The sequence below is a fragment of the uncultured Ferrimonas sp. genome, from assembly GCF_947489035.1.
Lineage (GTDB): Bacteria > Pseudomonadota > Gammaproteobacteria > Enterobacterales > Shewanellaceae > Ferrimonas.
Genome location: NZ_CANLCI010000002.1, coordinates 171,270 through 228,387, shown reverse-complemented (window position 1 = coordinate 228,387; position 57,118 = coordinate 171,270). Strand labels below are relative to the sequence as shown.

Genomic DNA, 57,118 nt, shown 5'->3' with positions numbered 1-57,118 from the left:
ATGTTTGGCGCAAACAAAGGGCGTTTTTGTAATGACAACAATGAAAAAACGATGTAATAAAAATGTCATGGGCGTTTGAAATATAAGTGTCATAAAACACTGACATTATCCGCCCTGTTTTCTGCGGAACCCAGAAAGCAAAAATTAATAAACAAGGAAATGAGATCATGTCTACCAAGCGTACTGTTTTGGCTGCTGCATTAGCTGCTGTTTTTGCCCCTGCTGTAGCGACTGCTGCCCCATTGACCGTATACGGTAAGCTTAATATTGAAGCCTCTTTTAATGACTTTGATGCAGCGAGCAAAGCGGACGAGGCAGAAACCGAGATCCGCTCTAACTCGTCACGAGTGGGCATTAAAGGCGATCTGGAGCTGAGCCAGTCCGTAACGGCTTTCTACACCATTGAGTATCAAGTTAACACCGACGACAGCGACGATAACTTCAAGCCACGCAATCAGTTTGTTGGCCTAAAAGGCGATTTCGGTGCGATCTCTCTGGGTCGTCAAGACACGATGTTGAAAAAGTCTCAAGGCAAGGTAGACATCTTCTCGGATTACGCCGGTGATTTGAAAAACTACGGCTTGAAAGGCGACAACCGTGGTACGGAGACTCTGTCTTACCTGACCCCTAAAGTGGGGTTGTTCAGTGCGGGTATTACGTACCTTGCTGAAGGCGCGGATAAGCAGATGGGCGCTGACGATAAGCTAACCGATGGGTTCTCTATCGCGGCGATGTATGGCGATGCCAAGTACAAAAAGGCCAATTACTACGCGGCACTGGCTTACGATAGTGACGTTGCCGGATTGGACAGCATTGTGCGCGCCACCGTGGGCACAAAAGTAGCTGGGGTAACCTTAGGCGCACTGTACCAGCAACAAGAGCAGTTTGCGGCTGACAGCAAAGATGGCTTCTTAGTGTCGGCGGCCTACGGCATGGATGCCCTGACGCTGAAACTGCAATACACCGACCTGGAAGACACCGCAGACGGTTTCTCTGTGGGGGCCGATTACCAGTTGGCTAAAGCGACTAAAGTGTTTGGTTACTTTACCGATCGTTCTTACAACAAAAGCGAAAACAGCAAGTCCGGCTCTTTTGCTGGCGTAGGCGTAGAACACAAGTTCTAAACCTTGGCTTAGGTTCAAGCAAAAGGGAGCTGCGGCTCCCTTTTTTGATCGGCGTTGGCGCCGCCGTTACCGCCACTTGGTTTTATGACAGAAATATGACGACAGTTGCGCTATTTATCACCGATAATGGCGTTGTAACTGCCCAGCAATGATGGCCAAGCACTCTGCGTTACACCGTAAAAAAACGAACAGCAGTAACGGTTTGGAGTAAATGTTGGTTGCCAGTGGTAAATTTGTTATTAAATTCACAATCCCTGCGGTTAAGGTCATATTACTGTCACTTAATTGCCCGATAATCATTCGCGAATCGTCACTTCTGGACCCTGAATACCGCTATGACTGCAAATATTTTGATTGTTGAAGATGAGTCTGCCATCCGCGAGATGCTGGCGTTTGTGTTGGACCAACATGGTTTTCGCACCTCCAGTGCCGCTGATTACGATCAGGGCTTGGCCGCGGTCGTTGAACCTTACCCGGATCTGATCCTGCTGGATTGGATGCTGCCTGGCGGCAGCGGCGTGCAGTTGGCAAAAACCTTACGCAGCAATGAGCACACTCGGCAGATCCCAATCATCATGTTAACCGCTCGCGGTGAAGAGGAAGATCGGGTGAAGGGCTTGGAAGTGGGCGCCGATGATTACATGACCAAGCCGTTCTCACCGAAAGAGCTGGTAGCGCGGATCAAGGCGGTACTGCGCCGCGCCGCACCCACTCGCTTAGAAGAGGCGGTGGAAGTGCAGGGGCTGCGCTTAGATCCGGTTTCGCACCGAGTCACCATCGACGAAGCCAATCTGGATATGGGGCCAACGGAGTTTCGCTTACTGCACTTCTTTATGACCCACCCAGAGCGAGTTTACAGCCGCGAACAGTTGCTGGATAACGTTTGGGGCACCAACGTTTACGTGGAAGACCGCACCGTCGATGTGCACATTCGCCGTTTGCGTAAAGCGATCCAAGATCAGGGCCACGATCGCCTGATCCAAACCGTTCGCGGTGCCGGTTACCGCTTTTCTACCCGAGTGTAATCCTCGCCTGGGCAGCCATCGGCATTCGCTGGCTGTTTAGGGGGATGACGGCTGAAGTTACTGCTTAACGCCAGCGAACACGGCCTTGCCAAAGCAACCGATAGAGTAGATCCATGTTTGAAGAGTATTCCCGTTCGCGCTTGCTGATCCGATTGCTGTTGTGGTTTCTGCCCTTCGTGATAGTTGGAATGACCCTGGATCTGCTGCCGTGGATGCTGCTGGCGGCCACTTGGGCGCTGCTGTTGTGGCATTACCGCCACCTATTGCGCTTGGCCAACTGGTTGTGGCGCGAGCGCAGCCTAACCCCGCCCCACGGCAGTGGCAGCTGGGAGCCGATCTTTAACGGCATCTACCGCTTGCAAGGCAAAAACCGTCGTCGTCGGGCCCACCTCGCGCGGATGCTGACCCGCTTTCGCGAAGGCGCAGAAGCGCTGCCTGATGCCACCTTGGTGCTGGGCTCGGAAGGGCAGATCCAGTGGAGCAATAATCTGGCTGAACACTTATTGGGGGTGCGCTGGCCGAAAGATGGCGGTAATCGCATCCACAACTTGGTGCGTCACCCCCGTTTTGTGCGCTATTGGCATAAGCGGGACTTCAGCGAATCCCTTGAACTGGTGTCGCCACTCAATGACGATCGGATCTTGGAGATCCGCATCATGGCGTACGGCGACAGCCAGCACCTGTTGATTGCCCGGGATATCACCCGAGTGCGGCAACTGGAAGAGATGCGCCGCGACTTTGTGGCGAATGTGTCCCATGAACTGAAAACCCCATTAACGGTATTGCAAGGTTACGTTGAGATCATGCAGATGACCGCCGAGCCGGACTCGATGATGGCCAAGCAGTATGCGGCGATGGAAGAGCAATCGCAGCGCATGAAAAGCTTGGTGGATCGGTTGCTGGTGTTGTCGCGGATCGAATCGGCTACTGACATCGATTTTGAACACAAGGCGGATATGCCCGCCATCTTGCAGCGCGTTGAACAAGAAGCGCTAGAGCTGTCCAATGGTCGCCACCAGCTGCAGTTTGTGGTGGACAGCCAGTTGCAGGTGTTTGGTGATGAGATGCAGCTGCACAGTGCCTGCGCCAATTTAGTGCAAAATGCGGTGCGCTACAGCGACGACGGTGCCACCATTACCGTGCATTGGCAGCTTGAGGGCGATCGCCCTTGCTTTAGCGTTAGCGACGGCGGCGAGGGGATCGCCCCAGAACATCTGCCGCGGCTAACGGAACGCTTCTATCGGGTGGATCGCGCTCGCTCTCGCGATACCGGCGGCAGTGGCCTTGGGTTGGCCATCGTTAAGCACGCGCTCAGTCACCATAATAGCCAGCTGCAGATCCACTCGGATCTGGGGGTTGGCAGCCGCTTCTGGTTTGAACTGCCGGCGGTGATGCACGCCAAACAATCCTTGCAGGCCTAACGCTGTGGTTGGTTACATCAGCGGCTGCAAATTTCCCTCACCCCCAGTTGAGCACGGGAGTGCCCTCATGAAACGCGCCTCGCGGCTGCTGGCCATTGCCTTTATCGCCAGCAGCTTAAGTTTGGCCGCCCACGCCGCGGCGGATCCCACCCTAACGCCATACCAAAAGCGCAGTGGCGTCTCGGGCAACCTGTCGTCGGTGGGATCAGATACGCTGGCCAACATCATGACCTTATGGGCGGAGCAGTTTCGTCAGTTTTACCCCAACATCAACCCGCAAGTGCAAGCGGCGGGATCCTCCACTGCGCCACCGGCTTTGGCTGAGGGCACCAGTCAGTTTGGGCCGATGAGCCGGAAAATGAAGCCCAACGAACGGGATGCCTTTGTGAAGCTTCATGGTTATCCGCCCACGGCGGTGCGGGTGGCGATTGATGCGTTAGCGGTGTTTGTTCATAAAGACAACCCCATCACTGGGCTGACCGTGGCGCAGGTGGATGGGCTGTTTTCCGCCACGCAGCAATGCGGTGGCGACAGCCATCAGCGTTGGGGTGAACTGGGGTTAAGCGGCAATTGGCACCAGCGCGACATTCAGCTTTATGGGCGCAATTCGGTTTCTGGCACCTACGGTTATTTTAAGAAAAAGGCGCTGTGCAACGGCGACTTTAATGCTTCGGTTAATGAGCAGCCGGGATCGGCCTCGGTGGTGCAATCGGTCGCGACCTCGATCAACGCCATCGGCTATTCGGGCATTGGCTATCAAACCGCGGGGGTGAAGGCGGTGCCGATCGCCAGCAAGGGAGGCGACTTTATTGCAGCGAATCGAGATAACGCCGCCGCCGGTCGCTATCCCCTGAGCCGCTACCTGTACCTCTATGTCAACAAACACCCCAATCGACCGTTGGAACCGCTGGTGGCGGAGTTTTTAACGTACATCCTGTCGGCACAAGGGCAGCAGGTGGTCGCCAAAGAGGGCTACATGCCGGTGCCTGCGGCAGTGGTGGCGCGGGATCTGGCTAAGGTTGGCATAACCCTGGCGCCGTAACACCGCGCCGTAACGCTGCTTAGGCCTTGGTTTGAGGGCATCTTGGCTGCGGCTATTAGCGGCAGACTTGAGTGTTTGACCTTTGTGGGGCTAAAAGCCGCCCTTAGTGCGCCGCTGGCGGCCGTTGGTGCAATTCTAATTGCCAGTCGATTTGTTGCAGTTGCCGCTGTTCTTGTTCCAGATCCGCCCACAACAATGGTTCCTCGTCGCTGTTAAACGGCAGTGACAGCACCAGTTTATTGGGGTGCCAGTGTACGTTGGGCATCGCCATTTGATGACGCCGCCCCAGATGCCAGAGCGCCGCCAGCCGCAACGACACCAACAAGTGCTGCTGGCTAAGGGGATCCGCCAGTTGCAGCAGCAGCGGTTGGCATTCGTCCAACCGCTTGCGTTGAAAGCGCCCTAACCAACCCAGCAGTTGTTGCTGCTCTACGGTAAAGCCAGGCAGGTTGCTGTTGCTGAGGATATAGCCGCTGTGGCGGTGCATCCCGCGAAAATTCAGTGATAAGCCCACCTCTAACAAGCGCGCGGCCCATTTCAGCAACCGCTGCATGGGGGCGTTGTGGCAGGGTGAGCTTTTAAAGAAGGCGCTGGCGCTTTTGGCCACCTGCTTGCCGTGGCTGGTATCAACATGATGCAACCGCTCCATTGCGGCAACGGTTTCACGGCAGATGGAGTCGTGATCCTGTTCCCCCGCCATCTCTACAATTACCCCTTCGCGCAGGGCGGCACTGCTAAAGCGCAGCGGCGTTAATTCGAGGCTGCGAAAACAGGCCAACAACACCGCCAATCCAGCGGGGATCACCTTACGCCGCGATTCCGGCAACTGGTTCAGGGCGTCCGTGGTGGCGGGGTGGCCGTCTATCAACTGTTGGCGCAGCTGTTCGAGTTGCTCACGTTCTAACGGCTGGGATTGGTCGCCATCACTGCACAGTTGTTGCAGCGCCTTGATGGTGCCAGAGCAACCAATGACCTGCTGCCAACCCAAACGGTGGTAGCGTTCGAGCAAGGGCTCTAACTGCTGCTGTGCGGCCACAATGGCGCGGTTAACCCCTTTACTGCTGAGTTTGTTGGTGGCGAAGAAACGATCATGAAAACTGACGCAGCCCATGTTGACCGACTCCATCAGTTTCGGGCTGCGGCCTTGGCCAATGATCAGTTCGGTGGAGCCGCCGCCGATGTCGATAACCAAGCTGTTGCCGTCAAGTTCCAACGATTGCGCCACCCCTTGGAAAATCAATCGGGCTTCTTCGCTGCCGGCGATCACCTCGACGGGGGTAGCGAGGATCTGCTCTGCGGGTTGCACAAAGCGTTGCCGATTGGGGGCGCTGCGTAGGGCGTAGGTGGCCACCACGCGAATGTCGCTGATGTCACTGGCGACCAGGTGTTGGGCAAACTGGCGCAGGCAGTCAAGGCCGCGTTCGATGGCGTCGTCCGCCAGATTGCCCTGTTGATCCATGCCTTGTGCAAGCTGCACCCGTTGCTTGATCCGGTGCAGCATCTGCACTCGGTTTTCCAAGATCCGAGCGATGGCCAGATGAAAACTGTTGGAACCTAAATCAATGGCGGCAATGGTGTCGCCAACGCGGGCGTGTGACATGGTTGTGCACTCTATTCCTTGCTGGCGGGCGGGTAGCGCGACTCTTGCTCTAGCAGGTAGTGGTAGGTGGCCACTTGGCTGCGAAGCTTCTTGCGCTTGCCCCGTTTAACGTAGGGATTGCTTTGGTTGCGATCGATACGGCGTGCTTTTTGGGTGTCGTTCCACTGGATAGTAAGCATATCAATGATCTGCTGTTTTAGCCGGGGGGAATAGATGGGGCAGCCCACCTCAACCCGATTGTCGAGGTTACGGCTCATCCAGTCGCCGCTGCTGATGAACACCTTGGGATCGTCGTCGTTGGCAAACACCATGATCCGTGGGTGCTCTAAAAAGCGGTCGATCACCGAAATGGCTTCGATGTTGTCAGAGCTGCCGGGCTGCTCTGTAAGCAGCGCGCACATGCCACGGATGATCAATTTAACCCCAACCCCGTTGCGAGAGGCATCGTAGAGCCGCTTGATCAGGCCAGAATCCACCAAGTTATTGATTTTGAGCGTGATGCCGGCGTTCTTACCCGCTAACTTGTTTTGGATCTCGCGGTCGATGAGGCGATACAGCTTACGGCGTGCATCAATGGGCGACACCAGCAGATGCTGCAACTTGGCGCGGCGATAGGGGTGTTCAATAAAGTTAAAGACGGTGGCCACGTCGGCGGTGATCTGCGGATCCTTAGTGAACAGCGCCAAATCGGTGTAGATCTTGGCGGTTTTTTCATTGAAGTTGCCGGTGCCGATGTGGGCGTAATGCACCATTTCGCCCTGTTCAATGCGGCTGATCAGCGCCAGTTTCGAATGCACCTTTAACGACGGCACGCCAAAGCTGACTCGCACGCCAGCATCGGTGAGGATCTTGGCCCATTCGATGTTGGCCTCTTCATCAAAACGGGCGGCAAGCTCAACCACCACCGTGACCTCTTTGCCATTTTTGACCGCTTCAATCAGGGCACTGAGCACCTGCGAGCGTTTGGCGGCGCGGTAGATGTTGAGCTTAATCGCCCGCACTTGCGGATCGTAGGCGGCTTGGCGCAGCCATTCCACCAAGTGGGCAAAGCGGTGATAGGGGTAGTGCAGCAGGATGTCGTCGGCGCTGATCGCCTCGAAGGCGGTGGCGTAGTGGGTAAACTGTGCGGACGAAATGGGCGGCAGCTTGTCGTGTTCAAGGTATTTGCGACCGGGGTTGGGAAATTCGATGAAATCACGAAAGTTATGATAACGGCCACCGGGGGTAACGCTGTCGTAGTTGCTGGCACCGAGCTGTTGTACCAACATATCCAGCATCGCTTGCGGCATTTCTCGGTCGTACACCAGCCGCACCGGCTCGGCGGTCAGGCGCTGCTTTAAGCCCGACGACATCTTTTCGATCAGGGTAAGATCAATCTCGTTGGACAGATCGTATTCGGCATCGCGGGTTAGCTTCATCGAGAAGCACTGGATCTGATCAAAGGGGATGATCCCCGCAAACAGATCGTTTACGCAGTGACGAATGATGTTATCCAGCAGAATTAACGTGGTGCGCGGTTTGCTGGCCGAAGGCGAGGGCAGATGCACAAAGCGCGGCAGTTTGTCGGATGGCACCGGAATAAAGGCGTATTGCAGCTGCTGTTGATGGCGGATCTCTGCCACCAAATAGGTCAGGCCGTCCTCAAGGTTGTGTTCGATGTTGGCGTTGGCGTCGTTGCCCAGCAAAATGGGGATGATATGGCGGCGGATCTTGTCGCGAAAATGCTGATTCAACCAGCTTTTGTGTTCGTCACTGAGCTGGGTTTCGTTAACCAAGAAGATATTACGGCGGGCCAAGTCAACAATCAGCCGTTGGTAGATCTCATCAAACTGCGCTTGCAACGCCAGCACGCGCTGGTTGATGTCGGCCAACAGAGTGCGCGCCGCTTCGCCGCCACCGCGGGACTCTTCAATCAGAATACGGCGTCGTAATCCGGCCACCCGCACTCGAAAGAACTCATCTTGATTGTTAGAGAAGATCCCCAAAAATCGCACCCGCTCAATTAACGGGGTGTGTTCGTCGGCGGCCTCTTGCAATACCCGAGCATTAAAGCTGAGCCAACTGAGCTCTTTTTCCATCGTTTGATTGGAAGACAACACCGGCAGAACCTCATCAAAATTGGGGGGAGTAGACCGCGCTAAATACTGTGGCAGCAGTGTGGCAAGCAGATGACAACCCATTGATATCTGAGTTTAGTTTGTTGCCTGTCGGCCGGTAAAATGATTATCGTATTGGCGCCTAAATACGGTAACACTATTGGCTTTATACTGGGATCAATTCAGCCAAGCGTGGTTGTAATCCAACTGTCACATAAACGACATATATTGGCAGCCCTTCAAGTTAGGTATATAGGCTCAGATGGAATCGAAAGCAGCAGATCTTCTGCTCAGCAGTCGGCGGCGTTTGCTCAAAGACAAATTAGCGCGCCTGGGGATCATCGGTGGTGGTTCGCTGGTGCTGATCGCGTTGCTGCTGATCTTTTTCTATCTGTTGTATGTGGTGGCGCCAACCTTTTTGAGTGCCAGCATCAGCCCACGTTTTAGTAGTGCCAAGCTGTCGCCGGGGCAAACGGCCTTGCTGGGCATTGAGGAATCGCGCCAGTACGGTTATCGGCTTACCACCGATGGCACCGCCGAGTTCTACCATGTTTCCGGTGCCCACCAATCACGGCAGTTGTCTTTGCAAAACGGGGTCGAGATCAGCGCCATTGCCAGCGCCCATGCGGCCGCTGAAACCGTTGCCTATGGCCTCTCTAATGGTCAGGTGATCATTGCCAAACCGAGCTTTGAGATCAGTTATCCCAACGACATTCGCAGCAGCACCCCCATTTTAACCTACCCCTTGGGGCCGCAGCAGTTGCAGCTGGACAAGCAGGGGCGACGGATCGCCAATTTGGCCTTTGCCGCCAGTGATGAACAGCTGTCGTTGCTGTGGCAAGGCGGGGATCAGGCGTGGCACCTAACCCGCTTTCACGCCAGCGTGGATTTCATTAGCGATAAGCACCAGTGGCAGCGCAGTGATGTCGAGCTGCCTCAGCTGCCCGTGCAAGTGGACAAACTGCTGCTTACCCCAGATCAGCAACAGCTGTTTGTACTGGCCGATAACCAAGTGCAGATCTGGCGATTGACTGATGCGAACGGGCTAACGCAGCCGCAGCGGCTGGAGCACGGTGGTGGTCTTATTAGCGACATCGCCTTGCTGGCCGGTGCCAGTTCGCTGTTAGTGGCAACCGAAGCCGGAACCGTCTCGCAGTGGTTTGAAACCCGAGGTGACGATGGGCGCCAATACCGGCGGATCCGCCAGTTCGATAACGGCCAAGCGGCGCGCACGCTGGCCAGCGAGTATTTTCGACGCACCTTTGCGGTGGGCGATGACAACGGCGGCATCACCTTGTGGCACGCCACTTCAGGGCAAGAGTTGTTATCTCAGTCGTTGGAGCAGCCCGTGCAAGCGATGGCATTTGCCCCCGCTGGCAATGGTCTTATCGTGGAGTTAGGCGATCGTATTAGTATGATGACGCTGCGTAACGAACACCCCGAGGTGTCGTGGCGCGCCCTGTGGCAACCGCTGTGGTACGAAGGCTACCCCGAGCCAGACTACCTGTGGCAGTCGACGTCGGGCTCGGACGATTTTGAAGCCAAGTTAAGCGTTATGCCGTTGGTGTTTGGCACCATGAAAGCGGCGCTGTACGCGATGCTGTTTGCGGTGCCTATCGCCATCAGTGGCGCCATCTACACCGCCTACTTCATGACCGCCAAAGTGCGGGCGTTAGTGAAACCCACCATTGAGATCATGGAAGCATTGCCAACGGTGATTTTGGGCTTCTTGGCGGGGCTGTGGTTAGCGCCCATTGTTGAGGCCAACTTGCCCGGGGTCTTGCTGCTGTTGCTGATGCTGCCGCTGACAATCCTGCTGGTGGCTTGGGGTTGGCAAAAGTTACCGGCTTCAATCCAAGAGCGGCCGCTGCTGCAATACCGAGAACTGCTGTTACTGCCGTTGCTGATCTTGGTGTGCTGGGGCTGTTTTGCCTTTAGCCCGTTGGCCGAGCAGTGGTTTATGGGCGGCGATGGCCGCGCCTTTGTGACTAATACGCTGAACATTCCTTTTGATCAGCGCAACGCCTTGGTGGTGGGGTTGGCCATGGGCTTTGCGGTGATCCCCACCATTTTTTCGATTGCCGAAGACGCGATCTTCTCGGTGCCACGGCATCTGGTTAACGGCTCGTTGGCGCTGGGGGCAACCCAGTGGCAAACCTTAACGCGAGTGGTGTTACTGACCGCCAGCCCGGGGATCTTCTCGGCGGTGATGATGGGCTTTGGCCGCGCTGTTGGCGAAACCATGATAGTGCTGATGGCCACCGGCAATACCGCCTTGATGAAATGGAACCCGTTTGAAGGCATGCGTACCTTAGCCGCCAACATTGCGATCGAAATGCCCGAGTCGGCCATCGGCAGCAGCCACTATCGGGTGTTGTTTCTTACCGCCTTGGTGCTGTTTGTGTTCACCTTTATTTTTAATACTGTGGCCGAATTGGTGCGTCAGCACCTGCGCCAGAAGTACTCATCACTGTAGGGGCGGGTAGATGAAACGGTGGATCAAATCCGGCAGCCCTTGGATCTGGCTAACCAGCGGCGCAGTCAGCCTGTCGTTGCTGTCGGTATTAGGCTTGTTGTGCCTGATCGCTTGGCGCGGCTTAATCTATTTTTGGCCAGCGCCGGTGTACCAATGGCAGCTGCAAGATCCCCAAGGCCAGCCCTACACCGTTATTGGTGAACGCTACGAGCGAGAGCAGGTCAGCGCCGAGGTGCTGGCGGATGCGGGGCTGACATTTGCCCAGCAAGGGCAAGGGGTCGAGCGGATGCTGGTGAAAACCGGCAACCGTGAATATGTGCCGCTGGATTTTCGCTGGGTATGGTTACCCCATGTGCTGAGCGAAACCACCCCCGGATCCGTGGCGGTGATTGAACGGCGCAACAATGGCAACTTTTATGGCGACATTGTGCAGCTGCAATACAACGGCAACCACTACCAAGGTGATGCGATTTTGCCGTGGTTGGAAACGGCGGTGGACGAGGCCCAAACGCTCAATGCTCAGGCCAGCGCACTGCAACGGGACGACATCGGCCGCATCAATTTTCAATTAGAGAAGCTGCGCTTACAGCAACGAAAACAGGTGCTGGATGGCACTGATAGCGCTGCGGCGTTGGCGCAGATAGAGCAACAACAACAGGCACTGCAGCGGCAATACCAACAGCAAGAACAGCAGCTGTTGCAATACCGCCAGTTGGCAACGCGGGATCAACTGCTGGTGCAAGACATGCGTGGCGAGCAAGTGGTTATTCCCTTGGCGCAAGTGGTGCAGGTGCACTTTCCTAACCGCATGAGTTGGTACCAAAAGCTGAACCATTGGCTGCACGGGGTGTGGCGTTTTGTCAGCGAAGAACCGCGGGAAGCCAACACCGAAGGGGGCGTTTACCCCGCCATCTTCGGCACGGTGTTTATGGTGTTGTTGATGGCGGTGATTGTGACCCCATTTGGGGTGCTGGCGGCGGTGTATCTGCACGAATACGCGGGCAAGGGGTTGCTTACCCGAGTGATCCGCATTGCGGTGATCAACCTCGCGGGGGTGCCTTCGATAGTGTATGGGGTGTTTGGTCTTGGTTTCTTTGTGTATGTGGTTGGCGGCAGCTTGGATCAGCTGTTTTATGCGGAAGCCCTACCAAGCCCCACGTTCGGCACGCCGGGGGTGCTGTGGTCGGCGTTAACGCTGGCCATACTGACCCTGCCGGTGGTGATTGTCTCCACCGAGGAGGGCTTAGCGCGGATCCCCCATTCGGTTCGCCACGGCAGCTTAGCGTTGGGCGCCACCAAGGCGGAAACCCTGTGGCGGCTGGTGTTGCCGATGGCCAGCCCGGCCATCATGACCGGACTGATATTGGCCGTGGCGCGCGCCGCCGGCGAAGTGGCGCCATTGATGCTGGTGGGGGTGGTGAAACTGGCGCCTCAGCTGCCGATGGACGGCAATTTCCCCTTTGTGCACCTAGAGCGCAAGTTTATGCATCTGGGCTTTCATATCTACGATGTGGGCTTTCAAAGCCCCAATGTGGAAGCAACACGCCCGCTGGTGTACGCCACCGCGTTTTTGTTGGTGTCGGTGATTGTTGCGCTGAATTTAACCGCCATTGGCGTACGTAACCACTTGCGTGAACGCTACCGTCATTTAGATCACTAATGTTCATTACTTATTTTGACCACCCATTTTTGACCATCAGTCGACAGGGCCACAGCTATGTTATCGATAGACACAGATTTGCTTAGCGCCAACAGCTTGGACTTGGCGGATCTGTCAGAGCAGCAAACCGCGTTTCGGATCCAAGAGCTGAGTTTGCGTTACGGCGATAAAACCGCGCTCAACGGCATCAGCATGAAGATCCCGCGTAATCAAATTACCGCCTTTATTGGCCCCAGTGGTTGCGGTAAATCCACCTTGTTGCGCTGCTTAAACCGGATGAATGATCTGATCGACGATTGCCACATCGATGGCAAAATCGAACTGGATAATAAAGACATCTACCACCGTCGGGTGGACGTGGCGGCGCTGCGTCGTAATGTGGGCATGGTGTTTCAGCGCCCCAACCCGTTCCCCAAATCGATTTATGAAAACGTGGTTTATGGCCTGCGTTTGCAAGGGGTGAACGATCGCCGCCGCTTAGATGAAGCGGTAGAGAAAGGCTTAAAGGCGGCAGCGTTGTGGGACGAAGTGAAGGATCGCTTAAGCGACAGCGCCTTTGGCTTATCTGGCGGTCAGCAGCAGCGTTTGGTGATAGCCCGAGCACTGGCGATTGAACCCAAGGTGTTGCTGCTGGATGAACCCACCTCGGCACTGGATCCGCTTTCTACCCTCATTATTGAAGAGTTGATCACCGGCCTAAAACGCGATTACACCGTAGTGATCGTGACCCACAACATGCAGCAAGCGGCGCGGGTCTCGGACAACACCGCCTACATGTACATGGGCGAGCTGATTGAGTACACCGACACCAACACCTTATTTACCACCCCCGCGATGAAAAGCACCGAAGATTACATCACCGGACGCATGGGCTAGGAGCAGCAATGGATCACATGAATATTGGCAAGCACATCTCGGGTCAGTTTAACGCTGAGCTTGAGGAGATCCGCAACAACGTGATGGCGATGGGCGGCTTAGTTGAACAGCAGCTCACCGATGCGCTGGATGCGCTGCAACGGGGCGATGGGGTTGAAGCAGGCAAGATCATCGAGCGCGATCGCAAGGTCAATAGCATGGAAGTGAACATCGATGAGGAGTGCACCCGCATTATTGCCAAGCGGCAACCGGCGGCGTCGGATCTGCGCTTGGTGTTGGCCATTTCCAAAGCGGTTACCGAGCTCGAACGCATTGGCGACAGCGCCGAGCGCATCGCCCGTTTGGCGCAGCAGCAAGATACCAGCCGTTTTCGCAATATGTTGTCGTCGTTAGACAGCATGGGGCGCCACGCTCAGCGCATGTTGCACGACGTATTGGATGCCTTTGCGCGCATGGACGTGGAAGCGGCGATGCACATTCACGAAGAGGATGTGAAGCTGGACGAAGCCTACGAAGGCGTTGTGCGCCAGCTGATGACCTTTATGATGGAAGATCCACGCTCAATCCCCCATGTGCTGGAAGTGCTCTGGGCGGTGCGGGCGCTGGAACGCGTGGGCGATCGCTGCAAGAACATCTGCGAATACATCATCTATTACGTCAAGGGCAAAGACGTACGCCACCTTGAGCGTTCGCAGGTGCAGGACATCATTCGATAGTTCCGCTGCGCCATGCGGTCGGCCGCCAGCAATCATCAAAATCGAGGCAGTTGCCTCGTTTTTGATGGCTGATAGAGCGCTGGCAATCTAAGCGCGTTCTAAGTCAAAACGAAATTCGGTGCCTTGCTGCACTTGGCTGCTGACCGCGATGGTGGATTGATGCAGCGCCAATAGCTTACGAGTGATGGCCAAGCCTAAACCGCTGTGGGCGCTGTCGCCGCGCACCGAATTAGCGGCTTTGTAATGGGGATCAAACACATGGGGCAGATCGGCGGCGGGAATGCCGATGCCGCTGTCGCTGACGGTGATGCTGATGGTGTTGTTCTGCTGTGGGCATAAGCGCACGCTGATGGTGTCGCCAGCGTGGCAGTGGCGCAGGGCATTATCCACCAAGTTGGTGAACACCCGTTCGAGCTTTTCGATGTCGGCGGCCACCCGCAAGCTGGGATCCTTGGGCTGCACATCTAACAGCACCTGTTTGTCTTGCGCGGCGGGCTGATATTTTTGCAGCACATCTTGGATGAGCTCAGCCACCACCACGGTTTCGATGTTCATCGGCACCTGAGCGCTTTCTAAACGCGCTAACTCCATCAACTGATCAATCAGCTTATGAATTTTTTCGGCGTTGCTGTGGGCAATTTCGATGTATTGCGGATCGGCGTTATCGCCTTGCTGTTGTTGCAGCAGCCAAGTTTCTAAATAGCCCTGCAGTGCGGCCAATGGCGTACGCAGATCGTGGCTCACGTGGGAGAGCAGTTCGCGGCGCATCTCATCAACGCTTTTTACCTGTTGGTACTGGCGTTGCAGCCGCTCTGACAACGCATTAAACGCGTGATTGATCTGCTGCATTTCGCCACTGCTGCCGTGGTTTAGCCGTAATGATGGCCCGTCAAAGCCCTGTTGTTGCAGCTGGTGCAAGCCTTGCCCTAATTGACGCAATGGTCGGGTTAGCCACGCAAATAAGCCCAGCAGGGCCAGCAGCAAAAAAGCGATGGCCACCAAGAGCAGCAAAGCGGCTTGAGAGTAACGGCTTTGCGCCGAGACGGTGGCGGCAACGCTGTCGTAGGCTTCGCCGTTGATGATGATGTAGAGGTAGCCCATCAGCTGGTTGTTGATGTTGATCGGCGCGGCCGAGAAAATTTTATTGCGGTCGAAGTTGCGCGGATCGGGGCCGCGCAGGGGCAGAGTTAACTCCGCAGCAAAAAACGGCTCGATGGCCGCCAGCGGCAGGCGTTGGCGCACCACTTTGCCCGCTGGGGCTGAAAAGTTCAGGATCTCGCCTTGGGGCGAAAGCAGATAAAACTCAAAGCCTTTGCCCAAGATCATCATATTGTGAAAGGCGTGTTCAACCGCCGTAGGATCCGGCTGACCATCCACAAACAGTGGCCCTTCGTGCACGATGTGCTCGGCTAAGTTGCGGTGCAATCGTTGGGTTATTTCCGCTTGGTAGTTTTGCTCTAGTTGCTGGTTAAACCACAGCAGCAATCCGGCCATCACCACAAAGGCGCACAACAGCGCCAGCGCAAGGCGGCCAAACAGAGAGTGAACGCTAAAGCTGATCATTAAATTTATACCCCACGCCCCAAACCGTCAGTACATAGGCGTTGTGGCGGTCGCCTTGCTCTAACTTGGCTCGTAAGCGGTTGATGTGAGAATTAACCGTGTGTTGATAGCCGCTGTGGTGGTAGCCCCAAATGCCGCTCAGCAGTTCATCACGGCTGAAGACCCGCCCCGGTTGCTGGGCTAAAAAATAGAGCAGATCAAACTCGGTGGAGGTGAGCTCGATGGCCGTTTGTTCAATGCTGACGTGGCGACGTTGTTGGCACAGTTGCAGCGCCCCCAATTGCAGCACCTCCTCTTGAGGCGCAGCGGCTTGAGTCAATTGCGCCCGTCGCAGCTGCGCTTTTACCCGCGCTTGCAATTCCCGCACGCTGAATGGCTTGGTGAGGTAATCGTCGGCGCCGGATTCGAGCCCCACCACCCGATCGGTTTCACTGCTGCGGGCGGTAAGCATTAAAATGGGGGTGTTGCAGCCTTGCTGGCGTAATTGCTGGCAGATGGTCAGCCCATCCATTTCCGGTAACATCAGATCCAGCACAATCAGATCAAAGTGTTCGGTTCGAGCCCGTTGGTAGCCAATTCGACCGTTATGACAGCACTCAACCTGGTGGTTGAGCGCTTTCAGGTTGAGTGCAATTAAGTCGTTAATGTCTTGCTGATCTTCGATAAGCAGTAGCGTTGCCATAGATCCTCGCACGGGGTAGTGACCGGCAACCGACTGCGTTGCGGTGCATTGCCTTGGGGTGCTGGATCAGACCGGCGCTACTCGGTTCTTGTTACAGACCAACGAGCAACGGGGCTGTCAAAGCGGTGTTGATGGCTGAGCGCCGAATCGGTTTTGCCGTCATCCACGCCCACAATGCCGCCGTGGCGCGCAACGTAATCGCCCACGTCATCTCGGCTGGGATCAAAGCCGGCACCGCCACCGGCCGGGCCAGGAATGGTGGCCGCCAGTTCGCTATTGGCTTCGGTGCCGGCATCGTACACGGGGGCAAAGCCGCTGATTGATTCGCCAATGGCCAAGTTCAGGTGCAACGCACCGGCACCGGCAAAGGCGTCATTACTGTTGACCAACATGGTTGCCATGCTCAAGTACAGCGGATTTTCATTGGCCACGGTGAAGCTGATGGTTTGCGCTGCGCCGGGCATGATGATGCCGTCGCCGCTGGCACTGATCATCGCCCCAGCCGCCTCAGCATCGCTGAGCCAAAGGCTGCCGTCGCCGGATTCAGCCAGCGTTTCGATGCCAACGCTGGCCGGAGCACCAAAGGTCCAAGCGCTGACACTGCCATCGTGTAAGTACGCCGCCAATGGCGACATCGGCTGGGCATAGGTTAGGTTGGTCAGCGTCAGTTGGTAGCTGGCGGATGGCGCTGGCGGCGTTGGTGTATCGGTAACGTTGTTGTTATCGCTGTCGCTACACGCAGCCAGCAGCAACGTGGTTAGCACAATAAATGGTGTGCGTTTCATGGGGCCTCCGATCATTCGCTAACGGTTACGGTGAGCTTGGCAACAGGATTGAGCCAACGGTGGACGCTGCTGTTGATGTCGCTAACGCCGCCGTTAGCATCGCTGTCCCCGAGGCTGCCACGGTGAATGTGCACCACTGGGGTGGCTTCGGTGGTGGTAACCCCAGTGCCGCCGCTGCCGCCTAAGCCGCCGGGGATCGCAGGCATGCCCAGCATGCCCGGTGCGCCAGCGCCATCAAGCAGCAGTTCGTTGTTGGCTTCGGTACCGGCGTCATAGGCGTTTAAGTACAGGGTGTAGGTGCCCGGTTCGGTTGGGATCGGCCAGCTGTTTAAGCCGACAAAGCCGTCGTTACTTGGCAGGATCATCGCCGTTACTGACAGCACGTAATCGCCGTCAAGACTGAGGCTGGCGTCGGTGCTGGTGGCGGGCATCAATAGCCCTTGCGCGGGATTCACGGCGCTGACTGCGCTGATGCTATCGGCAAGGGTGACAAGGCCATCCAAGCTGCCGCCTTCGGCCATGGCTGCTAGCTCTGGGCTGGCGGCGCTGCCAACGTTAAACAGCTGATATTGGGCGTCGTGGGCGCTGATCAGCAGCGGGGTGAAATACAGCCCTTGGCTCAGATTGGTGAGTTGCACATCGACCGTGGCAGCGTGAGCAAAGGGGGCCGCCAGTGCGGTGGCCAGTAAAACAGGCTTGAGGTTCATCCGAGAGTCTCCGAGCTGGGTTATTGAAGTCAGGCTCAGTCTAGGGAAGCTTTATCAAGCGCTTTTCACGAACTTATCACTTTTTCATCACGGTGATTTTTTCACTCGTTATCATCACCATAGTGATCTTCTACCCAGTTTTGTTGGTCAAGTGGTGCCCGTATGTAGCCGCGGCTGTCGAGCGCGGGCAGCTCGATTGGTGCGGTGGCGATCGGTTGGTATTCAATTTGGCTTAGCAGGTGGCGAATGCAATTAAGGCGCGCCTTCTTCTTATCGTCGCTGTCGATCACATACCAAGGGCTATGGCGGGTATCGGTATGGGCAAACATCCGATCCTTGGCTTCGGAGTACAGCTGCCACCGGCTGCGAGATTGCAGATCCATTGGGCTGAATTTCCAGCGCTTTAATGGATCATTCAGTCGCTCTAAGAAGCGCCGTTCTTGTTCTTCATCGGAAACAGAAAACCAATATTTCAGCAAAATGATGCCAGAGCGGAGCAGCATCCGTTCAAACTCGGGGCAGGAGCGCAAAAACTCTTCGTACTCCTCGTCGCTGCAAAAGTTCATCACCTGTTCAACCCCAGCGCGGTTGTACCAGCTGCGATCAAACAGCACGATCTCACCGTTGGCCGGCAGGTGGCTGACGTAGCGTTGAAAATACCACTGGGTTTGCTCGCGATCCGATGGTGCGGGTAGGGCAGCAATGCGACATACCCTGGGGTTCAGTTTTTCACTGATGCGTTTAATGGCGCCCCCTTTACCGGCGGCATCACGCCCTTCAAACAGCACTACCAGCTTTAATCCATGATGCTGCACCCATTGCTGCAAGGTAACTAGCTCGATCTGCAGTCGCTTTAACTCTTTTAGGTATATTTTCTTGTCCACTACACTGCTCCTTGGTGCGTATTAACAATAAATCGCGTTGTTTTTCTTGCCCTAAAATGTAGCAAAAGCGGGTTTTGTCTGTTTTTTTTGCACAGTTTTGGAAACGTGAAAATCGCAAACGTTACGTTTACGTTAACGTAACAATTAAACGGTGCGCCACGATTTCAGTCCAACAGAACGGTGTTAAACCTTGAATAGCAGCTGATTTTTAAAGTTTCCCTGTACGGAAACGTGAACAAGCCTTTGAATTTTTGGTGGGTTATTGAGGCAGGAATGCTCGCTGGTTGGTTTTGTAAATAATTCCTTATGTAATTTAATTTCGTAAATAAACAACCGTACGGTACCTCTTGGTTAGACCTTAGTATTAATTCAATGAAACGTATGTTTTAAGTAATTGCTCAACATCGGCCTGTTGTTTTTATTTGTTTTAAAACAGTCGCTTAGGTGGGCATGTAAACGTACGTTTAATTAATTGTTGATTTTAATTGTTCGTTATTGCAGTTTTAAAGCTACAGTCTACTTAGGCATTTAGGCGCTGATGCATTCGGCGTCATTGGAAGTTTTTAAGTTACAACTGAAAGTCCAGCAGGGAGGGTATTGAATGAGTATCCAAAGTGGTCACAGCGCCATCGAGATCATCGGTCCAGAACAACCAGAGTCCGCCGCCATTTTAAGTGCACAGGCACTGCAGCTGGTTGAAGAATTAGCGCAACGCTTTAATGGTCGCCGCGATGAATTGCTGCAACTGCGTTTGGAGCGTCAGGCTCAAATTGATGCAGGCAAACTGCCGGACTTTCTAGCAGAAACCGCTGCCATCCGTCGCAGCGATTGGCAAATTTTGGGGATCCCTGCGGATCTGCAAGACCGACGGGTCGAAATAACCGGTCCGGTTGAGCGCAAAATGGTGATAAATGCCCTGAATGCCGACGTGAAAATCTTCATGGCCGACTTTGAAGATTCCTTGGCTCCGGCGTGGGATAAAGTGATTCAAGGGCAAGCCAACCTGCGTGATGCCATCAATCGCCACATTGACTTTACTCACCCAGACAGCGGTAAGCGCTATGAGCTGCGACCGGATCCTGCGGTATTGATCGCTCGAGTGCGCGGCTTGCACCTGGATGAAGTGCACCTTAATTATCAAGGCCAGCCGATCGCCGGTGCCTTGGTGGATTTTGCTCTCTACTTCTACCACAACCACCAGCAGTTGCTGGCCAATGGCAGTGGCCCTTACTTCTACATTCCAAAACTGCAAAGCCACCTAGAGGCACGTTGGTGGGCAGAAGTGTTTGCTTACACCGAAGAGCGTTTTGGCTTGCAGCCGGGCACCATCAAAGCCACTTGCTTGATTGAAACCCTGCCGGCCGTGTTCGAGATGGACGAGATCCTGTACGAGCTGCGCAACAACATTGTGGGGTTGAACTGCGGCCGTTGGGATTACATCTTTAGCTACATTAAAACCCTGCGTAATCACCCCGATCGGGTGCTGCCGGATCGCCAAGCGGTCACCATGGATAAGCCGTTCTTAAACGCCTATTCACGCTTGTTGATTAAAACCTGTCACCGCCGTGGAGCTTTGGCGATGGGGGGCATGGCGGCCTTTATTCCGGCCAAGGATCCCGCCAAACAACAAGCGGTACTGGCCAAGGTGCATGCAGACAAAGAGCTGGAAGCGAAAAACGGCCACGATGGTACTTGGATTGCCCACCCAGGATTAGCGGATACCGCGATGGCGGTGATGGATCAATACCTTGGTGAGAGCCCCAACCAGATGAGCGTTAGCCGTGATCAGGATGCACCAATCACTGCCGCAGAGTTGCTGCAACCCTGTGCTGGCGAAGCCACCGAGCAAGGCATGCGTGCCAATATCCGCATTGCGGTGCAGTACGTGGAAGCGTGGATCTCTGGCAACGGTTGCGTGCCGATTTATGGCTTGATGGAAGACGCTGCCACCGCTGAGATTTCCCGCTCCTCAATTTGGCAGTGGATCAAACATGGCACCCATTTGGATAACGGCCAGTTGGTTACGGTGGCACTGTTTGAACAGATGTTGCAACAAGAGCTGCAAGTGGTGCGCGAAGAACTGGGCGCCGAGCGTTACGACCATGGCCGCTTTGACGAAGCCTCTGAGCTGTTTAGAACCCTGACCAGTGCCGATCAGTTAACCGATTTCCTGACCCTACCAGGCTATCAAGTTTTGACCCGACAAACGGTTGCTTAAAGCGCCAATCCAGAACAAGGAGTTAGTACATGTCTACCTATAAGTCCGATATCGATTCAGCCGCCAATTTGATTGGGTCGAAAGGCAGCGCTTGGAATGCAATTGATCCTGAGTACGCCGCGCGCATGAAAGCGCAAAACAAATTTAAAACCGGTTTGGACATTGCCAAATATACCGCCAGCATCATGCGGGCGGACATGGATCGCTACGACCAAGATCCAAGCCAATACACCCAATCTTTGGGGTGCTGGCACGGCTTTATCGGTCAGCAGAAGATGATCTCGATTAAAAAGCATTTTAACAGCACCGACCGTCGCTACCTGTACTTGTCGGGTTGGATGGTGGCTGCGTTGCGCAGTGAGTTTGGGCCGCTGCCGGATCAATCAATGCACGAGAAAACCTCTGTCGCCAGTTTGATTGAAGAGCTGTACACCTTCTTGCGCCAAGCCGATGCCCGTGAGCTTGGTGGTTTGTTCCGCCAGTTTGATGCCGCCAAAGACGCAGGCGATAACGCCAAGCAAGCCAAGCTGCAAGCGGCCATTGATGGTCATCAGACGCACATCGTGCCGATCATTGCTGACATCGACGCCGGCTTTGGTAATGCCGAAGCCACCTACTTGCTGGCGAAAAAGATGATTGAAGCCGGTGCCTGCTGTATTCAGATTGAAAACCAAGTGTCTGATGAAAAGCAGTGTGGCCACCAAGATGGCAAAGTAACCGTGCCGCACGAAGATTTCTTAGCCAAAATTCGCGCGGTTCGCTACGCCTTCCTCGAGCTGGGTGTGGATGATGGCGTGATTGTGGCGCGCACCGACTCTTTAGGGGCGGGCTTAACCAAGCAGATTGCCATCACCAACGAACCCGGCGATCTGGGCGATCAGTACAACAGCTTCTTGGATGGCGAGTACATCGACAGTGCCGCCGACATCAATAATGGCGATGTGGTGATCAAAGCCAATGGCAAGCTGCTGAAACCAGCGCGTCTGCCATCGAACTTGTTCCAGTTCCGTAAAGGCACCGGCATCGATCGCGTGGTACTGGATTGCGTGACTTCGCTGCAACATGGTGCCGATCTGCTGTGGATTGAGACCGAAAAGCCGCACGTTGGCCAGATCGCTGAGATGGTGAACAAGATCCGTGAAACCGTGCCGAACGCCAAGCTGGTGTACAACAACAGCCCATCGTTTAACTGGACCCTAAACTTCCGTCAGCAGGTGTTTGATGCTTGGTCTGAAGCGGGTAAAGATGTTGCCGCCTACGATCGCACCCAGCTGATGAGCGTAGAGTACGACGATTCTGCACTGGCGCAGGAAGCCGACGACAAGATCCGCACCTTCCAAGCTGATGCGGCACGTGAAGCGGGGATCTTCCACCACTTGATCACCTTGCCGACCTACCACACTGCGGCCTTGTCGACCGACAACCTAGCTAAGGAATACTTTGGGGATCAGGGCATGCTGGGTTACGTCAAGAATGTACAGCGCCAAGAGATCCGTCAGTCCATCGCCTGTGTGAAGCACCAGAACATGGCGGGCTCTGATATGGGCGACGATCACAAAGAGTACTTCTCTGGCGAGGCAGCCCTGAAAGCCTCTGGTAAAGACAACACCATGAACCAATTTGGTTAAACCAGTACGCTGCTGGCGGATGCGCTGGCAGCGCTTTTAACCCGCTCCACCTTTCCTTTTCCCGTCGTGTCTTGTTCGTGACATGCCTTTGGGTCTACCACTATGGGTAGACCCTTTTTTTTGGCTGTGTATTAGTTAACTGTTGGCGTTGCTGCGCGGTAGCTATTGTCGCCAGCGGCGAGCTTCGATGGCACTGCTTTCAAATGGTTATGTCGCAGTGGCGACGGCACACTAGCTCGTAGCAAAGAGGGGGGGGTCGTCACTTCGGAGGCGCTCGGGATTGCAAAGGGACCAGTCCCTTGCCCGCCGCCGGGCGGTCCCGGCAATGACCTTTATGCCGCAGCGGGTCATGCACAATAAGTTCAACAGCTAATTGGTACACAGCCTTTTTTTTGGCTTTATGGATCCGTAATTGCAATCGAACTGCGCCGTTCAGCGTTGGTGCAGCCATTGATGACAGTGTTGCAGCAGCTCTGGCATCAATTGGGTAAAGCCGGTTGCGATGGGCGCTTCCAGCCGCCAGATCTCATCTTGGGCGGCAAGCAGCCGCTGCGGTTTTGACAACCTTTGGGCGATGCCAGTGATAGAGCGGTTAATGCCGTGGCGGTACTGGTAGTGACTAAGCCAGTCTCCGGCGGCGATTTTGGGCGCCAGCGTGGCTAAATCCGGCGGTAACAGCGGCGCACTGAGCAGCTGTTGATAACAATGTTGGCTGAAATGGTGCAGCGATAAGGGGTGCCACTGTTCAAAATGCTGGGCAAGTTGATGATCGAACGCCATGTCTAACAATATTCCCGCCATGCGGCGATGCTGCGGAGCAAATTGCGCCTTCAGTGCCAGCGTCAGCTCATGACCATCAACAAAACTGTCTACTTGTCGGTGCAGTGCCATGCCGGTTTGCAGGGGTTCCGGCCACGGCTGCAAACTGCCGCGAACAAAGTCGGCCGCGATGGCGCCAGCCACATCGGTATCGGTTTGATCGGCAATATAAAAGTGGCTTAAAAAATTCAAATAAGTTTGCCCACATCTGGTTCATTGATTATGCTTTCTGGCGTATAGGTTATGGATAACCGATTGATTTGAAATTAGATTCACCAGGGAGGGCAGTTGAATGCCATTTAAGTGGTTATCAAAACAGTTAGGCTTAGAGAACGATAAACGCCAGCCGGTGTCTTTAGACGTTACCATTGAAAGCCATAATGTGCCGCCGCAATTCAGCGAGACATTGGCCCAATACGAGCAACAGCAGCGTTCGAAGCAAGATAAGGTTCGCAAAGGCTAAGCGCAAAGCTTGCAACTGTGCCTGTCTGATTTACAATATCGCCCCCGCTTTGACAGGCTCTTAGAGTATTCATCACCATGCTGGTTGCCGATTTCCAATTTGATCTTCCTGACGAACTGATCGCTCGTTACCCCACTGAAGAACGTCGCGCCTCGCGTTTGTTGCACCTTGATGGTGACAGCGGCGCCTTAAACGACGGTCAATTCCCGGATCTGTTGGAGCTGGTGCGTCCCGGTGATCTGATGGTGTTTAACAACACCCGAGTGATCCCGGCCCGTGTCTTCGGCCAAAAGGCGTCTGGCGGCAAGTTTGAGATGCTGGTGGAACGGGTGTTGGATTCGAAGCGCGTGATGGCCCACGTGCGTTGCTCTAAATCACCGAAGCCCGGCAATCAGTTGCATTTTGAACAAGACGTGACCGCCACCATGGTGGAACGCCACGATGCGCTGTTTGAAATTGAATTCAATGGCGATGAAACGGTGCTGTCGATTTTGGATCGCATTGGCCACATGCCATTACCACCGTACATCGACCGTCCGGATGAGGGTGCGGATCGCGAACGCTACCAAACCGTGTACAACCAGCGTCCCGGTGCCGTGGCGGCGCCAACCGCGGGGCTGCATTTTGACGATGCCATGTTGGCCACCTTAAAAGAGAAAGGGGTTAACACCGCTTACGTTACCTTGCACGTTGGTGCCGGTACCTTCCAACCGGTGCGAGTGGACAAGATTGAAGATCACCACATGCATTCGGAATACGCCGAAGTAGACCAAGCGGTGGTGGATGCCATCTTGCGTACCAAGGCCAATGGTGGTCGTGTGATTGCGGTGGGCACAACCTCGGTACGTTCATTGGAATCCGCGGCGCAAGAAGCCCGCCGCCACGGTGAATTGCTGGCGCCGTTTGCCTCTGAAACCTCGATTTTCTTGTACCCAGGCAAACAGTTCCACATTGTGGATGCGATGGTGACTAACTTCCACTTGCCGGAATCCACCTTGATCATGTTGGTGTCGGCCTTTGCCGGCCAAGACCAGACCATGAACGCCTATAAGCACGCCATTGCCAATGGTTACCGCTTTTATAGCTACGGTGACGCCATGTTTGTCACCCGCCGTGACGGCGAGTAACTCCCAATCCTATTAAATCGACAGCTCTGTGCTGTCGATTTAAATCCGCTGCAGTGACTTGAAGTTACTGCAGCTCATCCCCATCTAGCTTTAATCCAAGGCGGTTATCGCTAGACTTTGCCATCACCAGACTGTTTCTCTGGTTAGAGGTTTTTCGTAATGAAAATGAAATTTGATCTACTGGGTACTGACGGTCGCGCCCGCCGCGGTCGGTTAACCTTTGAACGTGGCACCGTTGAAACTCCGGCGTTTATGCCAGTGGGCACCTACGGCACCGTAAAAGGCATGACCCCTGAAGAAGTGGAAGCCACCGGCGCTGAAATTTGCTTGGGCAATACCTTCCACCTGTGGCTGCGCCCAGGTAACGAGATCATGCAGAAGCATGGTGATCTGCACGGTTTCATGAATTGGCATAAGCCGATATTGACCGATTCCGGCGGTTTCCAAGTATTCAGCTTGGGCCACATCCGTAAGATCACCGAAGCGGGCGTGCATTTCCGCCACCCAATCAATGGCGACAAAATCTTCTTAGATCCTGAGAAGTCGATGGAGATCCAGTACCACTTAGGATCGGACATCGTCATGATCTTTGACGAATGTACCCCTTACCCTGCAACCGAAGAGGAAGCGGGTAAGTCGATGCGGATGTCTCTGCGTTGGGCGCAGCGTTCTCGTGACGAGTTTGACCGCATGGAAAACCCAAACAACTTGTTTGGCATCATCCAAGGTGGCGTTTACGAACACCTGCGCGACGAATCATTAGAAGGTCTGGTTAACATCGGCTTCGACGGTTACGCCGTGGGTGGTTTGGCGGTGGGTGAGCCCAAAGAAGATATGCACCGTATTTTGGAGCACATCTGTCCGAAGATCCCAGAAGATAAGCCACGTTACCTGATGGGCGTGGGTAAACCAGAAGATCTGGTTGAAGGCGTGCGTCGCGGCATCGACATGTTCGATTGCGTAATGCCAACCCGTAACGCCCGTAACGGTCACCTGTTTACCGCCGAAGGCGTAGTGAAAATTCGCAACGCCAAACACCGCGATGACGTATCACCGCTGGAAGAGGGCTGTGATTGCTACACCTGTAAAAACTACAGCCGTGCATATTTACACCACTTAGATCGCTGCAACGAGATCTTAGGTGCACGTCTCAATACCGTTCACAATTTGCGTTATTATCAGCGAGTTATGGAAGGTTTGCGAGGCGCGATTGAGCAGGGTAACCTAGATGGCTTTGTCGCAGAGTTCTACGCCAAGCTTGGCCGCGAAGTGCCACCAGTAAACGACTAATTAATCCAATAAAAGAGAGAAGTTTCATATGTTTATCGCAAATGCTTACGCTGCTGACGCCGGTGCTCCTATGGGTGGTTTCGAACCATTATTTATGCTGGCCATCTTTGGTCTGGTGTTCTACTTCATGATTTTGCGTCCGCAAAACAAGCGTGTGAAAGAGCATAAGTCTCTGGTTGAGACTCTGTCTAAGGGTGACGAAGTACTGACTACCGGTGGTCTGGTTGGCAAAATCGCCAAAGTGGCTGACGACAGCGATTACGTGGTGTTGTCACTGAACGACAACAACCAAGTAACGCTGAAAAAAGACTTTGTTACTGCGGTACTGCCGAAAGGCTCTATCCAGTCTCTGTAAAACAATAATAACGATCTAGTTTGACTGAAGAAGGGGCAGCGGTGTGTTGAACAAATACCCGATGTGGAAAAACCTGATGGTGGTGTTCGCGCTTGCCATCGGGCTGCTGTATGCCTTGCCAAACGTTTATGGGGAAGATCCGGCGCTGCAGATCTCTGCAGGCCGGAACGCGACAATAACCGCCACTACGGTGGATGATGTTCGCGAAGCCCTTACCAAGGCAGGTATTACAAGCAAAAATGTGGTGATGGAAAACGGCTTAGTTGAAGTGCGCTTCAGCAACGTTGAAGACCAAAGCCGTGGTAAAGATGCGGTAGCATCACAGCTGGGTGACGACTACATCGTTGCGATCAACTTGGCTCCGGCCACGCCAGAGTGGCTGAAATCATTGGGCGGAACCCCAATGAAGTTAGGCTTGGATCTGCGTGGTGGTGTTAACTTCCTGATGGAAGTGGACATGAACGAGGCGATCAATAAGCAGCAAGAGCAAATCGTAACCGATTTCCGTGCTCAGCTGCGTAAAGAACGCCTGCGTTACTCTGCGGTTCGCATTGCTCCTACTGGGGTAGAAGTGCGCTTCCGCAAAGCCGATGTGGCCGAGCAAGCGCTGACCTTCTTACAGCAGAACAACCAAAACTTGGTGTTTAAGTCGCGCGATGAGCTGAGCTTCGTTGCCAGCTTCAGCGAACCTTACCTGAAAGAGGTAAAGGAATACGCGTTGACGCAGAACATCACGATTTTGCGCAACCGTGTGAATGAACTGGGTGTGGCCGAGCCGGTAGTGCAGCGTCAAGGTGCGGATCGCATCACCGTTGAACTGCCAGGGGTGCAAGACACCGCGCGCGCCAAAGAGATCCTTGGGGCAACTGCCACCTTGGAGTTCCGCGCCTTAGCTGAAAACGCCGACATCAATGCTGCCATGCGTGGCATTGTGCCGCCGGATGCCAAGCTTTACACCGGCCGTGATGGTCGCCCGGTGATCTTGCAACAGCGGGTGATTTTAACCGGTGATCACATCACCGGCGCGAAATCCGGTTACAGTGAAACCAGCCAGCCACAGGTAAACATCGACTTGGATGCCGTTGGTGGCAACAAGATGGCTGACTTTACCAAAGACATGATTGGTAAAGGCATGGCGACCGTATTCATTGAATACAAGCCAACCGGTGAACGCGATGCGGATGGCAAGCCAACCTTCAACAAGATTGAAGAGGTCATTAACGTGGCCACCATCCAAGCTCGCTTGGGCCGTAGTTTCCGCATTACCGGCATCGACTCGCCTGCCGAAGCGCAAAACTTGTCATTGCTGCTGCGTGCTGGTGCCTTGATTGCGCCAATCACCATTGTGCAAGAGCGCACCATTGGTCCGTCACTGGGTCAAGAGAACATCGATAACGGTAAAGCGGCATTGATGTACGGTATGCTGGCCGTGGTGCTGTTCATGGCGGTGTATTACCGTAAGTTTGGTATGATTTCCGTGGCTGCGTTGGCGGGTAACATCATCTTGATGGTTGGCATTATGTCGATGATCCCTGGGGCCACGTTAACCATGCCAGGCATTGCCGGTATCGTGTTAACCGTGGGGATGGCAGTGGATGGTAACGTGCTTATCTTTGAGCGAATTCGTGAAGAGATCAAAGCCGGTCGTAGCATTCAGCAGGCAATCAATGAAGGTTACGCTAACGCGTTTTCAACCATTGCCGATGCCAACATCACCACCTTGATCACCGCGTTGATCCTGTTCTCTGTGGGCACCGGGCCGGTGAAGGGCTTTGCGGTAACACTGATGATCGGTATCGCGACATCCATGTTCACCTCCATCGTTGGTACTCGTGCAGTGGTTAACGCCCTGTGGGGTGGCAAGCGCATGAAGAAACTGGATATTTAAGGGGATTACGATGTTTCAACTGTTAAACCTAAAAAACACCGTTGATTTCCTTAAGCACGCGAAGCCAGTGGTTGCACTGTCGATTGTGCTGATCATCGGTTCCATCGCCAGCATGGCAATGCGCGGCATGAACTGGGGCTTGGATTTCACCGGCGGTACCGTGGTGGAGATCGCGTACCAGCAGCCAACGTCACCAGCGGACGTTCGTGGTGCACTTGAGCAGCAAGGGATCAACGGCGCTGTTGTGCAGCAGTTTGGTAGCGCCCGCGACATCTTGGTGCGGGTACCACCGAAATCCGGCGAAGGCAACGCATTAGTTGGTCAGGTTGAATCGGCGGCGAAATCGATGCCGGGCGAAGCTCTGATCAAGCGGGTTGAGTTTGTTGGCCCGCAGGTTGGTGAAGAGCTGACCGAGCAGGGTGGTTTGGCCGTATTGGCTGCGATCATCTGTATTCTTATCTACGTAGCGTTCCGCTTTGAGTGGCGCTTGGCGGTAGGTTCGGTACTGGCGTTGGTGCACGATGTGATCATCACCCTTGGGGTGTTCTCGGTCTTATGGATTGAGTTTGATCTGACCGTACTGGCGGCGGTCTTAGCGGTGGTGGGTTACTCCTTGAACGACACCATCGTAGTGTATGACCGAGTGCGAGAGAACTTCCGCAAGATGCGTAAGGGAACGCCAGAGCACGTGGTAAACACTTCGGTCACTCAAACCATGAGCCGAACCATCATCACCACCGCCACCACGCTGTTTGTTGTAGTGTCGCTGTTTATGTTGGGCGGTTCGATGATCCACGGCTTTGCTACCGCATTGTTGTTGGGGATCGGCGTGGGTACCTACTCCTCCATCTACGTGGCCAGCTTTGCGGCCATTCAGCTGGGCATCACCAAAGAACACATGATGCCGGTGCAGATTGAGAAAGAGGGCGCGGATCAGGATCCTATCCTACCGTAATCGCCAAAATGCCTTGACAAGCCACCCCTTGGGGTGGCTTTTTGTTATCTGGATCATGCGTTTTAGCGTCATACTGCCTGTGCCTTAGCTGCACTGGCAGCAGGGATGCATTGAAGTTAAGGAGAACGCCGCCATGGACAGCTATGTCGAACTGTTCCGAGCCAGTAACTCTATCGAAGCGAACGCTTTCAAAGGCTTACTCGAGCAACAAGCCATTCCGGTGCGACTGCTGGGTGAAGCCCTTGGAGGTGCTGCCGGCGAACTGCCAATGGACACTCAGCAGATCAGAGTGTTGGTGCAACAATGCCATCTGCCAGCAGCCAAAGGGCTACTGCAACAATATCAACAAAACATCGCCCCGTGGCAGTGCAGTTGTGGTGAACAAAATGATGGTCACTTTGAGCTGTGCTGGCGCTGCGGCAGTGAGCCGGTGACCTAATGCGATATTTCCCTCTGTTTCATGATACCGCCGCCATGCGAATTTTGGTGGTGGGCGGCGGCGAAGTGGCCGCCCGTAAAATTGCCCTGTGGGCCCGTAGTGAAGCACAGCTCACGGTGGTGTCGCCGACGGTGGTGGCCAGCATTCGCGCCTTGGATGGCAGCCGTATTGAGTGTTTACCCCAACGTTATGAACCGCAATTGCTTGAAGGGCGTCATGGGGTTATTGCCGCCACCAACAACAGCGAACTGAATCAACAGATCGCCCGCGAAGCCAAAGCCTTAGGCTTATGGGTGAATGTGGTTGATCAGCCGCAACTGTGCAGTGTGATCACCCCCGCCATCGTTGATAGAGCGCCAATTGTGATTGCCATTGGCAGTGAAGGCAGCGCACCGGTGTTGGTGCGTACCCTGCGTGCGGCTTTAGAAACTCGTTTACCGCGCACACTGGGCAAACTTGCGCAGTTTATTGGTGGCGCGCGGCGCAAAGTACAGCAGAGCAATGACGATTCCCGAGGGGTGTGGGAGCGCTTTATTGCGGCAAATGGCTTGGGCTACAGCGAGCAAACCCGAGCCCATCTGGAGACCGCGCAGCAAGGTGTCGCCGGTCAAGGCCAATTGTGGCTGATGCACGATCAGCAAAATCCGGCGTTGTTGCCGATTGCGGCGATGGCCGAGTTACAGCGTTTGGATCGGGTGGTGAGCGCCACTGCGGTGGATCCGATGCTGCTTGAGCTGGTACGGCGTGATGCCAGCCAAGATCAGCTGCAGTTGGCGCAACACGGTGATGTTATCGACTGGTTGGCTCAAGGTGAACGGCTGTTGTTGGTACTGCCTAAGGCGGAATTAGCGCAGTGGCAACAACGATTGCAGCGGAGCAATGTCAGCTGGGCTGATCCCTATTACCCGCTGAGCTAAGGCTCCGAGCTGGGTTACAACAACAAAAACGGCGCTCCGAGGAGCGCCGTTTTTGCGTCAATTTTGCTGCTAACTCAATTGAACATTCACAGAAGCTTACGCCTCGGCATCGGCAGGCAGAGGTTGCTTGCCAATCACCCCAACCACCAGCCAAGCGGCAACCGAAGCGGTAACAACGCCACACGCGGTGGAGATCTCGATGGGTAGCCCAAAGCCCAGCTTCGCGCTGCTAAGGATAAAGGTGGTGATCACCGTGGTCATGAACAGCGCGGGTACGGTGGTGATCCAGTGCAATTTGTCGGCGCGAGCCAAGTAGGCCGTCGCGGTCCATAACATCATCACCGCGGTTAGCTGGTTGGCAAAACCAAAGTAGCGCCAGATGATGCCAAAATCGACTTGGGTCAGGATGGCACCAATGATGAACAGCGGCGCAGCCATCAGCAGGCGGTTAGTGATTTTTACTTGGCTCATGCCGAAGTATTCAGCCAGAATCAGGCGGCTAGAGCGGAAGGCGGTATCGCCAGAGGTGATAGGCAGGATCACCACCCCCAAGAATGCCAGCACCCCACCAAATACACCCAGCAGACCAAACGAGGCATCGTAAACCACTTTGCCTGGGCCACCATTGGCAACGGCTTCAGCAAGGTTGTCGACATTGCCGAAGAACGACAGCGCCAAGCCACACCAGATCAGCGCGATCACGCCTTCACCAATCATGGCGCCGTAGAAAACGAAGCGACCGTTTTGCTCGTTCTCCATGCAGCGCGCCATCAGTGGCGACTGGGTGGCGTGGAAGCCAGAGATCGCCCCACAAGCGATGGTAATGAACAGGGCTGGCCACAATGGCATGTCGTTCGGGTTCATGTTGCTGAGCATGTCAGCAGGGGTGAACTCGCCCATCAACTGGTGTTCAGGAGAGGCGATCAAGGCCACGATTAAGCCCACCGACATAAAGATCAGCAGTGCGCCAAACAGTGGGTAGAAGCGACCGATGATCTTATCCACCGGCACGATGGTCGCAACCACGTAGTAGCTGAAGATGATGCCAACCATGGTTAAGCTGCCCACCGCCAAATCGGTTTGGGTGTTGATCAGGTTGGTTAACATGCCCGCCGGTGCCGACACAAATACCACCCCAACCAACAACAACAGTACGATGGCGAACAGGTTCATAAAGTGCTTGGCTGGCGCCCCTAAGTAGCGGCCAACGATGGTGGGCACCGAAGCGCCGCCATTGCGAACCGACAACATGCCAGAGAAGTAGTCGTGTACGGCACCGGCAAAGATGCAGCCAAAGACGATCCACAACATGGCCGCGGGGCCGTACAACGCCCCCATGATAGGGCCGAAAATTGGGCCAACACCGGCGATGTTTAACAGCTGCACCAAGTACACTTTCTTTTTCGACATCGGCACGTAGTCGACGCCATCGGTGCGAGTGTGGGCAGGAGTTTGGCGGCTTGCCTTAATGCCGAAGACCTTTTCGACAAAGGTGCCATACATGAAGTAGCCGCCGATCAGCAGGGCGATGCAACTAAAAAACCATAACATTTCAGTATTCCTTACAGGAGTTGTTATGGCACATCGTACCGATCTGAATTGTCACGGCTTTAGGATCTGAGTAAGCGGTCGAATTGAAGGCCTGAGCGGTCGCTGGTGAGATTAAGCGGTTAAGGGGGGGAGTTGATGGCGCAGCCAGAACCAATGGGGGCTCTGGCTGTGGGTGATCAATACAGCAGCGGCTACGCCTTTAAGGTGGCGACGCGACCTTTGAGCTTGCCACCGGCAGAGAAGGTAACCACTCGGCGTGCTGCGATCTCGTGGGATTGACCGGTTTTGGGGTTACGCCCAGGGCGTGGGGTTTTATCGCGAAGATGAAACACCCCAAACCCACTGAGTTTGACCTCTTCGCCGCGCTCTAGACTCTCGCGGATCTCTTCAAAGAATACGTCCACTAAAGAGCGGGCTTCAGCGACCTTCATATGACGGTGATTCACCAGTAGGTCGGTCAGATCGGCTTTGGTTAATGACATGCCACTACCTCGTTGCACAAAAACAGGTTCAGTTGCCGTGTTCGGCTCCATGAAAGTGTAGAAGCAGATGGTGGAGGTGCCTAAAAAATCACGCTATTGGAAGCCAAATTTCTGTTTAAGTGGTTTTAGGTAGCGCCGACTTACGGGCACGGTCTTACCGCTGTGGGTAATAATTTCGGCGCAGCCACCATCTTGCAGCACAATCTCAGCAATGGCGCTGGGTTGGATAAGATATTGCCGGTGGCAGCGTAAAAAGGCTCCTTGCTGCTCTAAGACCTTAAGGGTTAAGTGGGTGTGGTAGCTGCCATCGGTGCTGGCCACATGGATCCCACTGAGATCGGAAAACACGTATTCGGTGTCAGCCACATCGACCACTTTTAACCGTTTGCCACTGAAGCAGGGCAGGTGGGTTAACGCTTCGGTGATGGTGGGGACGGCGGCACTGCTGCTGGCGCGGATCCGCGCTAGGGTTTGCGCCAGCCGTTCGTTGCTAACGGGCTTAAGCAGATAGTCGGTGGCGTTATTGGCAAAGGCATCAATGGCGTATTGATCGTAAGCGGTCACAAATACGATGTGGGGTAAGGTGCTGTTATCCAGCATCGACACCATCTCCATGCCGGTGACTTTTGGCATTTGGATATCAATAAACAGCAGATCCGGTTGATGCTGATGGTACTTGCTTAAGCCATCAATGGCATTACTGGCTTCAGCCACCACCTCAATGTCGTCATGGTGTTGTAACAGCAGCGCCAGCTCTTGCCGAGCTAACGGTTCGTCGTCAATCAAAAGCGCGCGGATCATAGGGTACTGCTCACAGGTAAAGAGACAATGATGTTGGTGTACTGTTCCGGTTGGCATTCAACCGTAATGCCGTAGTGCTGGCCATAGACGGCCTTAATGCGTTTATCCACGATGCCCATGCCTAGCCCATCAGAGTGTGATGGCGGTTGGTAAGCACCGGCGTTATCGCGCACAATTAAGCGCAACTGCTCGCCAACTTGTTCAGCCACAATGGTGATCTTACCGGGTTCGAGCAAGGTTGAGGTGCCGTGTTTAACCGCATTTTCCACCAATGGCTGTAGCGTAAAGGTGGGGATTTTTTGTTGCAACAGCGCTTTGGAAATATCCCACTCAACGCACAGCGCCTCGCCAAAGCGGGCTTTTTCAATGGTCAGGTACGAGCGCACATGTTCCAGCTCTTCGGCCACGGTGATCACTTCGGCGCCACGCTTTAAGTTGGCACGCAAGAATGCGGCAAGGTGTTGGGTGAGTGAACGGGCTTTGTCTGGATCGAGGCGGATCACCGCATTTAGGGTGTTGAGCGCATTAAATAAAAAGTGTGGATTGATCTGCGCTTGCAGCAGCTTCAGTTCGCCCTGCACCAGCAAATTATGCTGATCTAAAAATCGACCGTGCAGGATTTGATTGGCCAGTACCCGCGCAATGCCTTCGCCCAAGGTTTGGTTTAGGTGCAAAAAGAAGCGGGACTTCTTCTCGTAGAGTTTGACTGTGCCGATCACTTCATTTTCGCCCCGCAGCGGCACAATTAAACAGGAACCCAGAGGGCACTGGGCACTGATGGAGCAGCTGTAGTGCTGTTCAATGCCATCGGCAAACACCACCTTGTTGCTGCTGATGGCTTGCTTGGTCAGCGCCGAGGCGATGGGGGTATCCACCTTATGGTGATCGGCGCCAGCACCAATAAAGGCCAGCAACTTATCGCAATCGGTGATCGCCACCGCGCTTACGCCGGTTTCTTCAAAGATGATGTTGGCCACCGCGGATGCCGTGGTGGGATTGAAGCCTTGGTTGAGGTGACCTACGGTGCGCTCGGCAATTTTTAACGCCTTGGCGGAATACACCGACGACAGCTTTTCTGCCATGGTGCGTTGATCGCGGATCATGCTCATAAACAGCGCCGCGCCCAGCGAGTTAACCAGTAGCATGGGAATGGCAATGGTTTGCACCAATTGCAGTGCGTCGTCAAAAGGTTTAGCCACCACCAAAATGGTGAGCATCTGTAAAATTTCAGCGCCTAAGGCGATGGCAAACACTCGAAAAGGGTTAAACAGCTGATTTAGTTGTTTGCTGCGCAGTAATTTCAGGTGCATTAACCCCGCAAAGAGCCCTTCCATGGTGGTGGATATGGCACAGGCAGTGTCGGTAAAACCCCCCAAGCTGTAGCGATGCAGGCCGCCGGTTAAGCCCACCAAGAAACCAATCACTGGGCCACCAAGCAAGCCCGATAATACCGCCCCCATCGCCCGAGTATTGGCGATGGCATCGTGGGTTTGTTCGCCAAAATAAGTGCCCATGATGCACAGCATCGAGAAGGTGATGTACAGCACGAATTTGTGCGGCAAGCCTACGGCCAGATCCACCATTGGCCGTAAAACTGGGGTTTTGGTTAACAGATAAGCCATCACCAGATAGAGGCTCATCTGTTGGGTTAAGCCAATGGTCAGTTGAATGGTTTCTGCCAGCATTGGGCCTCGCGCTTATTGGAGAAAGGGAACTGTGGCCTGATTCACAGATCAGTGACGGTACAGGTTTGTGTGGTGATTTAAGGTGCTATTGTGATGCAACTTTAACTATTTTCGATGGAGTTTCCATGTCTAGCGTTCACGCCCACGAACTACTTAACCTGATCGGCGAGCAAGCACAGCCACAAAACTTGGCGCAGTTGACCGAACTGGCCAACAACGCTTTTGGCGCTGAGGTTCGTTTTCACACTTGTCGTTTAGAAGATCAGAACATCGAACAGATCCTGACCTTCTTCGTTAAAATGCAAAAAGTGGTTGCCGACGGCGAAGGTTACGTTTTAAACCGCGGCAACATGTGCGGTCACTAATCTGATTGCGACTGACCGTTCTCGGGGTAGGGCCATTTAATTTGGCCATAACGGATCACTTGAACGGTCAGGGCCAGAACCAACGCTGCGCCCGCCACGGTGAGGATGCGCCAGTCATCCATCGCCTTCATATCTAAAATCAGATACCGTGCCAACGCCACAATGGCGATGTAGACCGGCATGCGTATTGGCAGTTTCCCTATCTCGGCGTAATTTGCCACCATCGCTAACACTTCCAAGTAGATAAACAGCAACAACAGATCCGCCAATTCCACGTGGCCACGATGCCAAACGGTTTTTACCTCTTCGCCAATGGCGAATAAAGTGGCCACGGCGATCAACATCAAGATGCCGATCTCTGCGTATTTGATAAACTTTAAGCCATAGCCGCGATATAACGTTCGCATTCCAATCTTCCTGTTTTGACAAGAGTCTGATGCGGCCAGAGTGTAATGATGCCATTGAGTGGCCACCAACATTACTGGCAACGAGATGTGAGCTATAGCACAAAGTTTTCTAACTCAGTGAGTTATCAAGCAAATTTGCTGGTGACTTGTTGATTGGCAAGGGTTAACTAGGAGGGCAGATGAATCGCTTTCACGATCCCGATGGTGAACGGCGCCAGCGCTGGTTGCATCCACGGCACTTGCCCTATGTTTGGGTCTTGATGATCAGCGTGCTGTTGATGCCGGCGGTGGTATTGGCGGTGTTGCTTCTGTTCGCGCTGCTTCGCCTTGGCCGTTGGGGCGGGCACGATAAAACCTGACTGCTCAGTAGAGAGGCAAGTCAGGTTGGCATTGCAGGCCCAATAAAAACGCTCAAATGTTGGCCAGAAGCAAGGCAGACGTTTGAGCGCAAAGTGGCAGTGCAAAAGGCCGGTTAGTTAGCGAATATCACCAGTGGCCCAGACAGGCTCGCCAGTTCGGTGATCTTTACCTGAGTTTTCACCGCTTCGGGGCTGTAGCGTGCGATCCGGCTTGATACCCGTTGATCGGGATTATAGCGAGCGGCAAAGGTGGCTACCGCCTCATCGTTACACAACAGCTGTTTACCGATAATCCGGTAATTCAGCCGGTTGTTATGCAGCTTCTGCGAAAAGCTGCGCATGCTTTTGGTGGCAGCATCAATGCACACCTGCGTTTCCATGCGATCATCGGCAGCCACAAATTGACGATTGTCCCCATAGGCGGCTGCGCTGCAACCCAACACCATAACTCCAGTTAACAATAGCGCTTTCATAGGATGTTCCTCCATTGAATAAAGCATCCTAATTGTTGGCGTTATCGCTTCGTTTGTTGTGGGGGAATGTAACCGAGTGTAACCGCACAGTGGCACGTTATTTGGCAGGAAATAAGATTCTGAGGCGGGACAAATGCTTGGAATTTTCATTCATATATTTTACATATATTTGCTTACATCTGCCGAATTCGAACCAACAAAAAGGGCCGCTTACACGGTAAGCGGCCCTTTGGCGTTCTGTCTGAGTCGAGCTCAGCGATCCATCTTGCTTAGCGTTGTAACGCTTCGCTTAGGTTAGGACGCATTTTGTTTACCAGACCAGCAGTTACCTTCGGGCAACCGGCAACGATGTTGCCGGAAGTGCCGTGGTTGTGACCACCAGCGAAGTCAGTAACGATACCGCCCGCTTCGCGAACCAGCAGTTCACCTGCCGCGAAATCCCATGGCTTCAGGCCGATCTCGAAGAAACCGTCCAAACGACCACATGCAACGTAAGCCAGATCCAGTGCCGCAGAACCAGCACGACGCATGTCGGCAACATCGGCAAACAGATCAGCAAAGATGGTCATGTAGGTGTCAGCGTGCTGACGGGCCTTGAATGGGAAACCGGTACCCAGCAGGGTGCCTTTGATGTCACGATGAGAAGCAACACGAATGCGCTGGCTGTTCAGCTGTGCGCCTTGGCCGCGACAAGCGCTGAACAGTTCGTTGTTGATTGGATCGTATACTACGCCCACTTCAACGCGACCTTTTACTTGCAAGGCAACGGAAACAGAGAAGTGTGGAATGCGCTTCAGGAAGTTGGTGGTGCCATCCAGAGGGTCAATGATCCACTGAAAGTCGTTGTCAGTGCCAACGTCAGTACCAGATTCTTCACCAATGATGGTGTGTTCTGGGTACGCTTTACGGATCGCAGCGATGATGGCGCGCTCGGCGTCACGGTCTACGTTAGTTACAAAATCGTTTAAGCCTTTTTGCTCAGCTTCAACTTTGTCAAAATCTTCATAGGCACGTGTGATCACGTTACCTGCATTACGCGCAGCGCGAATGGCGATGTTCAGCATCGGATGCATATCGATACCCCAAGGATGTAAAAGAACGCGGCCGGGGGGCTCCCCGGATAAGGCGCGCAAGTCTACCAAAATATTGCCGCTTGGCAAGGGCAGCAACCCCAAATTCAGCAAGCTAAATGATAGTCGCGCTCTGTGATAATATCCGCAGCCTGTTTTTACTGAGAGTTTATTCGCCATGCTCGATAACATCCGCATCGTATTAGTCGGTACTTCCCACCCAGGTAACATCGGTTCTGCCGCCAGAGCCATGAAAACCATGGGGCTGTCTAATCTCTACTTAGCCGCACCGCGCACCGAAGTGGACGGTAAGTCGATAGCGTTAGCCGCCGGTGCCAGTGACGTATTGCGCGATCTGGTTGTCACCGATGATTTGGCGTCGGCCATTGCCGATTGTGCTTTGGTGATCGGCACCAGTGCCCGAAGCCGAACCCACAGCTGGCCGATGTTTGATGCCCGTCAAGCGGGGCGCAAGTTGGCGACTGAATCGGAGCAGGGGCCTGTTGCTCTGGTGTTTGGCCGAGAAAATCACGGCCTTAATAACGAAGAGCTGCAGATGTGTCATTACCATGTGTGCATTCCTGCGAATCCAGAGTACAGCTCGCTGAACTTGGCACAAGCCGTGCAGCTGTTGAGTTATGAAACGCGGATGGCGCAGCTGGAACTCGCCGAAGCGGCCAATGCAGCGACAGAGGAAGAGCCACAGCAGTACCCGGATTCCGCTCAGATGGAAGGCTTCTACCAGCATCTGGAGCAGGTGTTGCTGAAAACCGGCTTCATTATTAAGGCGCATCCGGGGCAAATCATGACCAAATTGCGGCGCCTTTATAATCGAGCGCGGCCAGAGCAGATCGAGTTGAATATTCTTCGCGGCATTCTGACCTCAATCGACCGCATAGATAGTAATAATCGCCGCAATGATTGATGTTGAAAAATGCAGCGTTATCACCCAGCAATGGCCTAATTTACGCACGCATTTGGCCACAGTGTGATGTTGCTAGAGCCTTGGTCGAAAGTCGTTTGATCCTGAGTGCTGCTTGGGGTTAAATACCGCTGTCCTGCACTGGGGTATTCAGTTCAGTTACTGCGCTATTAGTGGCAATAATAGTTGACTAAACTGAAGGGTTAAATACTTGACTAAATTAGTCAGGTATGTAGACTAGACCCCAGAATTTCGGAAGGAAACTGGCAATGCGACTTACATCGAAAGGCCGCTATGCGGTAACCGCCATCCTTGACGTGGCTTTGCACACGCCGGATGGGCCGGTGCCGTTGGCAGAGATCTCAGAACGTCAGGGGATCTCCCTGTCTTATCTAGAACAGCTGTTCGCCAAACTGCGTAAACAAGGTTTGGTTTCCAGCGTTCGTGGCCCTGGTGGTGGTTACCTATTGGGTAAAGCCGCCGCGGATATTTCGGTAGCCATGGTGGTGCACGCGGTCGATGAGTCCGTAGACGCAACCCGCTGCCACGGTCAAAGCAACTGCCAAGGCGGCGCCCGTTGCTTAACCCACTCGTTGTGGGGCGACCTAAGTGATCGCATCGCCAGTTTTCTTGATGGCATCAGCCTGGCTGATCTGATGGAAGACCGGCAAGTAAAAGTCGTAAGCCTGCGCCAAGAAAAGGCACAGGTACGGGATCAGGCTCGCGCCTAGTTCCGACAGTTGTATCTCGCCAGTACCATAGTGACTGGCTCAGCACCGGAGAAGGTATGAAACTTCCCATCTATTTTGATTATTCTGCTACTACGCCGGTAGATCCGCGCGTTGCAGACGTAATGATGCAGCACCTCACCCTGGACGGTAACTTCGGTAACCCGGCCTCCCGTTCGCACCGCTTTGGTTGGCAGGCAGAAGAGTCCGTTGACATTGCCCGTAACCAAGTTGCGGAACTGTTGAATGCCGATCCACGCGAGATCGTATTTACTTCCGGTGCCACCGAGTCTAATAACTTGGCCATCAAAGGTGCAGCCCACTTCTATAACAAGAAGGGCAAGCACATCATCACCTCCAAGACCGAGCACAAAGCGGTTTTGGATACCTGTCGCCAATTAGAGCGTGAAGGTTTTGAGGTTACATACCTTGATCCTGATGCCAGCGGCATCATCCCACTGTCCCGTTTTGAAGACGCGATGCGCGACGACACCGTACTGGTTTCGATCATGCACGTGAACAACGAAGTGGGTGTTATCCACGACATCGGCGCCATCGGCGAACTGTGTCGCAGCAAAGGCATTTTGTTGCACGTGGATGCAGCTCAGTCAGCGGGTAAGCTGGCCATTGACGTAAAAACCATGAAAGTGGACATGATCTCCATCTCTGGTCACAAGATGTACGGGCCTAAGGGCATCGGTGCTCTGTACGTACGTCGTAAGCCACGCATCCGCTTAGAAGCGCAGATGCACGGTGGCGGCCATGAACGTGGCATGCGTTCTGGTACCTTGGCAACCCACCAAATTGCAGCCATGGGTGAAGCCGCCCGTGTTGCGAAAGAAGAGATGGCCGTTGAACATGAACGTGTGTTAGCGCTGCGTAACCGCTTATGGAACGGCATCAAGGACATGGACGAAGTGTACTTGAATGGCGATGCCGAACAGCGCGTAGCGGGCAACCTCAACGTCAGCTTCAACTTTGTTGAAGGCGAGTCGTTGATCATGGCATTGAAAGACTTGGCGGTATCGTCGGGTTCTGCCTGTACTTCTGCCAGCTTAGAACCAAGCTACGTGCTGCGTGCATTGGGCTTGAACGATGAATTGGCACACAGTTCAATTCGTTTCTCTGTGGGTCGTTTCACCACCGAAGCCGAAGTCGATCATGCCATTGGCATCATCAACAACTCCATCGACAAGCTGCGTGAAATGTCGCCGCTGTGGGAGATGTTTAAAGACGGCGTTGACCTGTCCCAAGTGGAATGGGCCGCTCACTAACCTGAATTTAGCAAGCCGGCCGCTAAGAGCCGGCTTAATGACCCAGAGCAATGGGCACAGATTGGAGCTAGCAACATGGCTTACAGCGAAAAAGTAATCGAGCACTACGAAAACCCACGTAACGTTGGTTCGTTTGATAAGAACGATCCTAACGTGGCCACCGGCATGGTGGGCGCACCCGCTTGTGGTGATGTGATGAAACTGCAACTGAAGATCGACGATAACGGCGTTATCGAAGACGCTAAGTTTAAGACTTACGGTTGTGGCTCTGCCATTGCATCCAGCTCGCTGGTTACCGAGTGGGTTAAAGGCAAAACTTTAGACGAAGCCGCGGCCATTAAAAACACCGCCATCGCCGAAGAGTTGGCTTTGCCACCGGTAAAGATCCACTGCTCCATTTTGGCCGAAGACGCCATCAAAGCAGCGATCACCGACTACCAGAGCAAGCAACAGAAGTAATCCGGAGTAGTTAGTAATGGCCATTACCTTGACCGAAGCGGCAGCCGAACGAGTACAAAGCTACCTAACCAACCGTGGCAAAGGCCTTGGGTTGCGTTTGGGGCTGAAAACCTCCGGCTGTTCTGGCTTGGCATACGTCTTGGAGTTCGTGGATGAACTTCAGCCTGGCGACGAAATTTTTGAACTGCTGGGCGTTAATATCATTATTGATGCCAAAAGCATGGTCTACTTGGACGGATTACAAGTGGATTTTGTCAAGGAAGGCCTGAACGAAGGCTTTAAGTTTGAAAACCCTAACGCCCAAGGCGAATGTGGTTGTGGCGAGAGCTTTACCGTTTAAGGACGCCGAATGAACTACTTCGAACTGTTTGCGCTACCGCAAGGGTTTGAACTGGATACTGCCGCGCTTGCCACTCGCTACCGTGAGTTGCAGCGCGCGGTGCATCCTGACAACTTTGCCGCTGGCAGCGATCGCGATCGCTTGATGGCGGTGCAAAAAACCGCCGAAATCAACGACGCGTTTCAAACTCTCAAATCCCCTCTAGGTCGAGCCGAATACCTGTTACGTCTGCATGGCGTTGAACTGCGTGGCGAAACCACCACTATCAAAGATCCCATGTTCCTGATGCAGCAAATGGAACTGCGTGAAGCCCTCGAAGAGCTGGCTGACGCAGCCGATCCGTTTGCCGCGGCCGTTGAATTAGAGCAACAATTCGCCACCTTAAAACAAACCATGATGGCCGCTCTGATCGCTCAACTGACAAACCGTCAATGGCAGCAAGCCGCCGATCACGTTCGCAAATTAAAATTTGTCGATAAACTGGAACAGGAGTTGTCACAGCTCGAAGAGCAGTGGCAACTGTAAGCAACGGATAACACAGCATGGCATTATTGCAGATCGCCGAACCCGGTCAGATGGCGGCACCGCACCAGCACAAGCTGGCGGTTGGTATCGACTTGGGCACCACCAACTCTTTAGTCGCGGCTGTACGCAGTGGCCAAGCCGAAACGTTGCCAGACAGCAACCTGCGCCACCGGATGCCATCGGTTGTGCGCTACCTTGAGCAAGGACTGGCGACCGGCCACGATGCCAAAGCGCAAGCCACGGCCGATCCAGCCAACACCATTATTTCGGTGAAACGCTTTTTAGGACGCTCATTGAGTGACGTAGCTGAGCGCTACCCACAGCACCCTTATCAGCTGCAAGGCTCGGATAACGGCTTGCCGTTGTTCCAGACCCGCCAAGGCTGCGTTAATGCGATTCAAGTGTCTGCGGAAGTGCTACGGCCCCTTATCGCCCGCGCTGAAGCAACCTTAGGTGGCGATCTGAGCGGGGCGGTGATCACCGTGCCAGCTTACTTTGATGATGCCCAGCGCCAAGGCACCAAAGAAGCGGCAGAGTTGCTGGGCGTTAAGGTATTGCGCTTGCTTAACGAGCCAACCGCCGCCGCCATCGCTTACGGGCTTGATAGTGGCCAAGAAGGCGACATCGCCATCTACGATTTGGGCGGCGGTACCTTTGATATCTCCATTTTGCGCCTCAATAAAGGCGTGTTTGAGGTGCTGGCCACTGGCGGTGACAGCGCTTTAGGCGGCGATGATTTTGATCACCTGTTAGCGCAATACGTCGCGGCACAAGCAGGGTTGGACAGCAGCAACCTTGATCCGTCTTTGCAGCGGGCATTAATGACCGAAGCGTGCCGAATTAAAGAAGCACTGACCGAGGCAGACAGCGTTAACGCTGCCATCGGCGCTTGGCAGGGCCAAGTAAGCCGAGCTCAGTTTGAACAGCTGATCGCGCCATTAATTAAACGCACCTTAATCGCCTGCCGCCGCAGCTTAAAAGACGCCGGTGTCAGCGTGGATGACATTCAGCAAGTGGTGATGGTTGGCGGTTCCACTCGTGTCCCAGCGGTACGAGAGCAGATTGGACACTACTTTCAACGCCAACCGTTAACTTCAATTGATCCGGATCGAGTGGTGGCGATTGGTGCCGCGATTCAAGCCGATATTCTGGTGGGCAATAAGCCCGATTCCGACATGTTGCTGCTGGATGTACTGCCGCTGTCGTTAGGGCTGGAAACCATGGGTGGGTTAACCGAGAAAGTGATCCCGCGCAATACCACCATTCCAGTTGCTCGAGCGCAAGAGTTCACCACCTACAAAGATGGCCAAACTGCGATGGCGATTCATGTGGTGCAGGGCGAACGTGAGATGATCGCCGATTGTCGCTCGTTAGCTCGATTTGAGTTGCGTGGCATTCCGCCAATGGCCGCAGGCACCGCAGTGATCCGCGTGACCTTCCAAGTGGACGCCGATGGTTTGCTGAGCGTAAAAGCCGAGGAGAAAACCTCCGGTGTGGTGGCTGAAATTCAAGTAAAACCATCTTTTGGTTTGAGTGACGATGAAGTAACGCGAATGCTGACCGAATCGATGACTCACGCGAAAGAAGACATCAGTAAGCGGATGTTAACCGAACAGCGTATTGAAGCTGGGCGGGTAATTGAAAGCCTGAGCAAAGCATTGCAAGCAGACGGCCCAACGCTGTTGGCACCAAAAGCACAACAAGCATTAGAACAGCAGATGATCGCCTTGGCACAACTGGCCGATGCGGAAGATGGCGAAGCCATCAAGCAAGGAATTGACGCACTAGATAAAGCCAGCGGCGAATTTGCCGCGCTGCGAATGGACTTGTCCATCCGTCGTGCCTTGTCTGGTCAGTCTGTAGATAAGGTTTAAGAGGATAAAATGGCTAAGATCGTATTTTTACCGCACCAAGAGCTGTGCCCTGAAGGGCTGGAAGTGGAAGCGAAAGACGGTGAGTTTATTCTCGACGTTGCGCTGAAAAACGGCATTCATATTGAGCACGCTTGTGAAAAATCTTGTGCCTGCACCACCTGTCATGTAGTGGTGCGCGACGGTTTTGACTCGCTGGATGAAAGTGACGAACTGGAAGACGATATGCTGGATAAAGCGTGGGGCTTAGAGCCGGAATCACGCTTGTCTTGCCAAGCGAAAGTCAACGGTACTGATCTGGTGGTAGACATTCCGCGCTACACCATCAATCAGGTATCAGAACACCACTAAGCCACGGAACCTGTTGTGGTGTATGCAGCATAAAGGAGTAACTTATGGGCATGAAATGGATCGATGTTACCGACATTGCCATCGAACTGACTGAGCAACACCCTGATGTGAACCCGCAGCAGCTGCGCTTTACCGAATTGCGAGATTGGGTGATGGCGTTGGATAACTTTGATGATGATCCACAACATTGTGGTGAACGCGTACTTGAAGCAATCCAGCAAGCGTGGATAGATGAAATGGATTAGTGACTGACACTGATCTGCAAAAGGCGCCCCTAGGGCGCCTTTTTTGTAGTGATTACTCTAAGTTGTGCGGCAATTGCTTACAACAAGCCGAGATTAAGGCGCAGATCGCCATCAGTTATCGGCCAATAGTGATCTAACGCTAAATTTTGCGTTGTTAGGGCTTTTTTTTGTGCCGATAAGTCCTTATGTTGGTGGCTTCATAGTCGATTTTTTGCCTTTCTGTGACTTTTTGGCACGACTTCCTCCCAATTTCATAGCTTTGCGGTGACAAAAATGACTCAAATTGTCCGCAGTATTCGATCCGAACCACAGGCTCAGCCCGAGCGGCTACAGCTTGTCGGTGGCACTCAGTTACGCTTCTTATTGCGTAAGCTGTCGTTGCGCCGTGGCCAGACCGTGGTTGTTATCGGTTGTCCGGAGCTGGACGCCGTGCGTAATCTGGCGGATTGCGTTGGTGATACTGGCAGCATTTCGATTTTGTTAACGCCAGAGCAACTGCAGTTTGGCCGTCACTACGTTGAGCAGTTAGAGCAACTGGCCAGCAAAGTGCACCAGCTGACGGTAGGTAAACTGGGCCCTAGCTTAGAGTCGCAGCAAGCGGATGCCATGGTGATCATGCCGGATCGGCTAATGCCACCGTATGAGCCGCTACTGGATCAGGCGTGGCGTCGTTTGAACTCCGGCGGCCGCTTGATGTTAGTGCTGCCCCACGGTGAAGCACACACCCAGCGCTTGTATGAACTTATCGACACCGCCTGCCAGTGTGGTTTTGTTAGCCGCTACCGCCGCTGCTGCGATAAGCACACCGCTTGGGTTGGGGTGAAATACAGCAATAAAAGCTGATCGGTGTCGCAAATCTCGCTCGAGTCGTGCCCGTGGTGCAGCTAAATTTGCAGGCGGATGTGACAAGGGTGGGATTTTTGCTTTTTTTTAGAATATAATCCGCGCCGAAAACAGGCTGTTTTTACAATAATATGGAGCGGATAATGGCCCTAGAACGTACTTTTTCCATCGTTAAGCCCGATGCAGTAGCAAAAAACTTGATTGGTTCTATCTACCAGCGCTTTGAAGCGGCAGGTTTGAAGATCGTGGCTTCAAAGATGGTTCACCTGAGCCGTGAACAGGCTGAAGGTTTTTACGCTGAGCACAGCGAGCGTCCTTTCTTTGGCGCACTGGTTGATTTTATGACCTCTGGTCCAATCATGGTTCAAGCACTGGAAGGCGAAAACGCAGTTTTAGCTAACCGTGAAATCATGGGTGCAACCAACCCAGCTGATGCCGCTCGCGGCACCCTGCGCAGCGATTTTGCTGACAGCATCGATGAAAACGCAGTACACGGCTCTGACGCTGTTGCCTCTGCAGAGCGTGAAATCGCTTACTTCTTTACTGCTGAAGAGATCTGCCCGCGTACTCGCTAAGCAGAACTCTTTAGACCTAAGCGCCCATAAGGGCGCTTTTTTGTGTCCACAATCCCAGGTTAGAGAGCCACAGTGGTTATCACGGCCCTCACCGTGCCGTTTGCTGGGGCTGCGCCACTATGGTTGGGGGGGGAGGCTCTCTTTGTCATTGCCGCTGACCCTAAATTTTCGTTCTTTTTGTCGATGTTGCCAGAGCCGCCGAGCCAGCTGCTGCATATCCTTCGAGGGGTCATCCTGATCGACAATTTCTAAGCCCAACATCGATTCAATAATGTCTTCCATCGTCACCAAACCACGCACGCCGCCATACTCATCAGCCACGATGGCGATGTGGCTATGGCGAGTGAGCAACAGCTCAAACAGCACCATCAACTTGGCGTTTTCAGGCACCACCAACAGCTTGTGTTGAACGCTGCGCAGCGGCGCATCCGGATCGGTTTTTTCGGTCAGCAGCACTTCAGAGCGGCGAACGTAACCGACGATGTCGTCGGGCTCGCTGTCAAATACGGGGATCCGAGAAAAGGATTTCTGCGCGTGTTGACTGGAAAACTCACGCAGGGTGAGGTGCTGTGACAGCGAATGGATCACCGTTCTGGGGGTCATTATCGCGCTAACGGGCAGGCTGCGAGCCCGCAGTAACTGCTTGAGGATCTTAGACTCTTGGCTATCAAGCTCACCGCTTTCTAGGCCAATGTCGGCCATGGCCGACATTTCGGCACGAATGTGTGCGGCGGGAGCTTGCTGTTGCAACATTGAGGTTACCCAGCCTGAGATGATGATCAATGGCTTGGTGATGGTGACCAGCAGCATCAACCAGACTGAGGTCATGGGGGCCAATGAGCGCCAATAGCGGGCGCCAATGGTTTTGGGGATGATCTCGGATAAAAATAGGATGGCTAAGGTTAGCACTGCCGAGAACCAACCAAGGGCGTCGCTGCCAAACAAGCGACTGGCCTGCGCCCCAGCGCCAGCGGCACCGGCCGTATGGGCGATGGTATTTAGGGTTAAAATGGCCACCAACGGCGACTCGATATGTTGCTGCAGTTGCATGAGTCGCTTGGCCGAAGCGGGTTTCGTTTGCCGCAGGGTGGAAACGTACGCTGGGGTCAGTGACAGCAACACCGCTTCTAATAAGCTGCAAAGAAACGAGACTCCGACTGCCAACAAGACAAACAGGCCGAGCATTAACATGGCTTACCCCTTTGATCTTATTGATGCAAACAAAATTGCGGCGGTAACTTGATCATAGTCAGCAATTGCTATGATAGGGAGGGGCGCTGACATTCGCGGTTTGAGGCTAGACGACCATAGCCTTGAGCGAGTACAATTGCGCGCCATTTTCGGCCGGTTAACGAGGCATTCCATGACAGACAAAATTAATTTGCTCAACCTAGATCGCAACGGGTTGCGTGCATTTTTTAGCGAGATTGGAGAAAAACCGTTCCGCGCCGATCAAGTGTTCCGCTGGATCTATCACTTTGGCATCTCTGATTTCGATCAGATGACCAACATCAACAAAAAATTACGCGAAAAACTGAAAGTAAAATGTGAGATTGTTGCCCCTGAAGTGGCCGACTCACAGCACTCCTCCGATGGCACCATTAAGTTTGCGATGGATGTGGGTAACGGCCAACAGGTTGAAACGGTTTACATCCCAGAAGACGACCGTGCCACCTTGTGCATCTCGTCTCAGGTGGGTTGTGCCCTAGAATGCACTTTTTGCTCCACCGCCCAGCAGGGCTTTAACCGTAACTTGACCGTGGCCGAAATCATTGGCCAAGTGTGGCGTGTTGCGGTTTACCTTGGCTTGAATGGTGATACCCGCGAACGACCAATTTCTAACGTGGTCTTGATGGGCATGGGCGAACCCCTGCTGAACTTCAATAACGTGATCCCCGCGATGAACATCATGCTGGATGATTTTGGTTTTGGGTTGTCTAAGCGCCGCGTTACCTTGTCGACCTCCGGTGTGGTGCCGGCGTTGGATAAGCTGGGCGACGTTATTGATGTGGCGCTGGCGATCAGCTTGCATGCCCCGAATGATGAGCTGCGCAGTGAACTGGTGCCAGTAAACAAAAAGTACAACATCGAGATGTTCCTTGAGTCGGTTCGTGGCTACCTCTCTAAGTCTTACGCCAACAAAGGCCGAGTGACCGTTGAGTATGTGATGCTTGACCACATTAACGACAGCACCGATCAAGCCCACGAGTTGGCCAAAGTGATGAAAGACACGCCGTGTAAGATCAACCTGATCCCATTCAACCCATACCCAGGTAGCCCTTACGGCAAAAGCTCGAACTCTCGCATCGACCGTTTCTCTAAGGTACTGATGGAGTACGGCCTAACGGTTATCGTGCGTAAGACCCGTGGTGACGACATCGATGCAGCCTGTGGTCAATTAGTGGGTGATGTACGCGATCGCACTAAGCGTTTAGTCAAAAAACGCATGCAAGAACAGTCTATTTCGGTAACAATGAACTAAGAGAATAGTTGCCTGATCATCAAGGAAAAGATGAAAACGACATGTTTGTTGTTGGTCGGCCTGCTGGGCTTAGGAGGTTGTGTACAACAAACCACCTACAGCGGTGCCGACAAAAAAGTGGTTTCCCAAGAAGTCGATCACGCTGCGGCCTCCCGCGAGCGGTTGTCTTTGGGGCTTGCCTATCTACGTCGCGGCAATAGTGAACAAGCCAAATACAACTTCGAACGTGCCCTAAAACACACGCCTGAGAGTGCCGATGCGCTACTGGCGATGGGTTACTACTTCGATGCGGTAAAAGACTACACACGAGCCGAAGAGTACTACCGACGCTCGGTTGCCGTGGTGCCGTTTAACCCCGACGCCGCCAATAACTTTGGTGCCTTCTTATGTCGGCAACAGCAGTACGAAGAAGCAGACCAATGGTTTAACCGTGCTGTGCTCGCCCCTGGTTACATCCGTATCAGCCAAACCTATGAAAACTTAGGCTTATGTGCCCAAGAGGCCGGTTGGACCGATAAAGCGGCAAGCTACTACGAACAGGCGCTCAACTATAACCCCCGCCGTGCCAACAGCTTATTGCAAGTGGCTGAACTTAAGTATGCCGCCGAGCAGTGGGATGACGCCCGCAATTACCTTAACCGTTACCACAAAGATGGTAACGAAAGCGCCGCCAGCCTATGGTTGGGGGCAGAGATGGAATTTGCGGCCAACAACACGGATGCCGCCCGCCGCTATGGGGTATTATTGCTGGCTAAGTTCCCTGCTTCTTTGCAGGCAAAAGCGTATCGAACGAAGTATTACTGATGACTGACGAACTGAACACCGAACAGCCGCCGCTTACGCCGGGTCCGTTATTACGTGACGCCCGCGAGCAGATGGGGCTCTCGTCGCAGCAAATCGCGCAGCGGCTGAACCTGCGCCATTCAGTGGTGCAGGGCATCGAGCAAGATCACTATGAACCGGATATGTCGATCACCTATATCCGTGGTTACATCCGCAATTACGCCCGTCTGGTTGGCCTTAACGAACAACAACTTAATAGCGCCCTTGAAGGGATGTACCAGCCACAACCAACCCAAGACATGCACAGTTTTTCGGAGCGCACTAAACGCGAGCGTTCCGACAGCCGTTGGCGCTTACTTACTTGGGCAATGGTACTGGGGCTGCTGTTGGCATTAGCCTGGTGGTTTTACAACAGCCAAAGCGAAGCGCCACAAGCACTGCAGTTGCCCACTCCGGCCAGCTTAGCGCAACCGGCAGCGCCAGCCCCAGTACGGGCGGCAACGACGAATAACGCGATTAGCCCATTGGGATCGCTGGCCAGCGATGGTGACGCGACTGAGCAGCCAACCGATACTGTCGTAGAAGACCGTGACGCCAATGCAGATGACACAACAACGGCAGGTAATGCAGCGGGAAGCGACGATAACGTCGAACCGGATAGCACCAAAGTTACTGCACTGAGCGATGCGGCAGATGAAGTGGCGATATTGCCCGCGTTAACCGTCACTCTGAGTGCCGATTGCTGGATGCTGGTGCAGGATGCCGATGGCAACAAATTGATTGAAGGGCTGAAGCAAGCTGGCTTTAGCCAAAGCGTGGTTGGCACCGCGCCATACAAATTGCGCTTAGGGGCACCGGAAGCGGTAAGCCTAAGTTTCGATGGTAAAGCCATCGATCTCTCTTCCTTTAGCGCCGGTAAAGTGGCGCGTTTGACAGTGCCGCGATAACTCAAAATGCATCAACCAACTCCGATTAAACGACGTAAGTCGACCCAAATCATGGTGGGTAATGTGCCAGTTGGGGGCGATGCCCCTATCTCGGTGCAGTCCATGACGAACACCCTCACCACCGATGTGGACGCGACCGTGGCGCAAATTGCCGCCATCGAACGCGCAGGCGCGGATCTGGTACGGGTATCTGTACCGACCATGGAAGCAGCAGAAGCCTTTAAGCTGATTAAGCAGCAGGCCAACATTCCACTGGTGGCTGACATCCACTTTGATTACCGCATTGCGCTGAAAGTGGCGGAATATGGCGTTGATTGCTTACGCATTAATCCCGGTAACATTGGCAACGAAGCTCGAATTCGTTCGGTGGTGGATTGTGCCCGTGATAACAACATCCCTATCCGCATTGGCATTAATGCCGGTTCGTTAGAGCGGGAAATTCAAGAAAAATATGGCGAGCCAACCCCAGCAGCGCTGGTGGAATCGGCGATGCGCCACGTTGATATTCTTGATCGTTTGAACTTTGACCAGTTTAAAGTCAGCGTAAAAGCCTCGGACGTATTCTTGGCAGTAGAATCTTACCGCCAGCTTGCTCAGCAAATTGTGCAACCGCTGCACCTTGGTATTACTGAAGCCGGTGGCGCGCGCGCTGGCGCGGTAAAATCCTCGGTAGGCTTAGGCATGCTATTGGCTGAAGGGATCGGCGATACCATGCGCATCTCGCTGGCTGCAGATCCGGTTGAAGAGGTGAAAGTCGCCTTTGATATCTTAAAGAGCTTACGCATTCGCTCCCGTGGCATTAACTTTATCGCTTGCCCGTCATGCTCTCGGCAGGAGTTTGATGTGATCAGCACCGTTAATGCGCTAGAGGAACGTTTAGAAGACGTGGTTACCCCACTGGACGTCTCTATTATTGGGTGTGTAGTGAATGGCCCCGGCGAAGCGCTGATCTCCGATCTGGGGCTGGCTGGCTCCAATCGAAAAAGTGGTTTTTACCTTAATGGTGAACGCCAGAAAGAGCGCATCGACAATAACGACATTGTGGATAACCTCGAAGCGAAAATTCGCGCGCAGATTGCATTGAAGCAACAACAGATCGACGTCACGGAACAGGACTGAGCGTCCGTCTCCCGCCGCCCTGACTCACGGGCGTGCGGGCCAATTTCAAATTCAAGTAAGTAACTAACGGGTTTATTGTGGCTAAACAGATCCAAGCTATCCGCGGCATGAATGATTGTCTGCCGGCTGACACCGCCAAATGGCAACAAGTCGAAACCACCCTGCGTCAATTGGTGGCCAGCTTCGGTTACCAAGAGATCCGCACACCAATCGTTGAGATGACCAACCTCTTTACTCGCGGCATCGGTGAAGTGACCGACATCGTTGAAAAAGAGATGTACACCTTTGAAGATCGCAACGGTGATTACCTCAGCCTGCGCCCAGAAGGCACTGCCTCCACCGTGCGTGCGGGCAACCAACATGGTTTGCTGTACAACCAAGAACAGCGCCTGTGGTACATGGGCCCAATGTTCCGTCACGAACGTCCACAAAAAGGGCGCTACCGTCAGTTCCACCAGTTTGGTGTTGAGGTCTACGGTTTAGCGGGTCCAGACATCGATGCGGAAGTGCTGTTGATGTCTGCGGCTCTGTGGCAGCAACTGGGCTTGTCCGAACACGTTCGTTTAGAGCTGAACACCATCGGTAATGCCGATGAGCGCGCTGCTTATCGGGCCGCTTTGGTTGAATTTTTACTGCAACACGAAGCGCAGCTGGATGAAGACAGCAAGCGTCGCATGCACACCAACCCATTGCGCGTACTTGACTCGAAAGATCAGGGCGTACAAGCGTTGCTGGCCGACGCGCCAGTGCTGACCGACTACCTCAATGAAGAGTCGGAGCAACATTTCAAAACTTTATGTGAACTGTTGCACGCCGCAGGCATCGAATACACCGTTAACCCTCGTTTGGTCCGTGGTTTGGATTACTACAACCGCACCGTATTTGAGTGGGTAACAGACAGTTTGGGTTCACAAGGCACAGTATTAGCCGGTGGTCGTTACGATTCATTGGTTGGTCAACTGGGGGGTAAAGACACCCCAGCCGTTGGTTTTGCCATGGGCATCGAACGCCTGGTTCTGTTGTTGGATACCTTAGGTAAGTTTGATCAACTGCCACGCCAAGCAGACGTTTACCTGTGTGCCATGGGCGACGCTGCCGTTGCGGCTGGCTTACAGTTGGCACAAGAGTTGCGCCAAACTGTGACAGGGCTTAAGGTGTTGAGCCATTGCGGTGGCGGCAACTTCAAAAAACAGATGAAACGTGCCGATAAGAGCGGAGCCGAATGGGCTTTGATCCTAGGTGAAGACGAATTACAACAGGGATTAGTTACCGTAAAACCACTGCGAGGTGGTGAACAACGGCAATTGTCCAAAGATGCGCTGATCGAAGAATTGGCCGCGTTGGTACAGCTTTAAGGGGCTTGCTTGTGGAACATTACGAAACAGAAGAACAACAAGTAGAAGCGATTAAGCGTTTCTGGAAAGAATACGGCCTGTCTATTGTTGGCGGTGCGGTATTAGGTTTAGGCGGGCTGTGGGGCTGGAACTACTACCAGCAAAACCAGCTGGCCGAGCAAGAAGTGGCTTCCGCTGCCTTTGAACAGGTAATGAACAGCGCCAACAGCATCGATGATCTGAGTGCTGCTGCTGAAGCCTTCCGTGCCGAGCACGGCAGCGCGGGCTACAACGCCCTGACCGATCTGCTGCAAGCCAGCAGTGCGGTGGAAGCGGGCGAGCTGGATAAAGCCGCCAGCTTCTTAGAGGCGGCCATCGGCAAGCTCGATAACAGCACCAAGCCGCTGGCCCAGCTGCGTTTGGCGCGAGTGCAACTGGCTCAAGATAATGCCGATGCGGCCTTAGCTACCGTAACCGCCATTAACAACGACGCGTACGCAGTACAACGCGACGAATTAAAAGGCGATCTGTTGGTTGCCAAAGGTGACGTGATTGGTGCGCGCAGTGCTTACCAAGCCGCCGCGGATGCCGGTGGTGCCCAGAGCAACCCAGCACTGCAGCTGAAAATTGATCAACTGGCTCACGCAAGTTAAGGAGTCAGGGATGTTGCTGGCAAGAAAAGGATGGCTGGCTGGCCTGTTGTGTACTGCGGTGTTAACCGGTTGTGCCTCCAGCGACAGCGAAGAGGAAGTGATTAAACCGCTTCCTGAATTGACCAACCCAATCAGTGCGAAAGTACTGTGGCAGGAACGTGTTGGTGATGGCATTGGCGAGTACTTTTCGTCGCTGTCGCCCGCAGTCAAATACGACAAGCTGTTTGTTGCTGAACGCTTTGGCATGGTTACCGCTTTTAACCAAAGCAGCGGCGAAGAGCTGTGGAGCAGTAACCTGCGCCGAGTGTTCGCCGAAGGTACCTTGAAAAAGAACAACGGCGCTCGCTTAGCCGGTGGCGTTGCCGTGGGCTTTGACAAGGTGTTTGTTGGCTCTGAAAACGGCGTGTTGTTTGCGTTATCAGCCGACGATGGCACCGTGCAGTGGCAAGCCGATACCGCCGGTGAAGTGCTGTCGGATCCAACCATTGTTGGCACCATGGTGTTGGTCAATACCGGCGCCGGTAAGGTGCAAGCCTTTGACGTTGAATCTGGCGACTTCCAGTGGCAGATGGACATGACCATGCCAAGCTTAGTCTTGCGTGGTACCTCAGGTATCGCTCAATCCCAAGGCGCGGCATTCTTTGGTACCCCAGATGGCAAAGTCTCGGCTTTGTTTGGTGAATCCGGTGCACCAATTTGGGAAGCTCGCATCGCCGAAGCAACGGGTTCGAGCGAGCTAGAGCGCGTGGTGGACGTGGACGCCAAGCCAGTGATTGTTGGCAGCAACCTTTACGCGGTGGCCTTTAACGGCAGCCTCGCCTCTATCGAGCTGCGCAGTGGTCGAGTCACTTGGAATCGTAAGTATTCCAGCTACAGTCCAATTGCCATCCAAGGCTTTACGCTGTTTCTGAGCGACGCGGACGGCTCGATCTACGCTATCGACCGCCGTAACGGCTTAGAAAAGTGGGCCAATACCGATCTGCAAGGGCGCAAGTTAACCGCACCACAAGTGGTTGGTAACTATGTGGTTGCGGGTGATTATGAAGGTTATCTGCACATCTTTAACCGTGCCGACGGCAGTTTAGTGGGTCGAACCGCAATCGACAGCAGTGGCTTATACAGTCAACCGCTGAAAGATGGCGATACGCTCTACCTACAAACTCGAGACGGACGTGTTGCTGCGGTGACAATTCCATAAACACCCTGTACACTATGACGCCCCCGAATGTTCGGGGGCGTTTTTGTTAGTAATGAATGAGGTTTCTTCGATGATCCCAGTGGTAGCCCTTGTTGGCCGTCCCAACGTTGGTAAGTCAACGCTATTTAACCGCTTGACCGGTACCCGTGACGCCTTGGTGGCAGACTTCCCAGGTCTGACCCGGGATCGGAAATATGGTCAAGCCAAATTGGCCGGTCACGACTTTATTGTGGTTGATACCGGCGGTATCGACGGCACCGAAGAGGGGATCGAGACCAAGATGGCCGAGCAATCGCTGCTGGCCATCGAAGAAGCAGACGTAGTGCTGTTTTTGGTGGATGCGCGGGCGGGATTGACTGCCGCCGATGAAGCGATCGCAAAACACTTGCGTTACCGTCAAAAAACCACCTTGCTGGTTGCCAACAAAACCGACGGGATCGATGCCGATGCCGCCTGTGGTGAGTTTTTTGCCTTAGGCCATGGTGACATTCACCAGATCGCAGCGGCTCAAAACCGTGGCGTGGCGAGCTTGATCAACTTCGCGTTGGCCCCGTTTGCGGAAGAGTTTGAAGCGCAACAAGAGCCCGAAGTTGAGCTGGACGAAAACGAAGCCTACTGGGCGGCGTTGGAAGCCGAAGAGCAAGCTAAGGCGGAAGCGGCGCTGATGACTGAAGAAACCGCAGCGGAAGAATCGGAACGTCTGCGTAATCAGCCAATTAAGTTGGCGATCATTGGTAAGCCGAACGTGGGCAAGTCCACTTTAACCAACCGCATCTTGGGTGAAGATCGCGTGGTGGTTTACGACATGCCAGGCACCACCCGCGATTCCATCTACATCCCAATGGAGCGTGATGGCCGCGAATACGTGCTGATTGACACCGCCGGTGTACGCCGTCGTAAGAACATGCATGAAGCCGTCGAGAAGTTCTCGGTGATCAAAACCCTGCAAGCGGTTGAAGATGCCAACGTGGTGCTGCTGGTGGTGGATGCGCGTACCGGCATCGCCGATCAAGATCTGTCGCTGCTGGGCTTTGCCTTAAACGCTGGCCGTGCAGTCGTACTGGCCGTGAACAAGTGGGATGGCTTAACCACCGATTACAAAGATCAGATCAAAAATGAGCTGGATCGCCGCTTAGGCTTTGTTGATTTTGCGCGTTTGCACTTTATCTCAGCCTTGCACGGTACCGGCGTAGGTCACCTGTTTGAATCCGTACAAGAGGCGTACGACAGTGCGACCAAGCGTACTTCAACCGCCATGCTGACCCGCATCATGCAGATGGCGCAGGACGATCACCAGCCGCCAATGGTGCGTGGTCGCCGAGTGAAGCTGAAATACGCCCACGCCGGTGGTTACAACCCACCGCGCATTATTGTGCACGGTAACCAGGTGAAGGATCTGCCGGATTCCTATAAGCGCTACTTGATGAACTACTTCCGTCGCTCTCTGGAAGTGATGGGCACGCCAATCCGCATCGTCTTTGCGGAAGGCAGCAACCCGTTTGAAGGTAAGCGCAGCAAAATGACCTCGGCCGAGCAGCGTAAGCGCCGTCAGGTGTTAAACCACATTAAAAAGCGTGGCGCCTGATCCGGTTCAGTTCCAGCAGTGATGCTTAAAATCGTAAAGATATGTTACAGTTAGGCGCAGTCTCGATGAGACTGCGCCTTATTTGTGATGCCCCTAAAAAATGTTCGTGGGCGAAGGAGATTCATGGATTGCGATTACAGTTGGCTGCAAAGCTTACCTGATGCGGCTATTGTGCATACCAGCAAGAGCGTGCTGGCCCACAATCAACATGCGCTGCAGCTATTAGACCAACCCACCTTTGCTCAGCGGCTGTGGCCATGCCAACCCAATGCCAGTCAGCTGTATGTGGATACCCACGCCAAACCGTGGCGTTTGGCCACATCACGGCTGAGTGTTGATCTTTACATCACCTTAATCCAACCGGCGTTGGATGATGTGTTCGCTGATATCTTTGACAACAACCCGCAACCGGTGGTGATCCACGATTGGTTTGTGCCGCTGTATGCCAATAAGGCTTACGCCAAAGCGGTGCATTTAGACAGCGTTGAATCGGTGCTGCAGCTGCCCAGCATGCGCGGCTTGATCGGCGACGAACATTGGGAGCAAGCCCAGCTTAACTATCAGCATGTGCTGGAACACGGCAAGCTGGAAGCCACGCCAACGGAAGAGGTGTGGGCAGCGGATGGCAGCCACATGCGCACCATCATTCATGACTTTGTGGTGCATTGGCAGGGGAAACCGGTGCTGTGCACCATCCTCAATGAAGTCACCATTGTGGAAGAGCAGCGCGATAAGTTTCGACAGATGGCGCTAACCGATCCACTGACGGGGTTAGGCAACCGCCGGCAGTTTGATGGTTATGCGATGTCGCGGGCGAAGCACTTGCAACAGCAATACCCGCAAGTGGCGTTGCTCATTTTTGATTTGGACCACTTTAAAGCAGTAAACGACACCTTTGGCCACCCCGCCGGCGACCGAGTGCTGCAGCATGTGGC

At 53.9% G+C, this 57,118-nt stretch carries 56 protein-coding genes (1 of these 56 running past the window's edge); 40 read left to right on the top strand and 16 right to left on the bottom strand.

Annotation, left to right across the window (positions count from 1 at the left end; genetic code table 11):
* Positions 1–164: 164 nt before the first annotated feature.
* From Q0796_RS02305 to Q0796_RS02290, 4 genes are all read left to right on the top strand, one after another.
* Complete coding sequence (locus tag Q0796_RS02305; protein ID WP_298439972.1) at positions 165–1,124, top strand: porin; 960 nt, start codon at positions 165–167, stop codon at positions 1,122–1,124.
* A 335-nt stretch (positions 1,125–1,459) separates the two neighbouring features.
* The gene (gene phoB / locus Q0796_RS02300; protein WP_298439875.1) at positions 1,460–2,149 is read left to right on the top strand and encodes a phosphate regulon transcriptional regulator PhoB; all 690 of its coding nucleotides are present in this window, start codon (positions 1,460–1,462) and stop codon (positions 2,147–2,149) included.
* Positions 2,150–2,262: 113 nt separating this feature from the next.
* The gene (phoR, locus tag Q0796_RS02295; protein WP_298439873.1) at positions 2,263–3,570 is read left to right on the top strand and encodes a phosphate regulon sensor histidine kinase PhoR; all 1,308 of its coding nucleotides are present in this window, start codon (positions 2,263–2,265) and stop codon (positions 3,568–3,570) included.
* A gap of 67 nt (positions 3,571–3,637) precedes the next feature.
* Positions 3,638–4,612 (top strand): phosphate ABC transporter substrate-binding protein, encoded by a 975-nt coding sequence (locus Q0796_RS02290; RefSeq protein ID WP_298439871.1) that lies wholly within the window; start codon positions 3,638–3,640, stop codon positions 4,610–4,612.
* A 103-nt stretch (positions 4,613–4,715) separates the two neighbouring features.
* Here the strand turns inward: Q0796_RS02290 and ppx are convergent, their stop codons facing one another.
* Positions 4,716–6,212 carry an exopolyphosphatase gene (gene ppx / locus Q0796_RS02285; RefSeq protein WP_298439870.1) on the bottom strand — a complete coding sequence of 499 codons (1,497 nt, stop codon included), beginning with the start codon at positions 6,210–6,212 and terminating at the stop codon, positions 4,716–4,718.
* Positions 6,213–6,223: 11 nt separating this feature from the next.
* Positions 6,224–8,311, bottom strand: a complete 2,088-nt coding sequence (ppk1, locus tag Q0796_RS02280) for a polyphosphate kinase 1 (protein ID WP_298439868.1) — start codon at positions 8,309–8,311, stop codon at positions 6,224–6,226.
* A 259-nt stretch (positions 8,312–8,570) separates the two neighbouring features.
* Here ppk1 and Q0796_RS02275 point away from each other — a divergent pair, with 259 nt between their 5' ends.
* From Q0796_RS02275 to phoU, 4 genes are read left to right on the top strand one after another with little or no spacing between them, the layout of a single operon-like run.
* A complete protein-coding gene (locus Q0796_RS02275) occupies positions 8,571–10,784 on the top strand; it encodes an ABC transporter permease subunit (RefSeq protein ID WP_298439866.1) in 2,214 nt (737 codons plus the stop codon).
* A gap of 10 nt (positions 10,785–10,794) precedes the next feature.
* Entirely contained in the window at positions 10,795–12,444 is a 1,650-nt protein-coding gene (gene pstA, locus Q0796_RS02270; protein ID WP_298439865.1) for a phosphate ABC transporter permease PstA, read from the top strand.
* A gap of 57 nt (positions 12,445–12,501) precedes the next feature.
* Positions 12,502–13,320, top strand: a complete 819-nt coding sequence (gene pstB, locus Q0796_RS02265; protein WP_298439863.1) for a phosphate ABC transporter ATP-binding protein PstB — start codon at positions 12,502–12,504, stop codon at positions 13,318–13,320.
* 8 nt (positions 13,321–13,328) lie between these two features.
* On the top strand, positions 13,329–14,036 hold the full coding sequence (phoU, locus tag Q0796_RS02260; RefSeq protein ID WP_298439861.1) for a phosphate signaling complex protein PhoU: 708 nt from the start codon (positions 13,329–13,331) through the stop codon (positions 14,034–14,036).
* A gap of 87 nt (positions 14,037–14,123) precedes the next feature.
* On the opposite strand, the gene Q0796_RS02255 is transcribed toward phoU, so the two are convergent.
* The 5 genes from Q0796_RS02255 to ppk2 all read right to left on the bottom strand — a co-directional run bounded on the left by Q0796_RS02255 (position 14,124) and on the right by ppk2 (position 18,657).
* Entirely contained in the window at positions 14,124–15,599 is a 1,476-nt protein-coding gene (locus Q0796_RS02255) for a HAMP domain-containing sensor histidine kinase (RefSeq protein ID WP_298439859.1), read from the bottom strand.
* Complete coding sequence (locus tag Q0796_RS02250; RefSeq protein WP_298439857.1) at positions 15,586–16,281, bottom strand: response regulator transcription factor; 696 nt, start codon at positions 16,279–16,281, stop codon at positions 15,586–15,588. The genes Q0796_RS02255 and Q0796_RS02250 overlap by 14 nt, the downstream gene beginning before the upstream one ends.
* Positions 16,282–16,358: 77 nt before the next feature.
* Positions 16,359–17,066 carry a spondin domain-containing protein gene (locus Q0796_RS02245; RefSeq protein ID WP_298439855.1) on the bottom strand — a complete coding sequence of 236 codons (708 nt, stop codon included), beginning with the start codon at positions 17,064–17,066 and terminating at the stop codon, positions 16,359–16,361.
* An 11-nt stretch (positions 17,067–17,077) separates the two neighbouring features.
* On the bottom strand, positions 17,078–17,773 hold the full coding sequence (locus Q0796_RS02240; RefSeq protein ID WP_298439853.1) for a spondin domain-containing protein: 696 nt from the start codon (positions 17,771–17,773) through the stop codon (positions 17,078–17,080).
* Positions 17,774–17,874: 101 nt separating this feature from the next.
* Complete coding sequence (ppk2, locus tag Q0796_RS02235) at positions 17,875–18,657, bottom strand: polyphosphate kinase 2 (RefSeq protein ID WP_298439851.1); 783 nt, start codon at positions 18,655–18,657, stop codon at positions 17,875–17,877.
* A gap of 601 nt (positions 18,658–19,258) precedes the next feature.
* On the opposite strand from ppk2, the gene aceB reads away from it, so the two are divergent.
* Positions 19,259–20,875 carry a malate synthase A gene (aceB, locus tag Q0796_RS02230; protein WP_298439849.1) on the top strand — a complete coding sequence of 539 codons (1,617 nt, stop codon included), beginning with the start codon at positions 19,259–19,261 and terminating at the stop codon, positions 20,873–20,875.
* A 29-nt stretch (positions 20,876–20,904) separates the two neighbouring features.
* Complete coding sequence (locus Q0796_RS02225) at positions 20,905–22,503, top strand: isocitrate lyase (protein ID WP_298439848.1); 1,599 nt, start codon at positions 20,905–20,907, stop codon at positions 22,501–22,503.
* A gap of 432 nt (positions 22,504–22,935) precedes the next feature.
* On the opposite strand, the gene Q0796_RS02220 is transcribed toward Q0796_RS02225, so the two are convergent.
* Entirely contained in the window at positions 22,936–23,514 is a 579-nt protein-coding gene (locus Q0796_RS02220) for an ACP phosphodiesterase (protein ID WP_298439846.1), read from the bottom strand.
* Positions 23,515–23,614: 100 nt separating this feature from the next.
* On the opposite strand from Q0796_RS02220, the gene Q0796_RS02215 reads away from it, so the two are divergent.
* The 8 genes from Q0796_RS02215 (at position 23,615) to Q0796_RS02180 (ending at position 30,756) form a co-directional block, all read left to right on the top strand.
* Positions 23,615–23,785 (top strand): hypothetical protein, encoded by a 171-nt coding sequence (locus tag Q0796_RS02215; RefSeq protein ID WP_298439844.1) that lies wholly within the window; start codon positions 23,615–23,617, stop codon positions 23,783–23,785.
* Positions 23,786–23,862: 77 nt separating this feature from the next.
* Entirely contained in the window at positions 23,863–24,912 is a 1,050-nt protein-coding gene (gene queA, locus Q0796_RS02210) for a tRNA preQ1(34) S-adenosylmethionine ribosyltransferase-isomerase QueA (protein WP_298439842.1), read from the top strand.
* Between the two features lie 165 nt (positions 24,913–25,077).
* On the top strand, positions 25,078–26,202 hold the full coding sequence (gene tgt / locus Q0796_RS02205) for a tRNA guanosine(34) transglycosylase Tgt (RefSeq protein ID WP_298439970.1): 1,125 nt from the start codon (positions 25,078–25,080) through the stop codon (positions 26,200–26,202).
* Positions 26,203–26,230: 28 nt separating this feature from the next.
* Positions 26,231–26,557 carry a preprotein translocase subunit YajC gene (yajC, locus tag Q0796_RS02200; RefSeq protein WP_298439840.1) on the top strand — a complete coding sequence of 109 codons (327 nt, stop codon included), beginning with the start codon at positions 26,231–26,233 and terminating at the stop codon, positions 26,555–26,557.
* 43 nt (positions 26,558–26,600) lie between these two features.
* On the top strand, positions 26,601–28,445 hold the full coding sequence (secD, locus tag Q0796_RS02195; protein ID WP_298439838.1) for a protein translocase subunit SecD: 1,845 nt from the start codon (positions 26,601–26,603) through the stop codon (positions 28,443–28,445).
* A gap of 10 nt (positions 28,446–28,455) precedes the next feature.
* Complete coding sequence (secF, locus tag Q0796_RS02190; RefSeq protein ID WP_298439836.1) at positions 28,456–29,400, top strand: protein translocase subunit SecF; 945 nt, start codon at positions 28,456–28,458, stop codon at positions 29,398–29,400.
* Between the two features lie 133 nt (positions 29,401–29,533).
* The gene (locus Q0796_RS02185; protein WP_298439835.1) at positions 29,534–29,839 is read left to right on the top strand and encodes a DUF2007 domain-containing protein; all 306 of its coding nucleotides are present in this window, start codon (positions 29,534–29,536) and stop codon (positions 29,837–29,839) included.
* Positions 29,839–30,756, top strand: a complete 918-nt coding sequence (locus Q0796_RS02180) for a bifunctional precorrin-2 dehydrogenase/sirohydrochlorin ferrochelatase (RefSeq protein WP_298439833.1) — start codon at positions 29,839–29,841, stop codon at positions 30,754–30,756. Before Q0796_RS02185 ends, Q0796_RS02180 begins: the two co-directional genes overlap by 1 nt.
* Positions 30,757–30,852: 96 nt before the next feature.
* On the opposite strand, the gene Q0796_RS02175 is transcribed toward Q0796_RS02180, so the two are convergent.
* The 4 genes from Q0796_RS02175 to Q0796_RS02160 all read right to left on the bottom strand — a co-directional run bounded on the left by Q0796_RS02175 (position 30,853) and on the right by Q0796_RS02160 (position 35,260).
* Entirely contained in the window at positions 30,853–32,307 is a 1,455-nt protein-coding gene (locus tag Q0796_RS02175) for a carbon starvation protein A (RefSeq protein WP_298439831.1), read from the bottom strand.
* Positions 32,308–32,498: 191 nt separating this feature from the next.
* Positions 32,499–32,840 (bottom strand): integration host factor subunit alpha, encoded by a 342-nt coding sequence (locus Q0796_RS02170; RefSeq protein WP_298439829.1) that lies wholly within the window; start codon positions 32,838–32,840, stop codon positions 32,499–32,501.
* Positions 32,841–32,882: 42 nt separating this feature from the next.
* Complete coding sequence (gene btsR, locus Q0796_RS02165) at positions 32,883–33,590, bottom strand: two-component system response regulator BtsR (RefSeq protein WP_298439827.1); 708 nt, start codon at positions 33,588–33,590, stop codon at positions 32,883–32,885.
* On the bottom strand, positions 33,587–35,260 hold the full coding sequence (locus Q0796_RS02160) for a sensor histidine kinase (protein WP_298439968.1): 1,674 nt from the start codon (positions 35,258–35,260) through the stop codon (positions 33,587–33,589). The genes btsR and Q0796_RS02160 overlap by 4 nt, the downstream gene beginning before the upstream one ends.
* Before the next feature lie 140 nt (positions 35,261–35,400).
* Here Q0796_RS02160 and Q0796_RS02155 point away from each other — a divergent pair, with 140 nt between their 5' ends.
* A complete protein-coding gene (locus tag Q0796_RS02155) occupies positions 35,401–35,640 on the top strand; it encodes a YecH family metal-binding protein (protein ID WP_298439825.1) in 240 nt (79 codons plus the stop codon).
* On the opposite strand, the gene Q0796_RS02150 is transcribed toward Q0796_RS02155, so the two are convergent.
* Complete coding sequence (locus Q0796_RS02150; RefSeq protein WP_298439823.1) at positions 35,637–36,047, bottom strand: phosphate-starvation-inducible PsiE family protein; 411 nt, start codon at positions 36,045–36,047, stop codon at positions 35,637–35,639. The genes Q0796_RS02155 and Q0796_RS02150 overlap by 4 nt on opposite strands.
* Before the next feature lie 179 nt (positions 36,048–36,226).
* Between Q0796_RS02150 and Q0796_RS02145 the strand changes: the two genes are divergently transcribed.
* On the top strand, positions 36,227–36,406 hold the full coding sequence (locus Q0796_RS02145; protein ID WP_298439821.1) for a hypothetical protein: 180 nt from the start codon (positions 36,227–36,229) through the stop codon (positions 36,404–36,406).
* 113 nt (positions 36,407–36,519) lie between these two features.
* Here the strand turns inward: Q0796_RS02145 and Q0796_RS02140 are convergent, their stop codons facing one another.
* Positions 36,520–36,879, bottom strand: coding sequence for a DUF3718 domain-containing protein (locus tag Q0796_RS02140; RefSeq protein WP_298439819.1), 360 nt, complete (start codon positions 36,877–36,879; stop codon positions 36,520–36,522).
* Positions 36,880–37,148: 269 nt separating this feature from the next.
* Positions 37,149–37,952: an inositol-1-monophosphatase gene (gene suhB / locus Q0796_RS02135; RefSeq protein WP_298439817.1), complete on the bottom strand. Its 804-nt coding sequence runs from the start codon at positions 37,950–37,952 to the stop codon at positions 37,149–37,151.
* Between the two features lie 175 nt (positions 37,953–38,127).
* Here suhB and trmJ point away from each other — a divergent pair, with 175 nt between their 5' ends.
* From trmJ to ndk, 11 genes are all read left to right on the top strand, one after another.
* On the top strand, positions 38,128–38,874 hold the full coding sequence (trmJ, locus tag Q0796_RS02130; protein WP_298439815.1) for a tRNA (cytosine(32)/uridine(32)-2'-O)-methyltransferase TrmJ: 747 nt from the start codon (positions 38,128–38,130) through the stop codon (positions 38,872–38,874).
* A gap of 266 nt (positions 38,875–39,140) precedes the next feature.
* Positions 39,141–39,602, top strand: a complete 462-nt coding sequence (gene iscR / locus Q0796_RS02125; protein WP_298439813.1) for a Fe-S cluster assembly transcriptional regulator IscR — start codon at positions 39,141–39,143, stop codon at positions 39,600–39,602.
* Between the two features lie 56 nt (positions 39,603–39,658).
* Positions 39,659–40,873, top strand: a complete 1,215-nt coding sequence (locus Q0796_RS02120) for an IscS subfamily cysteine desulfurase (protein WP_298439811.1) — start codon at positions 39,659–39,661, stop codon at positions 40,871–40,873.
* 75 nt (positions 40,874–40,948) lie between these two features.
* Positions 40,949–41,332, top strand: coding sequence for a Fe-S cluster assembly scaffold IscU (gene iscU / locus Q0796_RS02115; protein WP_298439810.1), 384 nt, complete (start codon positions 40,949–40,951; stop codon positions 41,330–41,332).
* A gap of 16 nt (positions 41,333–41,348) precedes the next feature.
* The gene (gene iscA / locus Q0796_RS02110; protein WP_168660259.1) at positions 41,349–41,672 is read left to right on the top strand and encodes an iron-sulfur cluster assembly protein IscA; all 324 of its coding nucleotides are present in this window, start codon (positions 41,349–41,351) and stop codon (positions 41,670–41,672) included.
* A gap of 9 nt (positions 41,673–41,681) precedes the next feature.
* Positions 41,682–42,197, top strand: a complete 516-nt coding sequence (gene hscB / locus Q0796_RS02105) for a co-chaperone HscB (protein WP_298439804.1) — start codon at positions 41,682–41,684, stop codon at positions 42,195–42,197.
* A 17-nt stretch (positions 42,198–42,214) separates the two neighbouring features.
* On the top strand, positions 42,215–44,071 hold the full coding sequence (gene hscA / locus Q0796_RS02100) for a Fe-S protein assembly chaperone HscA (RefSeq protein WP_298439802.1): 1,857 nt from the start codon (positions 42,215–42,217) through the stop codon (positions 44,069–44,071).
* Positions 44,072–44,080: 9 nt separating this feature from the next.
* Positions 44,081–44,419, top strand: coding sequence for an ISC system 2Fe-2S type ferredoxin (gene fdx, locus Q0796_RS02095; RefSeq protein ID WP_298439800.1), 339 nt, complete (start codon positions 44,081–44,083; stop codon positions 44,417–44,419).
* A 44-nt stretch (positions 44,420–44,463) separates the two neighbouring features.
* Entirely contained in the window at positions 44,464–44,664 is a 201-nt protein-coding gene (iscX, locus tag Q0796_RS02090) for a Fe-S cluster assembly protein IscX (RefSeq protein WP_363322299.1), read from the top strand.
* Between the two features lie 273 nt (positions 44,665–44,937).
* A complete protein-coding gene (locus Q0796_RS02085) occupies positions 44,938–45,507 on the top strand; it encodes a hypothetical protein (RefSeq protein WP_298439796.1) in 570 nt (189 codons plus the stop codon).
* Between the two features lie 143 nt (positions 45,508–45,650).
* Complete coding sequence (gene ndk, locus Q0796_RS02080) at positions 45,651–46,082, top strand: nucleoside-diphosphate kinase (RefSeq protein ID WP_298439794.1); 432 nt, start codon at positions 45,651–45,653, stop codon at positions 46,080–46,082.
* 117 nt (positions 46,083–46,199) lie between these two features.
* Here the strand turns inward: ndk and Q0796_RS02075 are convergent, their stop codons facing one another.
* Positions 46,200–47,273, bottom strand: a complete 1,074-nt coding sequence (locus Q0796_RS02075; protein WP_298439792.1) for a CNNM domain-containing protein — start codon at positions 47,271–47,273, stop codon at positions 46,200–46,202.
* 172 nt (positions 47,274–47,445) lie between these two features.
* On the opposite strand from Q0796_RS02075, the gene Q0796_RS02070 reads away from it, so the two are divergent.
* The 9 genes from Q0796_RS02070 to Q0796_RS02030 all read left to right on the top strand — a co-directional run.
* A complete protein-coding gene (locus Q0796_RS02070) occupies positions 47,446–48,564 on the top strand; it encodes a bifunctional tRNA (adenosine(37)-C2)-methyltransferase TrmG/ribosomal RNA large subunit methyltransferase RlmN (RefSeq protein WP_298439790.1) in 1,119 nt (372 codons plus the stop codon).
* A gap of 30 nt (positions 48,565–48,594) precedes the next feature.
* Positions 48,595–49,368 (top strand): type IV pilus biogenesis/stability protein PilW, encoded by a 774-nt coding sequence (gene pilW / locus Q0796_RS02065; protein WP_298439788.1) that lies wholly within the window; start codon positions 48,595–48,597, stop codon positions 49,366–49,368.
* Entirely contained in the window at positions 49,368–50,294 is a 927-nt protein-coding gene (locus tag Q0796_RS02060; RefSeq protein ID WP_298439786.1) for a RodZ domain-containing protein, read from the top strand. Before pilW ends, Q0796_RS02060 begins: the two co-directional genes overlap by 1 nt.
* A gap of 6 nt (positions 50,295–50,300) precedes the next feature.
* Positions 50,301–51,413, top strand: coding sequence for a flavodoxin-dependent (E)-4-hydroxy-3-methylbut-2-enyl-diphosphate synthase (gene ispG / locus Q0796_RS02055; RefSeq protein ID WP_298439784.1), 1,113 nt, complete (start codon positions 50,301–50,303; stop codon positions 51,411–51,413).
* Between the two features lie 77 nt (positions 51,414–51,490).
* Positions 51,491–52,768, top strand: a complete 1,278-nt coding sequence (gene hisS, locus Q0796_RS02050; protein ID WP_298439782.1) for a histidine--tRNA ligase — start codon at positions 51,491–51,493, stop codon at positions 52,766–52,768.
* Positions 52,769–52,779: 11 nt separating this feature from the next.
* Positions 52,780–53,400 carry a tetratricopeptide repeat protein gene (locus Q0796_RS02045; protein ID WP_298439780.1) on the top strand — a complete coding sequence of 207 codons (621 nt, stop codon included), beginning with the start codon at positions 52,780–52,782 and terminating at the stop codon, positions 53,398–53,400.
* Positions 53,401–53,410: 10 nt separating this feature from the next.
* Positions 53,411–54,598, top strand: coding sequence for an outer membrane protein assembly factor BamB (gene bamB, locus Q0796_RS02040; protein ID WP_298439778.1), 1,188 nt, complete (start codon positions 53,411–53,413; stop codon positions 54,596–54,598).
* Positions 54,599–54,668: 70 nt separating this feature from the next.
* Positions 54,669–56,183: a ribosome biogenesis GTPase Der gene (der, locus tag Q0796_RS02035; protein WP_298439776.1), complete on the top strand. Its 1,515-nt coding sequence runs from the start codon at positions 54,669–54,671 to the stop codon at positions 56,181–56,183.
* A gap of 123 nt (positions 56,184–56,306) precedes the next feature.
* Positions 56,307–57,118 carry the 5' portion of a GGDEF domain-containing protein gene (locus Q0796_RS02030; RefSeq protein ID WP_298439774.1) on the top strand. 301 nt of this gene lie beyond the right edge of the window, so 812 of the gene's 1,113 nt are visible here — the first part of the coding sequence; the start codon lies at positions 56,307–56,309; its stop codon lies beyond the right edge, outside the window.

What these genes read in the sequence shown, in the direction of transcription:
- suhB (WP_298439817.1), bottom strand. Translation starts at nt 37,952, where the DNA reads ATGCATCCGATGCTGAACATCGCCATTCGCGCTGCGCGTAATGCAGGT.
- hscA (WP_298439802.1), top strand. Translation starts at nt 42,215, where the DNA reads ATGGCATTATTGCAGATCGCCGAACCCGGTCAGATGGCGGCACCGCAC.
- Q0796_RS02170 (WP_298439829.1), bottom strand. Translation starts at nt 32,840, where the DNA reads ATGGAGCCGAACACGGCAACTGAACCTGTTTTTGTGCAACGAGGTAGT.
- Q0796_RS02150 (WP_298439823.1), bottom strand. Translation starts at nt 36,047, where the DNA reads ATGCGAACGTTATATCGCGGCTATGGCTTAAAGTTTATCAAATACGCA.
- Q0796_RS02155 (WP_298439825.1), top strand. Translation starts at nt 35,401, where the DNA reads ATGTCTAGCGTTCACGCCCACGAACTACTTAACCTGATCGGCGAGCAA.
- yajC (WP_298439840.1), top strand. Translation starts at nt 26,231, where the DNA reads ATGTTTATCGCAAATGCTTACGCTGCTGACGCCGGTGCTCCTATGGGT.
- pstA (WP_298439865.1), top strand. Translation starts at nt 10,795, where the DNA reads ATGAAACGGTGGATCAAATCCGGCAGCCCTTGGATCTGGCTAACCAGC.
- Q0796_RS02060 (WP_298439786.1), top strand. Translation starts at nt 49,368, where the DNA reads ATGACTGACGAACTGAACACCGAACAGCCGCCGCTTACGCCGGGTCCG.
- Q0796_RS02180 (WP_298439833.1), top strand. Translation starts at nt 29,839, where the DNA reads ATGCGATATTTCCCTCTGTTTCATGATACCGCCGCCATGCGAATTTTG.
- der (WP_298439776.1), top strand. Translation starts at nt 54,669, where the DNA reads ATGATCCCAGTGGTAGCCCTTGTTGGCCGTCCCAACGTTGGTAAGTCA.
- ndk (WP_298439794.1), top strand. Translation starts at nt 45,651, where the DNA reads ATGGCCCTAGAACGTACTTTTTCCATCGTTAAGCCCGATGCAGTAGCA.
- Q0796_RS02290 (WP_298439871.1), top strand. Translation starts at nt 3,638, where the DNA reads ATGAAACGCGCCTCGCGGCTGCTGGCCATTGCCTTTATCGCCAGCAGC.
- pstB (WP_298439863.1), top strand. Translation starts at nt 12,502, where the DNA reads ATGTTATCGATAGACACAGATTTGCTTAGCGCCAACAGCTTGGACTTG.
- hscB (WP_298439804.1), top strand. Translation starts at nt 41,682, where the DNA reads ATGAACTACTTCGAACTGTTTGCGCTACCGCAAGGGTTTGAACTGGAT.
- pilW (WP_298439788.1), top strand. Translation starts at nt 48,595, where the DNA reads ATGAAAACGACATGTTTGTTGTTGGTCGGCCTGCTGGGCTTAGGAGGT.
- tgt (WP_298439970.1), top strand. Translation starts at nt 25,078, where the DNA reads ATGAAATTTGATCTACTGGGTACTGACGGTCGCGCCCGCCGCGGTCGG.
- iscR (WP_298439813.1), top strand. Translation starts at nt 39,141, where the DNA reads ATGCGACTTACATCGAAAGGCCGCTATGCGGTAACCGCCATCCTTGAC.
- Q0796_RS02175 (WP_298439831.1), bottom strand. Translation starts at nt 32,307, where the DNA reads ATGTTATGGTTTTTTAGTTGCATCGCCCTGCTGATCGGCGGCTACTTC.
- iscX (WP_363322299.1), top strand. Translation starts at nt 44,464, where the DNA reads ATGGGCATGAAATGGATCGATGTTACCGACATTGCCATCGAACTGACT.
- iscU (WP_298439810.1), top strand. Translation starts at nt 40,949, where the DNA reads ATGGCTTACAGCGAAAAAGTAATCGAGCACTACGAAAACCCACGTAAC.
- Q0796_RS02070 (WP_298439790.1), top strand. Translation starts at nt 47,446, where the DNA reads ATGACAGACAAAATTAATTTGCTCAACCTAGATCGCAACGGGTTGCGT.
- phoR (WP_298439873.1), top strand. Translation starts at nt 2,263, where the DNA reads ATGTTTGAAGAGTATTCCCGTTCGCGCTTGCTGATCCGATTGCTGTTG.
- iscA (WP_168660259.1), top strand. Translation starts at nt 41,349, where the DNA reads ATGGCCATTACCTTGACCGAAGCGGCAGCCGAACGAGTACAAAGCTAC.
- Q0796_RS02250 (WP_298439857.1), bottom strand. Translation starts at nt 16,281, where the DNA reads ATGGCAACGCTACTGCTTATCGAAGATCAGCAAGACATTAACGACTTA.
- aceB (WP_298439849.1), top strand. Translation starts at nt 19,259, where the DNA reads ATGAGTATCCAAAGTGGTCACAGCGCCATCGAGATCATCGGTCCAGAA.
- ispG (WP_298439784.1), top strand. Translation starts at nt 50,301, where the DNA reads ATGCATCAACCAACTCCGATTAAACGACGTAAGTCGACCCAAATCATG.
- Q0796_RS02085 (WP_298439796.1), top strand. Translation starts at nt 44,938, where the DNA reads ATGACTCAAATTGTCCGCAGTATTCGATCCGAACCACAGGCTCAGCCC.
- ppx (WP_298439870.1), bottom strand. Translation starts at nt 6,212, where the DNA reads ATGTCACACGCCCGCGTTGGCGACACCATTGCCGCCATTGATTTAGGT.
- Q0796_RS02240 (WP_298439853.1), bottom strand. Translation starts at nt 17,773, where the DNA reads ATGAACCTCAAGCCTGTTTTACTGGCCACCGCACTGGCGGCCCCCTTT.
- btsR (WP_298439827.1), bottom strand. Translation starts at nt 33,590, where the DNA reads ATGATCCGCGCGCTTTTGATTGACGACGAACCGTTAGCTCGGCAAGAG.
- Q0796_RS02275 (WP_298439866.1), top strand. Translation starts at nt 8,571, where the DNA reads ATGGAATCGAAAGCAGCAGATCTTCTGCTCAGCAGTCGGCGGCGTTTG.
- Q0796_RS02245 (WP_298439855.1), bottom strand. Translation starts at nt 17,066, where the DNA reads ATGAAACGCACACCATTTATTGTGCTAACCACGTTGCTGCTGGCTGCG.
- Q0796_RS02255 (WP_298439859.1), bottom strand. Translation starts at nt 15,599, where the DNA reads ATGATCAGCTTTAGCGTTCACTCTCTGTTTGGCCGCCTTGCGCTGGCG.
- queA (WP_298439842.1), top strand. Translation starts at nt 23,863, where the DNA reads ATGCTGGTTGCCGATTTCCAATTTGATCTTCCTGACGAACTGATCGCT.
- Q0796_RS02145 (WP_298439821.1), top strand. Translation starts at nt 36,227, where the DNA reads ATGAATCGCTTTCACGATCCCGATGGTGAACGGCGCCAGCGCTGGTTG.
- Q0796_RS02140 (WP_298439819.1), bottom strand. Translation starts at nt 36,879, where the DNA reads ATGAAAGCGCTATTGTTAACTGGAGTTATGGTGTTGGGTTGCAGCGCA.
- phoU (WP_298439861.1), top strand. Translation starts at nt 13,329, where the DNA reads ATGGATCACATGAATATTGGCAAGCACATCTCGGGTCAGTTTAACGCT.
- fdx (WP_298439800.1), top strand. Translation starts at nt 44,081, where the DNA reads ATGGCTAAGATCGTATTTTTACCGCACCAAGAGCTGTGCCCTGAAGGG.
- Q0796_RS02215 (WP_298439844.1), top strand. Translation starts at nt 23,615, where the DNA reads ATGCCATTTAAGTGGTTATCAAAACAGTTAGGCTTAGAGAACGATAAA.
- trmJ (WP_298439815.1), top strand. Translation starts at nt 38,128, where the DNA reads ATGCTCGATAACATCCGCATCGTATTAGTCGGTACTTCCCACCCAGGT.
- secF (WP_298439836.1), top strand. Translation starts at nt 28,456, where the DNA reads ATGTTTCAACTGTTAAACCTAAAAAACACCGTTGATTTCCTTAAGCAC.
- Q0796_RS02185 (WP_298439835.1), top strand. Translation starts at nt 29,534, where the DNA reads ATGGACAGCTATGTCGAACTGTTCCGAGCCAGTAACTCTATCGAAGCG.
- Q0796_RS02225 (WP_298439848.1), top strand. Translation starts at nt 20,905, where the DNA reads ATGTCTACCTATAAGTCCGATATCGATTCAGCCGCCAATTTGATTGGG.
- bamB (WP_298439778.1), top strand. Translation starts at nt 53,411, where the DNA reads ATGTTGCTGGCAAGAAAAGGATGGCTGGCTGGCCTGTTGTGTACTGCG.
- Q0796_RS02075 (WP_298439792.1), bottom strand. Translation starts at nt 47,273, where the DNA reads ATGTTAATGCTCGGCCTGTTTGTCTTGTTGGCAGTCGGAGTCTCGTTT.
- Q0796_RS02120 (WP_298439811.1), top strand. Translation starts at nt 39,659, where the DNA reads ATGAAACTTCCCATCTATTTTGATTATTCTGCTACTACGCCGGTAGAT.
- phoB (WP_298439875.1), top strand. Translation starts at nt 1,460, where the DNA reads ATGACTGCAAATATTTTGATTGTTGAAGATGAGTCTGCCATCCGCGAG.